This window comes from Bifidobacterium margollesii (genome assembly GCF_002860355.1).
Classification (GTDB): Bacteria; Actinomycetota; Actinomycetes; order Actinomycetales; family Bifidobacteriaceae; genus Galliscardovia; species Galliscardovia margollesii.
Genome location: NZ_NMWU01000037.1, coordinates 1 through 57,671, shown reverse-complemented (window position 1 = coordinate 57,671; position 57,671 = coordinate 1). Strand labels below are relative to the sequence as shown.

General features: G+C 61.5%; 47 protein-coding genes, 1 tRNA gene and 1 pseudogene (1 of these 49 running past the window's edge). 42 read left to right on the top strand and 7 right to left on the bottom strand.

Annotated elements, in window-relative coordinates:
- The 3 genes from Uis1B_RS09980 to Uis1B_RS09970 form a co-directional block, all read left to right on the top strand.
- A protein-coding gene (locus tag Uis1B_RS09980) for a UvrD-helicase domain-containing protein (RefSeq protein WP_101617955.1) crosses the window boundary here: on the top strand, positions 1-234 show its 3' portion. The gene continues 2,385 nt to the left of window position 1, outside the view; only the last 234 of its 2,619 coding nucleotides appear in the window; the start codon falls outside the window, past its left edge; it ends in the stop codon at positions 232-234.
- Between the two features lie 248 nt (positions 235-482).
- A complete protein-coding gene (rpsD, locus tag Uis1B_RS09975; RefSeq protein ID WP_101617933.1) occupies positions 483-1,109 on the top strand; it encodes a 30S ribosomal protein S4 in 627 nt (208 codons plus the stop codon).
- Positions 1,110-1,287: 178 nt separating this feature from the next.
- Positions 1,288-2,775, top strand: coding sequence for an MFS transporter (locus Uis1B_RS09970; RefSeq protein WP_101617931.1), 1,488 nt, complete (start codon positions 1,288-1,290; stop codon positions 2,773-2,775).
- Positions 2,776-2,872: 97 nt separating this feature from the next.
- Here Uis1B_RS09970 and Uis1B_RS09965 read toward each other — a convergent pair whose 3' ends face one another.
- Positions 2,873-3,601: a response regulator transcription factor gene (locus Uis1B_RS09965; protein ID WP_101617929.1), complete on the bottom strand. Its 729-nt coding sequence runs from the start codon at positions 3,599-3,601 to the stop codon at positions 2,873-2,875.
- A 92-nt stretch (positions 3,602-3,693) separates the two neighbouring features.
- Between Uis1B_RS09965 and Uis1B_RS09960 the strand changes: the two genes are divergently transcribed.
- The 7 genes from Uis1B_RS09960 to mltG all read left to right on the top strand — a co-directional run bounded on the left by Uis1B_RS09960 (position 3,694) and on the right by mltG (position 10,637).
- Positions 3,694-4,569 carry a histidine phosphatase family protein gene (locus tag Uis1B_RS09960; protein WP_101617927.1) on the top strand — a complete coding sequence of 292 codons (876 nt, stop codon included), beginning with the start codon at positions 3,694-3,696 and terminating at the stop codon, positions 4,567-4,569.
- Between the two features lie 110 nt (positions 4,570-4,679).
- On the top strand, positions 4,680-5,357 hold the full coding sequence (locus Uis1B_RS09955; protein WP_101617924.1) for a histidine phosphatase family protein: 678 nt from the start codon (positions 4,680-4,682) through the stop codon (positions 5,355-5,357).
- Between the two features lie 94 nt (positions 5,358-5,451).
- Positions 5,452-5,880, top strand: a complete 429-nt coding sequence (locus Uis1B_RS09950; RefSeq protein ID WP_101617923.1) for a DUF948 domain-containing protein — start codon at positions 5,452-5,454, stop codon at positions 5,878-5,880.
- A 1-nt stretch (position 5,881) separates the two neighbouring features.
- Complete coding sequence (locus Uis1B_RS09945; RefSeq protein WP_101617921.1) at positions 5,882-6,127, top strand: hypothetical protein; 246 nt, start codon at positions 5,882-5,884, stop codon at positions 6,125-6,127.
- Between the two features lie 142 nt (positions 6,128-6,269).
- Positions 6,270-8,948, top strand: coding sequence for an alanine--tRNA ligase (gene alaS / locus Uis1B_RS09940; RefSeq protein ID WP_101617919.1), 2,679 nt, complete (start codon positions 6,270-6,272; stop codon positions 8,946-8,948).
- Positions 8,949-8,982: 34 nt separating this feature from the next.
- Entirely contained in the window at positions 8,983-9,447 is a 465-nt protein-coding gene (ruvX, locus tag Uis1B_RS09935) for a Holliday junction resolvase RuvX (protein ID WP_101617917.1), read from the top strand.
- On the top strand, positions 9,447-10,637 hold the full coding sequence (mltG, locus tag Uis1B_RS09930) for an endolytic transglycosylase MltG (protein WP_101617915.1): 1,191 nt from the start codon (positions 9,447-9,449) through the stop codon (positions 10,635-10,637). Before ruvX ends, mltG begins: the two co-directional genes overlap by 1 nt.
- Positions 10,638-10,656: 19 nt before the next feature.
- On the opposite strand, the gene Uis1B_RS09925 is transcribed toward mltG, so the two are convergent.
- On the bottom strand, positions 10,657-11,049 hold the full coding sequence (locus tag Uis1B_RS09925) for a peptidase A24 (RefSeq protein WP_133124915.1): 393 nt from the start codon (positions 11,047-11,049) through the stop codon (positions 10,657-10,659).
- Between the two features lie 114 nt (positions 11,050-11,163).
- Here Uis1B_RS09925 and aroC point away from each other — a divergent pair, with 114 nt between their 5' ends.
- The 19 genes from aroC to Uis1B_RS09830 all read left to right on the top strand — a co-directional run bounded on the left by aroC (position 11,164) and on the right by Uis1B_RS09830 (position 39,642).
- On the top strand, positions 11,164-12,351 hold the full coding sequence (aroC, locus tag Uis1B_RS09920) for a chorismate synthase (protein WP_101617953.1): 1,188 nt from the start codon (positions 11,164-11,166) through the stop codon (positions 12,349-12,351).
- A 117-nt stretch (positions 12,352-12,468) separates the two neighbouring features.
- Positions 12,469-14,076 (top strand): bifunctional shikimate kinase/3-dehydroquinate synthase, encoded by a 1,608-nt coding sequence (locus Uis1B_RS09915; RefSeq protein ID WP_101617911.1) that lies wholly within the window; start codon positions 12,469-12,471, stop codon positions 14,074-14,076.
- Positions 14,077-14,142: 66 nt separating this feature from the next.
- Entirely contained in the window at positions 14,143-14,592 is a 450-nt protein-coding gene (locus tag Uis1B_RS09910; RefSeq protein WP_101617909.1) for a type II 3-dehydroquinate dehydratase, read from the top strand.
- A gap of 57 nt (positions 14,593-14,649) precedes the next feature.
- Positions 14,650-15,369 (top strand): DUF1819 family protein, encoded by a 720-nt coding sequence (locus Uis1B_RS09905; protein WP_101617907.1) that lies wholly within the window; start codon positions 14,650-14,652, stop codon positions 15,367-15,369.
- Between the two features lie 83 nt (positions 15,370-15,452).
- A complete protein-coding gene (locus Uis1B_RS09900) occupies positions 15,453-16,190 on the top strand; it encodes a DUF1788 domain-containing protein (protein WP_165782846.1) in 738 nt (245 codons plus the stop codon).
- Between the two features lie 26 nt (positions 16,191-16,216).
- Positions 16,217-19,996 (top strand): BREX system P-loop protein BrxC, encoded by a 3,780-nt coding sequence (gene brxC, locus Uis1B_RS09895; protein WP_165782845.1) that lies wholly within the window; start codon positions 16,217-16,219, stop codon positions 19,994-19,996.
- A gap of 44 nt (positions 19,997-20,040) precedes the next feature.
- Positions 20,041-20,442: an SEL1-like repeat protein gene (locus tag Uis1B_RS09890; protein ID WP_133124914.1), complete on the top strand. Its 402-nt coding sequence runs from the start codon at positions 20,041-20,043 to the stop codon at positions 20,440-20,442.
- A 64-nt stretch (positions 20,443-20,506) separates the two neighbouring features.
- Complete coding sequence (locus Uis1B_RS09885; RefSeq protein ID WP_101617898.1) at positions 20,507-20,857, top strand: hypothetical protein; 351 nt, start codon at positions 20,507-20,509, stop codon at positions 20,855-20,857.
- A gap of 195 nt (positions 20,858-21,052) precedes the next feature.
- Positions 21,053-24,943, top strand: coding sequence for a BREX-1 system adenine-specific DNA-methyltransferase PglX (gene pglX / locus Uis1B_RS09880; protein WP_101617895.1), 3,891 nt, complete (start codon positions 21,053-21,055; stop codon positions 24,941-24,943).
- A gap of 1 nt (position 24,944) precedes the next feature.
- Positions 24,945-26,429, top strand: a complete 1,485-nt coding sequence (locus Uis1B_RS09875; protein ID WP_101617894.1) for an ATP-binding protein — start codon at positions 24,945-24,947, stop codon at positions 26,427-26,429.
- The gene (gene pglZ / locus Uis1B_RS09870) at positions 26,426-29,059 is read left to right on the top strand and encodes a BREX-1 system phosphatase PglZ type A (RefSeq protein WP_101617892.1); all 2,634 of its coding nucleotides are present in this window, start codon (positions 26,426-26,428) and stop codon (positions 29,057-29,059) included. The genes Uis1B_RS09875 and pglZ overlap by 4 nt, the downstream gene beginning before the upstream one ends.
- A gap of 26 nt (positions 29,060-29,085) precedes the next feature.
- Positions 29,086-31,296, top strand: a complete 2,211-nt coding sequence (gene brxL / locus Uis1B_RS09865) for a BREX system Lon protease-like protein BrxL (protein WP_207763417.1) — start codon at positions 29,086-29,088, stop codon at positions 31,294-31,296.
- 78 nt (positions 31,297-31,374) lie between these two features.
- Positions 31,375-33,036, top strand: a complete 1,662-nt coding sequence (locus tag Uis1B_RS09860; RefSeq protein ID WP_100513660.1) for a CTP synthase — start codon at positions 31,375-31,377, stop codon at positions 33,034-33,036.
- A 356-nt stretch (positions 33,037-33,392) separates the two neighbouring features.
- A complete protein-coding gene (gene sufB / locus Uis1B_RS09855) occupies positions 33,393-34,847 on the top strand; it encodes a Fe-S cluster assembly protein SufB (RefSeq protein ID WP_207763419.1) in 1,455 nt (484 codons plus the stop codon).
- Positions 34,848-34,905: 58 nt separating this feature from the next.
- On the top strand, positions 34,906-36,165 hold the full coding sequence (sufD, locus tag Uis1B_RS09850; RefSeq protein ID WP_101617949.1) for a Fe-S cluster assembly protein SufD: 1,260 nt from the start codon (positions 34,906-34,908) through the stop codon (positions 36,163-36,165).
- 46 nt (positions 36,166-36,211) lie between these two features.
- Positions 36,212-36,991 carry a Fe-S cluster assembly ATPase SufC gene (sufC, locus tag Uis1B_RS09845; RefSeq protein WP_101617888.1) on the top strand — a complete coding sequence of 260 codons (780 nt, stop codon included), beginning with the start codon at positions 36,212-36,214 and terminating at the stop codon, positions 36,989-36,991.
- 92 nt (positions 36,992-37,083) lie between these two features.
- On the top strand, positions 37,084-38,358 hold the full coding sequence (locus Uis1B_RS09840) for a cysteine desulfurase (protein WP_101617886.1): 1,275 nt from the start codon (positions 37,084-37,086) through the stop codon (positions 38,356-38,358).
- Positions 38,359-38,443: 85 nt separating this feature from the next.
- On the top strand, positions 38,444-39,037 hold the full coding sequence (gene sufU, locus Uis1B_RS09835) for a Fe-S cluster assembly sulfur transfer protein SufU (protein WP_101617883.1): 594 nt from the start codon (positions 38,444-38,446) through the stop codon (positions 39,035-39,037).
- 2 nt (positions 39,038-39,039) lie between these two features.
- Positions 39,040-39,642 (top strand): metal-sulfur cluster assembly factor, encoded by a 603-nt coding sequence (locus tag Uis1B_RS09830; RefSeq protein ID WP_101617881.1) that lies wholly within the window; start codon positions 39,040-39,042, stop codon positions 39,640-39,642.
- 151 nt (positions 39,643-39,793) lie between these two features.
- Here Uis1B_RS09830 and glgC read toward each other — a convergent pair whose 3' ends face one another.
- The 3 genes from glgC to Uis1B_RS09815 form a co-directional block, all read right to left on the bottom strand.
- Positions 39,794-41,038 carry a glucose-1-phosphate adenylyltransferase gene (gene glgC, locus Uis1B_RS09825; RefSeq protein ID WP_101617879.1) on the bottom strand — a complete coding sequence of 415 codons (1,245 nt, stop codon included), beginning with the start codon at positions 41,036-41,038 and terminating at the stop codon, positions 39,794-39,796.
- Between the two features lie 177 nt (positions 41,039-41,215).
- A complete protein-coding gene (locus Uis1B_RS09820; RefSeq protein WP_101617877.1) occupies positions 41,216-42,088 on the bottom strand; it encodes a TrmH family RNA methyltransferase in 873 nt (290 codons plus the stop codon).
- Between the two features lie 100 nt (positions 42,089-42,188).
- Positions 42,189-42,279 (bottom strand) — tRNA-Leu (locus Uis1B_RS09815).
- 98 nt (positions 42,280-42,377) lie between these two features.
- Here Uis1B_RS09815 and Uis1B_RS09810 point away from each other — a divergent pair.
- The 7 genes from Uis1B_RS09810 to Uis1B_RS09780 all read left to right on the top strand — a co-directional run bounded on the left by Uis1B_RS09810 (position 42,378) and on the right by Uis1B_RS09780 (position 49,010).
- Entirely contained in the window at positions 42,378-43,184 is an 807-nt protein-coding gene (locus tag Uis1B_RS09810) for a 16S rRNA (uracil(1498)-N(3))-methyltransferase (RefSeq protein ID WP_101617875.1), read from the top strand.
- A gap of 107 nt (positions 43,185-43,291) precedes the next feature.
- Positions 43,292-43,630, top strand: a complete 339-nt coding sequence (locus Uis1B_RS09805; RefSeq protein ID WP_101617873.1) for a histidine triad nucleotide-binding protein — start codon at positions 43,292-43,294, stop codon at positions 43,628-43,630.
- A gap of 56 nt (positions 43,631-43,686) precedes the next feature.
- Positions 43,687-44,826: a PhoH family protein gene (locus Uis1B_RS09800; protein WP_101617871.1), complete on the top strand. Its 1,140-nt coding sequence runs from the start codon at positions 43,687-43,689 to the stop codon at positions 44,824-44,826.
- Positions 44,823-45,371, top strand: coding sequence for an rRNA maturation RNase YbeY (ybeY, locus tag Uis1B_RS09795; RefSeq protein ID WP_101617869.1), 549 nt, complete (start codon positions 44,823-44,825; stop codon positions 45,369-45,371). The genes Uis1B_RS09800 and ybeY overlap by 4 nt, the downstream gene beginning before the upstream one ends.
- A gap of 63 nt (positions 45,372-45,434) precedes the next feature.
- A complete protein-coding gene (locus tag Uis1B_RS09790; RefSeq protein WP_101617868.1) occupies positions 45,435-46,862 on the top strand; it encodes a hemolysin family protein in 1,428 nt (475 codons plus the stop codon).
- A 43-nt stretch (positions 46,863-46,905) separates the two neighbouring features.
- A complete protein-coding gene (era, locus tag Uis1B_RS09785) occupies positions 46,906-47,883 on the top strand; it encodes a GTPase Era (protein ID WP_101617866.1) in 978 nt (325 codons plus the stop codon).
- Positions 47,884-47,963: 80 nt separating this feature from the next.
- Complete coding sequence (locus Uis1B_RS09780) at positions 47,964-49,010, top strand: Gfo/Idh/MocA family protein (RefSeq protein WP_101617863.1); 1,047 nt, start codon at positions 47,964-47,966, stop codon at positions 49,008-49,010.
- On the opposite strand, the pseudogene Uis1B_RS09775 reads toward Uis1B_RS09780, so the two are convergent.
- Positions 49,007-50,896, bottom strand: a pseudogene (locus Uis1B_RS09775) (AMP-dependent synthetase/ligase); the annotation flags it as partial. The gene Uis1B_RS09780 and the pseudogene Uis1B_RS09775 sit on opposite strands and share 4 nt — an antisense overlap.
- A 341-nt stretch (positions 50,897-51,237) precedes the next feature.
- Here Uis1B_RS09775 and Uis1B_RS09770 point away from each other — a divergent pair.
- From Uis1B_RS09770 to Uis1B_RS09750, 5 genes are all read left to right on the top strand, one after another.
- Positions 51,238-52,392, top strand: a complete 1,155-nt coding sequence (locus tag Uis1B_RS09770) for an NAD(P) transhydrogenase subunit alpha (RefSeq protein ID WP_101617861.1) — start codon at positions 51,238-51,240, stop codon at positions 52,390-52,392.
- Positions 52,393-52,394: 2 nt separating this feature from the next.
- Complete coding sequence (locus Uis1B_RS09765) at positions 52,395-52,709, top strand: NAD(P) transhydrogenase subunit alpha part 2 (protein WP_094665387.1); 315 nt, start codon at positions 52,395-52,397, stop codon at positions 52,707-52,709.
- Positions 52,709-54,121 (top strand): NAD(P)(+) transhydrogenase (Re/Si-specific) subunit beta, encoded by a 1,413-nt coding sequence (locus tag Uis1B_RS09760; protein ID WP_101617858.1) that lies wholly within the window; start codon positions 52,709-52,711, stop codon positions 54,119-54,121. Before Uis1B_RS09765 ends, Uis1B_RS09760 begins: the two co-directional genes overlap by 1 nt.
- A 383-nt stretch (positions 54,122-54,504) precedes the next feature.
- Positions 54,505-55,095, top strand: coding sequence for a 50S ribosomal protein L25/general stress protein Ctc (locus Uis1B_RS09755; protein WP_101617855.1), 591 nt, complete (start codon positions 54,505-54,507; stop codon positions 55,093-55,095).
- A gap of 325 nt (positions 55,096-55,420) precedes the next feature.
- Positions 55,421-56,548, top strand: a complete 1,128-nt coding sequence (locus Uis1B_RS09750) for a branched-chain amino acid aminotransferase (RefSeq protein ID WP_101617853.1) — start codon at positions 55,421-55,423, stop codon at positions 56,546-56,548.
- Positions 56,549-56,897: 349 nt separating this feature from the next.
- Here the strand turns inward: Uis1B_RS09750 and Uis1B_RS09740 are convergent, their stop codons facing one another.
- Positions 56,898-57,137 (bottom strand): hypothetical protein, encoded by a 240-nt coding sequence (locus Uis1B_RS09740; RefSeq protein ID WP_101617852.1) that lies wholly within the window; start codon positions 57,135-57,137, stop codon positions 56,898-56,900.
- A 241-nt stretch (positions 57,138-57,378) separates the two neighbouring features.
- Between Uis1B_RS09740 and Uis1B_RS09735 the strand changes: the two genes are divergently transcribed.
- On the top strand, positions 57,379-57,671 hold a 293-nt coding region (locus Uis1B_RS09735), incomplete at its 3' end, for a helix-turn-helix domain-containing protein (protein WP_165782843.1).

The following is a 57,671-nucleotide window of genomic DNA, read 5'->3' as shown; positions in this document are numbered from 1 at the left end:
GCGTCGGGAAGCGGCTCGTCCGGTTCCGGATCGGCCGCATCGACGTCGGGAACCGGCAACGGGCTGAACATCGCCGATTTCCATGAGGGCGATCGGATCAGCCATGATCAGTATGGTCTGGGCAGGATCGTCGGGGTGCAGGACAAGGGCCGCAATTCGGTGATCACCGTGGACTTCGGCTCCGAAGGGGTCAAACGTCTGCTGCTGCGAGTGGCACCCATCGAGAAACTCTGACGGATTTCGGCGGATATTCGTCGAACGCGCCGGGATACCGGGAAAAGTCAGATGATGGTGTATCATGTTGATTTTGGTGTCTGCCGTCAGGCATTCGCCGATCTGGAGCCTTAGCCCATCAATGGGTCGGCGGAACCTTTGGTTCCGTTCGCGACAGGATCGCGGTTAAGCATTGGAAGAGGCCGGCTCAGCGCGGAATCGAGGATTCCGCGTTCCGTTCAGATAACGACAGAAAAGGAACAAGGAACATGACTAATGTTCAGCGTGCTCGCCGTCAGGTGCGTCTTTCTCGCGCCCTCGGCATCGCTCTGACCCCCAAGGCCCAGCGCATCTTCGAAAAGCGTCCGTATGCTCCCGGCGAGCATGGTCGCACCCGTCGTCGCACTGAGTCCGATTACGCCGTCCGTCTGCGCGAAAAGCAGCGTCTGCGCGCCCAGTACGGCGTGTCCGAGAAGCAGCTTCGCGCCGCCTACGAGAAGGGTACCCACGAGGCCGGCCAGACCGGTAACGCCATGCTGCGTTTCCTCGAATCCCGTCTCGACGCCCTCGTGCTGCGTGCCGGCTTCGCCCGCACCACCGCTCAGGCCCGCCAGTTCGTCGTCCACGGCCACATTCTGGTCGACGGCAACAAGGTTGATCGTCCGAGCTACCACGTCAAGCCCGGCCAGACCATTCAGGTCCGTCCGAAGAGCCAGACCATGGTGCCGTTCCAGATCGCCGCTGAAGGCGTGCACCGCGACGTGCTGCCCGCCGTTCCGGGCTACCTGGATGTCGATCTGGCCTCGCTGAAGGCCACGCTCACCCGCAAGCCGGAGGTCGAGGAGATCCCCGTGCAGGTGAACATCCAGTACGTGGTCGAGTTCTACGCTCGCTGATCCCACGGGATCCCATCGGCTATTTCGCCGACCCCGCGACAATGGCGTTTCCGCTGTGTCGCGGGGTTTTCGTTTGAGGGGAACATTCTTGTCCTGTTGTTCTCGGTTCCTCTCCGACCGCGCCGAACAGCAGGACCATGACTCCCACAGCATGACATGAAGTAGAGAGGCATCATCCATGAATTCGGCATCAGCGTATGATCGCGATCAGAACAGAAACAACATCACCCTCCGTCTCGTAGGCTCCATCGTCGCCACCGGTGCCCTGGCGTTCGTCGGCATCCTCACCGAAACGATGATGAACGTCATCTTCCCGCACCTGATGAAGGAGTTCGCCGTCGATGCGGCCACCGTGCAATGGGTGACCACCGCGTATCTGCTCGTGGTGGCGGCCACCATACCGCTGTCCGCGTTCCTCAAGCGTCGATTCACCTACAAGGCGGTGTTCAGCGCAGCATGCGTGCTGGCGATCACTGGATCCCTGCTGGCCTTCTGGTCGCCCACCTTCACCGCGCTGATCGTAGCGAGAGTGGTGCAGGGCATCGCCACCGGAACCGGCATGCCGCTCATGTTCAACGTGATCCTCGAACAGTCGCCGCGCACCAAGATCGGCATGCTCATGGGCTACGGCAATCTCGTCGTCGCCCTGGCTCCGGCGCTCGGCCCGTCCTTCGGCGGCATCGTCACCACGTTCATGCCGTGGCGAGAATCATTCCTCATCATCATCGCGTTGCTCGTGCTGATCTTCATCCTCGGCTTCGTCTCGCTGCGGCAGTTCGTCCCCACCGAGAAGACATCGCTCAACCCCGGGCATGTCGTGCTGATCGCCCTGGGGTTCACCGGACTGCTCTACGGTGTCGAACAGGCCGGACTGGTGGTGCAGCATTATTTCGCGGGAACAGCCATGGGGGCCATTCCCGTCGTGGCCGTCGTCTCCCTTGCGATCGGCGTGATCTGCGTGTTCGTCTTCTATTGGAGGCAGCGCAGATCCGAACGGCCGCTGATGAATCTCACGGTGCTGGCCGATCCGTCGCTGCGCTGGCATCTGATGTCGCTGGTACTGCTGCAGTTCGTCATGCTCGGCATCTCGTTCACCGTGCCTAACTTCGTGCAGATGGGCCTTGGAGCCACCTCGATGATCGCCGGATTCGTGATTCTCCCCGGCGCGCTGCTCGGCGCGTTCTGCGCCCCGGCCGGAGGCACCCTGCTCGACCGCAAGGGCGCGCGGCTGCCGGTGGGCATCGGACTGACGTTCGCCTTCCTCGGCCTGCTGCTGCAGGGACTGCTGGCGCATCATCTCACCCCGTTCTGGGTGGCATGCCTGCATGTGGTGTACGTGTTCGGATACAGCTTCACCTACTCCAACGTGTTCACCGACGGTCTGAAGAACGTGTCCCCGCAGCTCAAGGCCGACGGCAACGCCGTGTTCAATACCTGCCAGCAGTTCGGCTGCGCGCTCGGCACCGCCGTGCTCGCCACCGTGATGTCCGTGTATCAGCATCTGGGCATGAACTCGGGACTGACGGAAGCCGTGGCCACGGCCAACGGCGCGCAGACCGGATACTTCCTCATGGCGGCAGCCATCGCCGTGACCGCGCTGTGCATGATCCGCGCCTTCATGCTGGACGGCCGCGCCGAAAAGACCGGGGAGGAAAAGACCGTCTAACACATCGATCTGAATCGATTCGTATCGATGTACGGTATCGCGTCGAATCGCACGGCAGCGTGCTGCGACGTCGCACTGCGGAATCGCTCGAACCGCTCTACAGAATGCGATACATATCGCCGCGCTGGGTGATGTACATGCCCGCGCGGCGAAGCTTTCTCATCAGGTGGTACATGGTCGCCTCCATGGCGTCACGCTGCTCGAACACACCCCTGCCGAACACCGCCTCCAGCAGTTCGTCGAAGGAGAGGAACCTGCCGTTGGCGCGGATCAGCGTCTCCAGCGTGGCGTATTCGCGGGGGGAGAGCGGTATCGGATCCCTCACGTCGCCATAGAACGCCTGACGTTTGGCAAGATCGAGCGTCAGATCCCCGTGGCTGATCAGCGTCGAGGAGCGTTGCCCGTCGGCCCCGCACAACAGGGCGATGTGAGACAGCAGCTGGGCCTTCGAAAACGGCTTGGGAAGCGACGCGTGAATGTCGTGGCGTCTGGCCATCTGGGCGGCGAGCGCCTCGCTGGCCGCCCAACGGGCATCGGCGTCGTTGTCCGCATCGGATTCGGGCCTGTCGCTTTTCCTGAACGAGGGGGTGGTCAGATACAACACCTTCGTGTGTCCGTCCAGACGCTTCAGCATGCTTGTCAGTTCGGTGGACGACATCCCCTGCATCTCGTCGTCGAGGATCACCAGATCGAAGCTGCCGGATTCCAGCGTCTTCCTGACCTCGCCGTGCGTGGATGAGACGGTCACCTCATGCCGTTCGCCGTCAAGCGTCCTTTCGAGAACCCGTGCCATCGTCATGTTCGGCACGGCCAGCAGAATCCTCATATCATCTCCCAACTCTGGTCCAGCTCAAGGGTAGTCCTTCGCTAAGATGTGTACGAGAAAACGATCGGTTTCACACGTCAGGGGAAACATCGATGATCAATGAAGTGGTGATGGTGCGGCACGGTCGCACGTCGTACAACCTCGCTCGGCGTCTGCAGGGGCAGATCGACATACCGTTGGACATCATCGGCCAATGGCAGGCCGACCAGACCGGATACGAACTGGCCTCCCGATACTACTGGGCCAAGGTGAGTCACATCGCCGCGCATCCCGAGCTGCTGGCCCAGCCGGGGCCTGATGCGCAGCAGCGCAGCGACATCGAGGAATACCGCAACGCGCCGGTTGCCGATCGTCGGCTCGTGGTCATGGCATCCGATCTGTTTCGTGCGGAACGGACGGCCCATGCCTTCGCCGATCTGCTCGGTCTGCCGGTCACGCTCGACAAGCGGCTTCGGGAGCGCAGCTTCGGCCGGTGGGAGGGGCTCACCCGGCCTGAAGTATGTGCCATGGACGCCGAAGCGTACGCGTCATGGAAGGCCCATACCGGCGGCGAACTCAAGTACGGCGTGGAAAGCCGTGAGGCGTGTGGAAGGCGTGGGGCCGACGCCCTGCGTGACATCATCGGGGAATTCAGGGACGATGACGCCGAAACCACGCTGGTGATCGTCAGTCATGGTTCCTGGATCGTGGCCACCATCTCCACGCTGCTCGGCATCGATCCGGATGGACTCAGCGGCCTTGGGGCGATGCGTAACGCCTTCTGGTCGAGGCTCACCCCCACATACCGTCCTGACGGTTCGATCACCTGGATGCTCGACGAATACGATACCGGGCCGAGGATCGCCGGGCTGGTGGACTGGGAGAACGGTCCTGAACAGCTGCGCGCCGAAGGCATGCCGAAGTGGAAGCCGATCCCCGACGTGCTGGGGAAGGACGCTCCGGGAAGCGGGTCCGGCTCTCAGATGTGACGCCGGATCCGGCGGCGGACGCGATGCCGGGAACGACGAAACGACGGTGCGCGCGGCTGCATGCGCGGCACAGCTCCTCACGTTCAGTACGTGGTGTCATAATCGGAAGCATGACGTTACATCTGCATCTTGTCCGCCACGGGCAGACCTACTTCAACCGGTACAACAGACTGCAGGGCTGGTCGAATTCGCCGCTCACCGAATCCGGCATCGCCGATGCGGTCAAGGCCGGTCATAAGCTCGAATCCGTGGATTTCGCGGCCGCATACTGCTCGGACACCACGCGCGCCGAGCAGACCGCGCACAGCGTGCTCGACATCAACGAGGCGGCGGGCCATGCTCGCCCCGAACTGACGGTCGACATGCATTTCCGCGAGCAGTTCTACGGCTACTACGAAGGCCTCGACATGGCGATGGCCTGGTATGCGGCGGGCGCACCTCACGGCGCGAAGACCTACAACGAGATCGTGAGCCGGTTCGGTCTGGCCGCCACCAAGGATTTCCTCAAGGAGGCCGATCCGTTTCACGACGCCGAAAGCGAATCGGAATACTGGGAGCGTGTGGAAGGCGGATTCCGGATCATCGCCGGCAACCCCCGTCTGCATGACGGCGACGATGTGCTGGTGATCTCGCACGGCAATACGCTGCTGAGCCTGATGCACCGGTTCGCACCGGAAGGCTATGATCTGAGCGAACGTCCGGCGAACGGCAGCGTGACGGTGCTGGATTACGATCCCTCGCTGCCGCTGGACGATGGCGGGATCGCCATCGTCTCCTACAACCAGTGACGCGGTGACGTCGTGCTGTGGTAGCCTAAGAGGCTGTATTGCGTCCGGGAATGGTCGATGCCATAGCAGGCGTCACCGGGAAAGAGGTATCACGATGGATATCGGGCAGATCGCCGGCCTGATCGCGGCCATTGCGTTTGCGATTCTCGCGGGGTTCATGATTTATCCGCTCATCCGGCTCGGCAAGCTGTTCGATCAGATCGCCGATACGGTGAAGGACACCGGAGACCATGCCATTCCGGCCTTGGACGAGGGCGTGTCCACCGTGCAGAAGGTGAACCAGTCGCTTGACGACGTCAACGCCATCTCCGATGCGGCGCAGCGATCCGCCACGAACATCGGCGCGCTGACCGACCTGTACGGCTCGTTCCTCGGCAAGCCGGTGATCAAGGCGGCGTCCGCCGTGTGGGCCGTGAAGGCCACGGCGCAGGACTTCCTGAACAAGCGTGCCGCCGGCCCCGCGGAGACGCCGGCGGAAACCGCGATTCCGCGAAACGCCTCCGGAAAGACGAAGGGGGAGTGAGATGTTCAAACGACTCCTGTGGATCTCCGTCGGCGTCGGCCTCGGCGTGATGGCGGTGACCAAGGCTCAGGCCTACGTGAAGGCCCATACGCCCGAGCCCGCCCGCCAGTTCGTATTCGGCCCCGATCAGGAGCAGCCGCCGATCACCCTGCAGACGGTTCAGGCGCTGTTCGATGATTTCCAGCGTCATCAGAAGTCGCGGGAGGCCGAACTCAACGACCGGTACATCGACAAGCTCTCCCGGTAGTTCCGCCGGATTCCGGTTTCCGTGACGGTCCAGCGAACAATGCCGCGCGGAATGCCGATCATCATGTAAGTTTTCAAGTTTTTCTACGTTTCGACGTCAAGAGAAGCAACAGCAGAGAAATTCCAAAAGGAGCCGCACTCTCATGCGCACATCGGAAATCGCGAAGCGATACCTCGACTACTTCAAGGCGCACGACCACATGGTCGTGCCCTCGGCATCGCTGATCTCGCCGAATCCCACCACCCTGTTCACCATCGCCGGCATGGTGCCCTTCATCCCGTATCTGATGGGCGAGCAGACCGCACCACACCCGCGCATGGCCAGCAACCAGAAGTGCGTGCGCACCCTCGACATCGACGAGGTCGGCAAGACCACCCGCCACGGCACCTTCTTCCAGATGCTGGGCAACTTCTCCTTCGGCGACTACTTCAAGGAGGAGGCGATCCACTTCGCCTACGAGCTGCTGACCACCCCGCAGAGCGAGGGCGGCTACGGCTTCGACCCGGAGAAGCTGTGGATGACCACCTTCACCGATGATGAGGAAGCCCGCTCGATGTGGAAGAACGAGGGCGTCGACCCCGAGCACATCCAGATCATGGGCATGGAGGACAACTTCTGGACCACCGGCGGCCCCGGCCCCGGCGGCCCCTGCTCCGAGATCTACGTGGACCGCGGTCCCGAGTTCGGCGTCGAAGGCGGCCCGATCGCCGACGAGAACCGTTACATCGAGATCTGGGATCTCGTGTTCGAGAACTACGAGGTCGACAACGTCAAGTCCAAGACCGATCTGCATATCGTCGGCGAGCTGGAGAACAAGAACATCGACACCGGTGCCGGTCTGGAACGACTGGCCTACCTGATGCAGGGCAAGAACAACATCTATGAGACCGACGAGGTGTATCCGGTCATCGAGGCGGCCGAGAAGCTCTCCGGTCTCAAGTACGGCGATGATCAGGCCGCCGACGTGAAGTTCCGCGTCGTGGCCGATCACGTCCGCTCCGCGCTGATGATCATGAGCGACGGCGTGCGCCCGAGCAACAACGGCCGCGGCTACGTGCTGCGCCGCCTGCTGCGCCGCACGGTGCAGGCCATGCGCGTGCTCGGCGTGAACGATCCCGTGCTGCCGACGCTGTTCCCCACCTCCAAGGCCGCTATGGAGGCCACCTACCCGGAGCTCAACAACACGTTCCACGAGGTGTCCGAATCCGCCTACGGCGAGGAGGACGCCTTCCGCCGCACGCTGGAGAACGGCATCGCCATCCTCGACGTGGCCGTTGACAAGGCGAAGAAGACCGGCAGCGAGTCCGTGTCCGGCGAGGATGCGTTCACCCTGCACGACACCTACGGATTCCCGATCGAGCTGACCCTTGAAATGGCGGCCGATCAGGGCGTGAAGGTCGATGAGGCCAAGTTCCGCGAACTCATGGCGGAGCAGAAGTCCCGCGCCCGCGCCGACGCATTGAAGAAGCGCCACAACGTCGATCTTTCCGTGTACGACGATTTCAAGAAGACGCTGGCCAAGCCCATCGACTTCCTGGGATACACCGACTTCTCCAGCCGTTCCAAGGTGCTCGGCATCATGCAGGAGGGCAAGGGATCGGTTCCCGCCGTCACCGCGCCCGCCACGATCGAGGTCATCCTCGACCGCACCCCGTTCTATGCCGAGGCCGGCGGACAGCTCGCCGATCAGGGCGAGATCCTCTCCGACGACGGCGCGGTGCTTGAGGTCGACGACGTGCAGAAGCCGATCAAGGATCTCATCGTGCACCAGTGCCGTCTCACCGAAGGCACGCTGGTCGTCGGCGCCGAGGTGAACGCCACCATCGATCCGAACCGCCGCGGTGCCATCGCCCGCTCCCACACCGCCACCCACATGGTGCACAAGGCGCTGCGCGAGGAGCTTGGCCCGCAGGCCACCCAGCGTGGTTCCGAGGACGCCCCGAACCGTCTGCGCTTCGACTTCCAGTGGTCGAGCGCACCCAGCAAGGACGTGATGAACGTCGTCGAGGCCCGTGTGAACGACCGTCTGCGCGACAACCTCGCCGTGACCACCCAGGAGATGAAGTTCGACGACGCCATCGCGCTCGGCGCCATGCACCTGTTCGGCGAGAAGTACGGCGACATCGTGCGCGTGGTCTCCATCGGCGAGGACGGCTGGAGCCGCGAGCTGTGCGGCGGCACCCATGTGGATCATGTCGGCAAGATCGGCTCCGTGTCGATCATGTCGGAAGCCTCCATCGGTTCCGGCGTGCGTCGCGTGGACGCCGTCGTGGGACAGGGCGCCTACGAGTACAACGCCCGCGAACACGCACTGGTCTCCCAGCTTTCCGACACGCTGAACGCCCGACCCGACGAGCTCGCCGAACGCGTGAACACGCTGCTCGCCAAGCTCAAGGAGTCCGATCGTCGTCTGGCCGCCATGTATGAGGGCAATCTCACCTCGCAGGTGCCGCAGATCGTCGAGCAGGCGAAGAACAGTGCCGACGACGTGGCCGTGGCCGTCAGGAACGTCGGACGTTTCGGTAGCGTGGACGCTCTGCGCAAGTCGGTGATGGACATTCGCGGTCGTCTGGGAGAATCCCGCCCGGTCGTGGTGGCCCTCGCCGGTGAGGGGGAGAACGGCAACCCTGTGATCATCGTCGCCACCAACGCTTCCGCTCGCGAGCAGGGCCTGAAGGCCGGCGACCTCGTGCGCACCGCATCCAAGGTGCTTGGCGGTGGCGGCGGCGGCAAGCCCGATTTCGCCCAGGGCGGCGGCCAGGACGCCTCCAGGATCGATGAGGCGCTGTCCGGTCTGAAGGCTCAGGTGCTTGGACGCTGAGGGCCATCGACCGAACCTGAAAGGGGAAACAGTATTGTCCCACTGGCTAGGTGTGGATCTTGGCAATGCTCGGGTCGGACTGGCGATGTCCGACCCGGAGCTCACCTTCGCGCACCCCGAAGGCAACATCGTGGTGCGCGGAGACTATTTTCAGGCGCTGTACGAGGCCTGTGACTTCATCGAGGATCATGACATCGACCATGTGGTGGTCGGTTATCCGCTGTTGCTTGACGGTACCGAAGGCAAAAGCGCCAGGAAGGCCCGTCGGTGGGCCAAAGCGCTGGAGAAGCATATTGATTCACGGGGACTTGCGACCACAGTAGAATTGTTGGATGAGCGCATGACCACGGTTTCAGCGCACCGACAGCTTTCCGAAGCCGGTCTGTCCATGCGATCACATCGTCCGAATGTGGATCAGCAGTCTGCGGTGGTGCTGCTGCAGGCGGCTCTTGACGCCGCCTCGCGAACGAAAACGGCTTCCGTTGGGTTGGAGGACTGATGGCCGACGATATGCAGGAGTTTTTCGCCGACAACGCGCAGTGGGTCGGCGAGGGGGAGCCCACTCCGGTGCTCGACCCGAATCGGCCTCCGCGTCCGCCGAAATCACGCAAGGACATGCGTCGTTCCCGCCGGAAGAAGCAGATGGCTCGCAGGATGCGAATCATCATCGCCGTGGTGCTGCTGGCGTTCATCGCGATCGGAGGATGGTTCGCCTATTCGAAGATCAGCGGTCTGCGCGGCGCCGTGCAGCAGCAGCGAGTGCAGGCGGCCGATTACCCAGGTCCCGGCAGCGGGGACGTGCAGTTCACCGTTGAGACCGGAGACGACAGCGTCACCATCGGCGACAATCTCGCCAAGGCCGGTATCGTGAAATCCTCCGAGGCGTTCCAGCAGGCGGTGGTGAATTCCGGGCTTGAGAACCAGCTTCAGCCGGGTACGTTCGAGCTCAGGTATCGGATGAATTCGGAGGCCGTGGTGAAGATCCTCACCGATTCCACCAAGGCCGGAGGGTTCCTCGTGGTCAATCCCGGAGAAAGGGCGAGTGCCGTGATCTCCCAGGCCGCGGAGATCTCCGGAATCGACAAATCGGAATTCCAGAAGATCGTCAATGCCAAGGGACAGGGCATTCTGCCCGCGGAGGCGAACGGCAATTTCGAGGGGTGGCTTGAGCCCGGCAACTACAACGTCAAGGGCAAGAAGTCCGCGTCGCAGATCCTCAAGGATATGGTCGACAAGCGCATTGAGAAGCTTGATTCCCTTGGCGTGCCCACCGGCAGCCAGCGCGAGCGGGTGCTGATCATCGCCTCCATCGTGGAGGGCGAGGTGAACCGCGACGAATACTATGGCAAGGTGTCGCGCGTCATCGAGAACCGTCTGGCGAAGGACATGTCACTGGGCATGGACTCCACCGTGGCATACGGAGCGAATGTGGCGCCGCGTCAGCTGACCAATGCGATGCTCAACAATGCGTCGAACAGGTACAACACCCGAATCAACAAGGGTCTGCCGCCAACGCCGATCAACCAGCCGGGTGATTCCGCCATCACGGCGGCGATGAATCCCGAACAGGGAGACTGGCTGTACTTCGTGACCGTGAACCTTGATACCGGCGAAACCAAGTTCGCAACCACGGCGGCGCAGCACGAACAGTACAAGAAGGAATACGAGCAGTGGGAGGCCTCCCACTGATGGTCGCTGCGTGCTGACATCACAGTGCGATCGCGGTCAGCGCACCCAGAACAATCGCCGGGGCGAAGGGAATCGAATTCCCTCCCCGGCGTTTGCCTACCCCCAGCATGGCCAGACCGAGCAGTCCCATCAGCAGCCACCACAAGGCCACCGTCTGCAGTCCGAACGTTCCCGTCGCCAGTCCCATCAGCAGCGTGCACGTCACGTCGCCGAATCCCAGATGACCCGGTTTGAGCAATCCCAGCGCCAGTTGGATCGCCGCGCAGATCAGCGCGAATCCCGCCGACGAGATCATCGGCATCCAATCGCCGGTGCGCACACACCATGCAGCGGTGCAGAGCAGTTGCGCCACGCAGCCGATCGCGATCACCGAAAGCGGTACGCGGCGTGTCCATATATCGGTACACGCCACCGCAAGGCCGGCGACTACGCTAGGAATAAGAAAAAGATACGGCATACCCGTACAATGTATTCCGTTTTTCGAGAACGACAGGCCGGTTCGGCCGAAAAGACGAAGGAGCAGGCGATGTTGCGCTGGCAGACCGCAGGAGAATCTCATGGCGAAGCCCTGGTGGCGATGATCGAAGGACTGCCGGCCGGGGTGGAGGTCACCTCTCAGGACATCAAGGATGCGCTGGCCAGAAGGCGGCTGGGATACGGGCGAGGCTCCCGTATGAAGTTCGAGGAGGACAGGGTTCGTCTGCTCACCGGCGTGCGTCATGGTTCCACGCTCGGATCCCCCGTGGCCATCGAGATCGCGAACACCGAATGGCCGAAGTGGACCGAGGTGATGAGCGCCGATCCGCTTGACCATGACATTCCCCGCGAGGGTCGCAACGCCCCGCTGAGCCGGCCTCGTCCGGGCCATGCGGATCTGACCGGCATGCGCAAGTACGGGTTCGATGATGCGCGTCCCGTGCTGGAACGGTCGAGCGCCCGCGAGACGGCATCCCGCGTGGCCCTCGGCTCGGTGGCGGCGAAGTTCCTCGAACAGTCACTTGGCATTCGCACGGTCTCCCATGTGATCTCCATCGGCGGGGCCTCGGTGGATGAGAACGCACCGCTGCCCACGCCCGACGACGTCGCCGCGTTGGACGCCTCCCCGGTCCGTACCCTCGACAAGGAGGGCGAGCGTCGCATGGTGGAGCGCATCGACGAGATCAAGAAGACCGCGGACACGGTCGGTGGCGTGATCGAGGTCATCGCCTACGGCGTGCCGGCCGGCATCGGCACCTATGTGGAGTCCGACCGACGTCTGGACGCGGCGTTGGCCGGAGCGGTGATGGGCATTCAGGCCATCAAGGGCGTGGAGATCGGCGACGGCTTCAAGGAGGCCGTGCGCCCGGGCTCGCAGGCGCACGACGAGATCGTCGTCAACGAGGATGGCCGCATCGATCGTCTGTCCAACCGCGCCGGCGGCATCGAGGGCGGCATGTCCGACGGGCAGCCGATCCGGGTGCGCGCCGCGATGAAGCCGATCCCGTCCATTCCCCGCGCGCTGCGCACGGTGGACGTGCTTACCGGCGAGGCGGCTCAGGCCATCAACCAGCGTTCCGACACCACTGCGGTGCCTGCGGCTTCCGTGGTGGCCGAGGCGATGGTACGGCTGACCCTCGCGAAGTTCGTGCTGGAGAAGTTCGGCGGTGATTCCGTGGACGAGGTGCGTCGCAACGCGCAGGCGTATCTGGCGTCCTGGCCCGAACACATGCGCTGATCATCAGGCCATCCGGTCATATGCCGTCGTCGTGAACATCGTGAATGATGATTCCGACGACGGGTTGTTCCGCGTTTCGGCATCGGGACGCGGAACGGAGGAGAGAAGAGAGACGATATGCAACCCAAGGCCGTACTGATCGGCATGCCCGGATCGGGCAAAACCCGGATCGGCGGTGATGCGGCCACCCTGATGAACGTGGAGTTCCGCGATTCCGATATCGAGATCGAAGCCCGGGAACATATGAAAATCCCCCGGATCTTCGAGGAACGGGGGGAGAAGGAGTTCCGCCGCATCGAATCCGAGGTCATCATCGATGATCTGCATGGGTTCGATGGCGTGCTCTCCCTCGGCGGGGGAGCTCCGATGACCGAGCGCACGCGAAGCGAGCTGAGCCGGTACATCGCAGCGGGCGGTACGGTGGTGTATCTGGACGCCGATCCGAACGAGGCGATCGCCCGGGCGTCCCGTGCCGGCAACCGGCCGCTGCTGGCCGACGATGCCGCGAGGAAGTGGCGGCGTCTGTATGCCGAGCGGCATGACATCTACGTCGATCTCGCGAATCTCATCGTGCATACGAAAGGAAAGACCCCCATGCAGGCAGCACAGAACATCGCGGATACCGTCAACGAGCGTGTCGTCCACGTCGATGGCACCGACCCCTACGACGTGCGCATCGGCTCGCATGTGGTCAACCATCTGGCCGACGTGCTGGGATCGGCGCCCGTCCGGATCGCCCTGATCCACACCACGCCGGTGCAGCGTCACTCCGACCGCGTACGCGCTCTGCTGCGCCGGGCCGGATACGAGGTGACCGACATCACCATCCCCGACGCCGAAGCGGGCAAGACCATCGAGGTGGCCAACGGCATCTGGAAGCGACTCGGCGAGGAGGGCTTCACCCGTTCCGATGCCGTGGTCGGCCTGGGCGGTGGCGCGGCCACCGATCTGGCGGGATTCGTGGCCGCAACGTGGATGCGCGGCATCACCTACGTCAACTGCCCCACCTCGCTGCTGGCCATGGTCGACGCCTCCACCGGCGGCAAGACCGGCATCAACACCGAGGCCGGCAAGAATCTGGTCGGCTCGTTCTACACGCCGGCCGGCGTACTCGCCGATCTGACCACGCTCGGCTCCCTGCCCAACGACATCTTCGTCGAGGGACTGGGCGAGGTCGCCAAGTCGGGCTTCATCGAGGACACCGAGATCCTGCGCATCCTCGAAGACCACGCCGAACAGCTGCGCACCTTCGACCCGAATGCGATCGACCCGGAACTCGAAGCGGTGATCGCCGAGCTCATCGAACGCACCGTGACGGTGAAGTCGCATCACGTCTCCACCGATCTCAAGGAGAAGGGCAAGCGCGAGTTCCTCAACTACGGTCACACCATGGGCCACGCCATCGAGAAGCTGGAGCATTTCCGCTGGCGGCACGGCAACGCCGTCGCGGTCGGCATGGTGTATGCGGCCGAGCTGGCGAACATTCTCGGCTACATCGACCGTGATCTCGTCGACTACCATCGTTCGCTGCTGTCCTCGCTCGGCCTGCCTATCAGCTGGAACGACGGCGGCTTCGAAGATGTGCTCGCCCTGATGCACAAGGACAAGAAGGCCCGCGGCAACATGCTGCGGTTCGTGGTGCTCGACCGTCCCGGCCACGTCGTGCATCTGGAGAACCCGCCGGCCGACGCCGTAGAGGAGGCGTTCCGCCGCGTTCAGCGGTAGCCGTCGTCCAGTCGGCGGTCGCGTCGTCCAGTCGGCAATCATCGTTCAACCGTAAGGAGTCAAATCATGTCCACCAAAGTCATCGTCGTCAACGGGCCGAACCTCGGTCGTCTCGGCGTGCGCGAACCCGACGTGTACGGCCATCAGGATCTCGAAACCCTGCGCCGCGACTGCACCGAATGGGGCAGGCAGCTCGGCCTTGAGGTCGAGGTGCGGCAGACCGACGACGAGGCCGAGATCATCGGCTGGATGCACCGTGCCGTCGACGAGAAGACCCCGGTGGTGATGAACCCCGCCGCGTTCACCCACTACAGCTATGGGCTTTCCGACGCCGCACACATGGTCACCGACGCCGGACTGCCGTTGATGGAGGTGCATATCTCCAATCCGGCCGCGCGCGACGCCTTCCGCCGCTACAGCGTGATCTCCCCGGTCGCCACCGGCACCATCACCGGCATGGGCTTCTATGGCTACAAACTCGCTCTGGAGGCCGTGGCCCACCTGCTCGCCGAGTGACGGTTGACGGTGTCGAGTGCCGACTCAGGGACGGCTCGGGAAGACCGAAGGGAATCGATGACCGGCTCATATGGTTCGGAAAGTCCGAACCGTGAACGATATCGACTGTCGTTCACGGTCGGGGGGCTGCTTGCCCCGCAGGGAAGGATCATCGCCTCGTTTTTCGTCGGCAACGATGGCGCCGGCAACGGTAGTGTCACCGGCGATGGCGAGGACACTACTCGAATCCCGAACTCCGCGGTCGGGAGATCGTCCGCCGGCCGCGAGGTGGGGGAGCGCGTGACCCGCATCCGTAGGAGGGTCATCGACGAGAACGTGCTGGCCATCCGCACCGAATCGGCGAACGCCCGTATCGTCAGCGAAGTGGTGAAGCGGCTGAGCGCATTGACCGAGGCGGAGATCCGGCATCTCGCCGAAGACGACGTTCCGGCGGCGGACGTTCAGGCGCTGATGTGGGTGGCGATGTGCCGCTACTACGCCGTGGTGGGGGAGTTCGCCAGCGAGGTGCTGCGCGACCGTTACCTGATGGGGGCCATGACGGTGTCCCGCGAGGACTACGACCGGTTCATCCTGTCCAAAAGCATGTGGCATTCGGAGTTGGAGGAGCTCAGCGACTCCACCGCGCGCAAACTGCGGTCCAACCTGTTCAAGGCCATGGTCGAGGCCGGATTGCTGGAGAAGGACAGTGACACGCTGCTGCCTTCACTGCTCGGCAGGACGGTGACCGATATCCTTAAGGAGAGGCCGGAATCATTCCGGTTCTTCCCCATGCGGTAACGATGTCAGCAAACCACGGCTGTACGGGCCGGGCAAGGCCTTGCCGAGGCCCGGCAGAGCCAGACGAGAAGGAGACACGAGGAATGGCGAATCCCAATGACGAGGCACGCCGACGGTCCCGCGACATCGAGAAGGAATTCGATGATCTGTTCCTGAAAATGCGATCCAGACGTTTCCGCAACGGAGAGGATACGGCCGGAGAGCCGGCGAACTACATCTACGCCTATCCCCCCGAACGTGAATTGGAGGTCGAGCGCCGCATTCCGCTGCTCGTGAACCGTCTGCAGGGCATGGACCCCGTGGGCGAGGGAGATTCCGCTCCGGCTGTGCTCGTCATCAACCTGTACGAACTGGCCATCGGCGTGATGAAGGACAACGACGTGTTCGATGCCGCCATCGAACAGGAGCCGGAAATGCATGGCGATGACGACGATGCTGCTGGCAATGGCGGCGCATGGCCGCAGCTGCAGGAAGACGACTTCTACCAGGCGCTTGCCGGCATGCTCGGCCCTGACAACGACGATCTGAAGGATGCGATCGGAGACCGGTGTCGGGAAGCGATGACAGCGAATTCCGCCGATATGGTGTTCCTGACCGGAGTGGGTCAGGTGTATCCGTACATTCGCGCACATGCGCTGCTGAACTGCGTGCAGGACGTCATCCCCTCGCATGTGCCGGTGGTGGTGTTCTTCCCCGGCACATACGAGAAGACGGCGACGACCGTTTCGTTGATGCGTCTGTTCGACCGGCTTGGGGCGGATAACTACTATCGCGCCTTCAGCCTCAACGACATGGATGTGCCGACCGACGCGGCCGCATGACGGCGAATCGCATGACGGCGAATCTCATGACAACGAATACGGCAGAGAACGAATCGGGAGGAAATCGAGAGATGGGCATCGAACTGCAGCTCAAGGACATCTTCGTCAAGAACATCGAAGACAAGATCGATGGCGTCGTCAAGGCCAGCGACGACAGCAACCTCGAGGATGAGGTTCGCGAGTATGTGCTGACCAACGAGATCCAGACCAATCTCGAACGATTCCTCGACACGTACAACGACCCGTCCGCCGACTATACGAACGGCGTGTGGATCTCCGGCTTCTTCGGGTCGGGTAAATCCCACCTGCTGAAGATCCTCTCCCATATTCTCGGCGATGCGCCGGAAGGACTTCGCGCAGGAGACGCGGCCGAGCCGATCGGTCGCGCTCAGGTCGTCGAAATCATGAAGGCCAAGGCAAGGGATGCGGACAACCATGTGCTTGAGGGGCTGCTGGACGCGAATCTGCGCATTCCCGCAACATCCCTGCTGTTCAACATCGACAGCAAGGGGCAGAAAGGCAGCAAGACCGTACTCATGGACGCGTTCATCCGCGTGTTCGACGAAGCCCGCGGATACTATGGCGCGAACAAGTACGTTGCCAAACTGGAGCGTGATCTGGAAAGCAACGGCTGCCTCGACGAATTCACACGACAGTTCGAGCAGATCGCCGGCAAACCCTGGTCCAGGGGCCGCACTCAGGCGGCGTTCTCCGGACCCAAGATCGACAGGGCATTCTCGGCTGCGACCGGCGACGAAGTTACGGGCATCCTCAAGGACTATCAGAAACAGTACAATCCGACCATTGCCGATTTCGCCGACGACGTGAACGACTGGCTTCAGCACCAGCCAGACAATCATCGGATCATATTCCTCGTGGACGAGGTCGGCCAGTTCATCGGCTCAGAGTCCGATCTGATGCTCAACCTGCAGACCGTGACCGAGGAGCTGTTCTCCCGCACCAACGGCAGGGTATGGGTGATCGTCACCTCGCAGGAGGACATCGACGCCGTCATCGGCGACCGCACCGTCAGCCAGGGACTGGATTTCACCAAGATCAAGGGGCGCTTCGCCATCGATCTGAAGCTTTCCAGCGCCGACGCCATCGAAGTGATCCAGAAGCGACTGCTGACCAAGAACGAGCAGGGCGAAACGGCCTCCGAGGAACTGTGGCGGCGGCATCGTGACGAACTGAACACCCTGTTCTCCTTCCAGGGCGAAGGCGGCGTACGCCAGTTCAGAAACCTTAAGTTCGGCACGGAGGAGGATTTCACCGCCACCTATCCGTTCATCAACTACCAGTTCGCTCTGTTCCAGGATGCGATGCGCGGCATGAGTGCCGCCGACTTTTTCGAGGGGCAGCATCGCTCGGTTGGCGAGCGTTCGCTGCTGTCGACCATCAGCAGTGCGCTCGTCGAATGCAAGAACAGGCCCGTCGGCTCTCTCGTGCCGTTCAGTGCGTTGTATGACGGCATTGCCGGCACCATCCAAAGCGCCGCGAACCATCGCATCAACGAGGCCTCGCGAGAGTTCGACACCCGCACCGAAAGCGGGGCGTTGACCATTGCGTTGCTCAAGGCGCTGCTGCTGGTCAAGCACGTCAGGGGTTTCAAGGCCAACGTGCGCAATCTGCGCATTCTCGTGCTCGACCGCTTCGACGTCGATCTTCCCGGACTGGAGGAGCGGATCCGGCGAACGCTGGATGATCTGGAGCAGAAGAACTACGTGCACCGCACCGGCGACGAGTACGAGTATCTGACCAATGACGAGCAGGCCGTCGAAAGCGAGATCAAGAACCTCGACGTCGACGATAACAGCATCCGCGGTCTGATGAAGCAGATCATCAACGAGGATGTCCTCCGTATGACGCATGTGGATTACGGGCAGGGCAGGCACAAGACGCCGTTCCGCTTCGGTCTGATGATCGACAACATCGGCCAGGGCAGGACGTATCCGATCGCCCTGCACATCGTCACGCCGATGAACGATATGAATCTCGGCGACAAGATTCTGCAATCGTCAGGTGAGCGCAGCGAGCTGCGTGTGATTCTGAGCGACGATGACCCGACGCTGATGCGGGATCTGGCCATGTACGAGCGCACCGAGAAGTACGTTCGCCTGCATTCCGGCGAACAGGGTCCGCGCAAGCGGATCATCGACGATAAGCGCAGCAACCTGGAATTCATGCGGGCCGGGCTCAAGATTGCCATGGCCGAGGCGTTGAAGGCCGCCACGCTCGCCTATAATGGAGCGGTTTTGGGGGTCAAGGCGAAGGATGATGCCGTCGCCATCGTGACGGAGGCATTGCAGACGCTTATCGGTCGTCTCTACACCAATTTCGACATGGTATCCGGTCTGGCCTATGCCGAGCGGGATCTGCCCGATGTGCTGGCCAACGCTACGAACACGATTCCGATGGATGGCAGCGACGATTCCGATTTCCTAAAGGATAATCTAGATCTACCCTCTCAGGAGGTGTTCGACTACATTGCGGGAGAGCTGAGGAACAAGCTCGCCCCAACGGTGGGCGACGTCATCCGACATTACGAGGACGTGCCCTACGGCTGGTCCCTGGGCAACACGTTGGCCTGCCTGTGCCATCTCTACGGCGGCGAGCGGATTCATCTGCTGATCGACGGCAAGCGGATCCCCCGTACCGATGTGGTCAGGAATCTGACCAATCAGAGGAAAACCGAGGCCATGCGCGTGGAGATCCCCAAGGCATACAATCCCGCGAACGTCAAGGAGCTGCGGGACTTCGCCAACGAATACCTCAATCTCACCGCGGCGAATCTTCCCGTTGACGTCGAGGATATGGCGGCGGCCGTGAAGAACGGATTGGTCGCGGAGATCGGCAAGATCGAGGACCTCAGAAGGGAGGGCGGCCGGTTCGCCTTCGCTTCGCAGCTTGACGAACCATTGCGCCGACTCAGGGCCGTGGCCGCCATGTCTGAGGCATGGCTGCTGGAATCCTTCCCGAACAGGAACGAAGCCAACAGCACGGAGCAGCTGCTTGACGACAAGGAGGATGTCGTCGATCCCATCCGCAAGCTGCTCCGCGGCGTCCAGCGGGAGAGCCTGGTCTCCGGTCTGGATTGGATCGGCACCAACGATTCGAATTTCACATTGGCCTCCGCCGAACTGCAGCGGGAGCGGGACCGGGTTCGCGTCATCGTCGATGATCCGATGCTGTTCCAAGGCAATAGGGTCAACCGGTTCAATAAGGAGTTGGCCCAGCTGAAAGCGCATCTCGAAACGTGGATAGGCGCGGAACGGGAGAGTGCGCTGGCGATTGTGCAGACCGTGCGCGAGAGCATCATCGGCATCGACTCCTATCGCAACGCCGACGAGGATGCGCAGCGGAACGCGCTGCTCACGTTGGATAATGCGGCCGCCAAGATCAACGGCGCGAAATACGTTGCCGATATCCGTCAGACCGCGGACGCCGTCAAGGGCGACCTGTATCTGACTCTGGTCAATCAGTTGGATGCCGCGTCGGATGCCGCACGGCGTCAGACGGGGCCTCAGCCGGAAGCGCAGCCGGGCGGGAATGCCGTTCGCACCGATTCCGACGATTCCTCCAACCCCGGCGATTCCTTCGAGCCTGCCGATGGTGTCGGCGCGGAGCCGAAGCACGCGGCCGTTTCGCCAGAACCGGAATCGAAGCCGGTCAACCGCAACGTTCGTGTGACGCCGCCCCGTCCCAAGCCCATGCTGACCACCGAAAACGACGTGGACGAGTTCCTGGACGAATACCGGCGCAGGCTTATTGCCACCATCCGCGAAGGAAAACGCATCTTGCTGTAGAGCGGTTTTGCGGCAAAAATAATTTGTACGGCCGTATTGGTTCGGTGGATGACGCGCAGGCCTTCCACTGGTTTGCTCTCGGTGCTGAGATGAATAATCCGGAAAGCTGCTACAAACTTGGCGATCTGTATCGATCCGGACGAGGATGTGCTGGTAATCCGGACAAAGCTATCGCACTATACCGTAAAGCGGCGGATATTGCATATGATTGCTGTAATCCTGATTTTCCGCAGGATGCGGCAGTATTGGCCAGCATCGAATTGCGTTTGGCACAGTGGTATGAGCATACCGGGGAAACTGTCGAGAACGTTGACGACAGGGCACTTGCGCACGATCATTATTCCCAGTCAGCTCGTCTTTTTGAAGTTGCGACGGCTGGCGGACTTAACTGGTATGGGAAGGCATTGTCAAGCGCTCGCGCTGGATATGCACGTACGAATGAATGATTGATGCGGGGAGCAAAAGAAGCCCAACTTCAAAATTCTCAAGCGAAAGGACATGTGATTACTCATGGAAGCGACCTTATTTCATGATTTCGAGCACGTCACCTCCTATTACGGGAATGTCCCGGAACGGCCGATGCAGCCCGATGGACATATCGAAATATATAAGATGCACGAATCGGACCGTGACCCACTAGACGAGGATTTCACGGATGCGATTAACCGCGTGTGCGATACCACACTTGGCTATGGTGATGTGGACTTCTTCGACGCGCGTCAGTGTCGTCTGCTGGCGGGGTGGCTTGAGGCCCGTCTTGAGCAACCGATTACGCCTCGGCTGGCTGAGATTTACCGCAAGTTGGATGATTTCGCCCGTCGCGCGGTCGAATACAACACCGGTGTGGTTATCGAACTGTAAGCCGGTGACGTATTGCTCATCGCATATCGATGGGATTGATGAGCATCTGGTATGTGATATTGCCGTTGGCCGTATGTGACTATGGGCGATATTGGGTGGCCACCGGTATGATGGTGCTTTGTATGCGCGGCCTGTGGGCTGGGCCGGGTATCGGTTCGCGATGATGAGGGCTTGACGAGACGAGGGGAGCGAAGCATGAACACGAGTAGGTTGCAGGCGTTTGCGGCCGGGGCGCGCGTGGAACTGATGAAGGCGGTGCGAGCGAAGCTGGATGCGGCGTTGGAGCGGAATTCCGCCGCGCAATCCGACAATCCGCGTGCGTACGAGAGTCTGCTCGCCGAGATCAAACGCAACGGTGGCGGCGAGCATGGCCGGGCGAAGACCGTGGAACGTCACGCCTACCGTTGGTTCAACCGGATCATCGCGTTGCGGTACATGGATGCGAACGAGTTCACGAGTGTGCATGTGGTGTCCGGCGACGAACCGGATAATCCCAATGCGCTGCCCGCGGTGCTGTCGGCGGCGCGCCGCGGCGAGTTCGATGAGGACGTCTTCGACTCGAACATCGGTGTCAGGGCCAAGGTGCTGCCCACCATTCAGGCGCTGCTGAACGGCAGCAAGCCCAGCAGCGATCCGCAGGGAGACGCGTACGCTCTGCTGTTGCGCGCCTACTGTGATTATTGGCATCGCTTCCTCCCGTTCATGTTCGATGACGCCGGCGACGCCGATGAGATACTGATGCCCTCTGATCTGCTCGCCAGGGATTCCGTGCTGCGCAAGGCCGTCGAAGCCATGAGCGTGGAGGACTGCGTGGGGGAGCGGGGCGAAGGCGCCGTGGAGATCATCGGATGGCTCTACCAGTTCTACATCGCCGACCGCAAGGACGAGGTGATGGCCGGCTTCAAGAAGTCGAGGAAGGCCGGAGCCGACGAGATTCCCGCGGCCACACAGCTGTTCACCCCCGACTGGATCGTGCAGTATCTGGTGCAGAACACCGTCGGACGCCTATGGACGCAGAACCATCCCGAATCCCAGCTCTACAAGAACTGGGAGTACTTCATCCTGCCTCCCTCTGACGATGGAGGTGTCAGCGAAGCTGACGGAGGGAGAGAAGCCTCGGCGCAGCCGACGGATGAGGCATCGAACCTTGCCTTCCCCTACGAGGGGAAGGTGGCGGCGCAGCCGACGGATGAGGCATCAAACCCTGTCTTCCCCTACGAGGGGAAGGTGGCGGCGCAGCCGACGGATGAGGTGGATGCAGGCCTCGCCATCGCCACCCCCGAAGACCTCACCGTCTGCGACCCGGCCTGCGGCTCCGGCCACATGCTCACCTACGCGTTCGACCTGCTCTACGACATCTACGACGAGGCCGGCTACTCCGCCAACGAGATCCCCGGGCTGATTCTGAAGCATAACCTCTTCGGCATGGAGATCGACGAACGCGCAGCCAACCTCGCCGCCTTCGCCCTGACCATGAAGGCCCGAGGCAAGTACCGCCGCTTCTTCCGCAAGGGCCGTCAGGTGCAGCCCAACATCCAGCGCATCACACGTGAAGAGTTCACCGACGAGGAGGTCTCCGAACTCAACGAACTGTACGACGTGACCCTCGACGCCGACACATGGAACACGTACCAGCACGCCGACGTCTACGGCTCCCTCATCCAGCCCGACTCCGAACTGTCAGCTCTTGCCTTCCCCTCCGAGGGGAAGGTGTCGGCGAAGCCGACGGATGAGGTGGAATCGGCTCTCTTCACCGATGATTTCATCAACCACGAGGAGCTCGCCCGCAAGGCCCACACCGTCCTCACCCAAACCGCCTACCTCGCCCGCCAATACGCCGCGGTCGTCGCCAACCCACCGTACATGGGCTCCAGCAACATGGGTGCCGAACTCAAGCAGTACGTGAACGACCACTACAAGGACGGCAAGTCCGACCTGTTCGCCGCATTCATCCTGCGCAACCTGCAACTCATCCAGCCGAACGCGTTGCTCGGCATGATCACCATGCAAAGCTGGATGTTCCTCTCCTCGTTCGAGGAACTACGCAAGAATCTGCTCGCGAAGCACTCCATCGAAACGATGGCGCATCTCGGATCCGGCGCATTCGACAGCATCGGCGGCGAAGTCGTCTCCACCACGGCATTCACCATCCGTAACGGTGCTTCCGACGGCAAGGGGACGTATCTGCGACTGGTTGACGTGCAAGGCGATGACAATCAGGCGGCAGCATGCGCGGAAGCAGTTGGCTCCCCTCTTCGAGGGGAGCTGTCGGCAAAGCCGACTGAGGGGAGTGAATCCTCAGTGTCGTTCACCGTCAACCAGCATGATTTCGCCCAAATTCCCGGCTCGCCGATCGTGTACTGGCTGTCCGAAGCAATGCGCAACACGTTCACGATGGGCAAACCACTGGAGGAAGTCGCCAAACCGCGTCAGGGACTGGCGACGGCGGACAATAACCGTTTCATCCGTGAATGGTGGGAGGTTAATCAGTCCCGTAGTTCGTTCGATTGCACATCCCATGAAGAAGCCGCCGCCAATGGCAAGCGGTGGTTTCCGTACAACAAGGGCGGTGACTTCCGCAAATGGTATGGCAATCAGGATTACCTCATTAACTGGGAGAATGATGGCAAAGAGATCGATGACTTTAGACCACGTTCAGTGGTGAGGAATCCATCGTTTTATTTCCATGATTCTGTGTCATGGTCTAATGTCACCTCAGGAGTACCTTCTTTTCGGTACTATCCTTCCGGCTTTATCTTCAGCCATGTTGGTGATTGTCTCTTCGGACGAAATGAATCCCAGAATGCCGAATTGCTGGCCTTTTCCAATTCATCTGTAACAGACCAACTGTTGCAAAGTATTGCGCCGACACTTCATTTTGAAGTGGGGCAGATTGCTACTCTGCCGTTTGCCGACTCCCTCGACCGAATTGATACAGGCAATGTCAAGAATCTCATCTCCACGTCCAAAGCCGACTGGGACTCCTACGAAACCTCGTGGGATTTCACGGGTTTGGACGTGCTGGGATACCCCTCAGTCGGCTGCGCCGACAGCTCCCCTGACAAGAGGAGCGAAGAAGAGAGATCGGGCGCCGGTTCCCCTGACAAGGGGAGCCTGAGTGTGCGAATCCCCGCATTCATCGCCCACTGCAAGCAGATCACCGAGGAGCAACGCGAGCGCGAGATCAGGAACAACGAGCTGGTGGCGGACGCGTATGGCGTGCGTGACGAGGTGCCGTGCGATGTGCCGATCGAGCGTGTTTCGCTGAAGCGTAATCCGGCGTTCGCGTATCCGAAGGCCACGCCCGCCGAACGCGACGAGCTCATGGCCCGCGATCTGGTCAAGGAGATCATCTCCTACGCGGTCGGCTGCATGTTCGGGCGGTATTCGCTCGACAAGCCCGGTCTGATCCTCGCCTCGCAGGGCGAAACCCTCGACGACTATCACGATCAGATCCCGAACCCTACGTTCGAGCCGGACGCGGACAACGTCATCCCCGTCACCGACGAGGAATGGTTCGAGGATGATCTCGCCGCCCGCTTCCGCACCTTCCTCGGCGTGGCCCTCGGCGAACGGCATCTTGCGGAAAACATCGCCTACATCGAACAGGTGCTCGGCAAACCCTTGCGCAAATACTTCGTCAACGATTTCTACGACGATCATGTGCGCATGTACAGGAACCGTCCGATTTACTGGATGTACTCCAGTCGCACCGACAAGAAGGGCTCGTTCAAGGCGCTCGTCTACCTGCACCGCTACACGCCCGCCACCACAAACAACGTGCTGGTGTATCTGCGTGACTTCGCCGTCAAACTGCACGCCCAGTCCGAACGACTGCTGGAATCCTCCAAGGCCAGCGAGGTGCGCAAGGGCGAGAAACTGCAGGCCGCCATCCGGGAATGCGCCGACTACGAGCGGGACATCCTCTACCCGCTCGCCACCCGCAACCTGCCCCTTGACCTCGACGACGGCGTGCTGGTGAACTACCTGCGTCTGGGCAAAGCCCTCCGCACCATCCCCGCCCTCGAAAAGAAACGCAAAACCGTCCAATCCTGGACCTGGCCCACCCACCCGCTGGGAGAGTGACATGTCGAATACCATGCGTTTCGCCGGCGAATCCAAAAACGTCGAGTATAAGGTCGCGTTGCCGGATCGAAGTATCAAGTACACGAAGACGGCGGTAGCGTTCGCCAATGGCAGCGGTGGCCGCATCGTATTCGGCATCGAAGATCAGACGCTGCGCGTGGTCGGCGTTCCGGACGATCAGGTGTTCACCATCATGGACGCCATCTCCAACGCCATCGCGGATAGTTGCGAACCATTGATCATTCCGGATATCTCCATGCGGGATATTGATGGCAAGACGGTGATCGTCGCCGAAATACTGCCGGGTGCGCAACGCCCCTACTTCATCAAGTCGATGGGGAGGGAACAGGGCACGTTTGTCCGGGTCGCCGGCACCACGCGACAGGCCGATGATGCAACTATCAAAGAACTGTTGTTCGAAGGCAGCAACCGGAGCTTCGACCAGACCATATGTCTGGAATTGGCGGCGAGTGACAGTGATATCGCCGAACTATGCAAAACGATGACGGCGGTTTCCAGAGCCAATGCGAAGCAGGGCGGTGAAGCGGTCAAGCAGCTGACTCCCAAACAACTGCTGTCGTGGGGTGTACTGGCCGAACGCGACGGTGAGCTCAAACCGACGAACGCCTATGCCATTCTGACTGGCAGCAATGGTCCCGTCCGTTCCATCATCCAGTGCGGCGTGTTCAAAGGAGACACCAAGGCGGTGTTTGTGGACCGTCGTGAGTTCGAAGGAGCTCCGTGGGAGCTGATCGAGCAGGCGTACCAGTATGTGCTTCGTAATATTCATATGGGTGCGCGGTTTGCTGGTGTGTATCGTCAGGATGTGTATGAGATTCCGCCTGATGCCATCCGTGAGCTCATTGTCAATGCGGTGGTGCATCGCAGTTACATCGACCGGGCCAGTATCCAAATCGCCATTTACGATAATCGTTTGGAAATCACTTCACCGGGTCGTCTGCCCATGGGACAGACTATGGAACGAATGAAGGAAGGCTACTCGAAGATCCGCAATGAGGCATTGGCTTCGGCGTTCGCCTATATGGGGTTGATCGAACACTGGGGTAGCGGCATTCCCCGCATCATCGAAGAAGTTCGTGAAGCCGGGCTGCGTGGACCGGAATTCCTCGGCGGTGACACCGATCTGCGTATCAACATCTACCGGGAGCAGATATCGACAGTGCGCGATACTGGAGACGCGGTGCGCGATACCGACAATGTGGTGCGCGATACTGGAGACGCGGTGCGCGATACCGACAATGTGGTGCGCGATACTGGAGACGCGGTGCGCGATAGTCAGCGAGTGATTCTTGCCTATGTGCGAGATCATGGCGAGATTACGGCTACCATAGTTCAGGAACTGCTGCATGTGCGAAAGCGTCAGGCTCAGAAAATTCTATCCAAGCTCGTTGGTCTTGGGGTTTTGCAGCGTGTGGGTGCGGCGCGGTCGACTCGGTACATTCTTGGCGGAGAGGATGAGGAATGAGCGGTAATACGCAGATCGCACGTCTGCTGGCGGCGCGGTACGCGAAATTCGACGGCACGCCGCATGGTGAAGGCCGCGTGGTGTTCTGGCACGACGAAACCGGCGAATTCTCCGACGAGATCGACACCATCGTCGGGCCGGAAGCGGAGAACGACGAGCTGCGCGACGTGGAACCGGTCCGATTGGAACGAAACCCGTTCGCGCTGAAATACCGCATCCTGCTCGCCGAACCGAAAACCAAGTTCCTGGTGTATCTGAAAGGCAAACTGCCGGCCGACGCGGACAACTGGCTGCTGGACCTCGAAATCGCCTACGGGCCGCTGTTCACCGCCGACAAGCTGTCGATGATCCTCAACGAACTGTTCCCCCGCGAAGCCTCCGCCGAAACACGCGACGCATGGCTCGCCGTCATGCAGCGCACCAAGCCGTTCTTCGACGACGACGATCTGGTCGCGGCATTGCAGCGGCGGTTGCGCGCCGACGACGATGCAAGAACCTTCCAGGCGAAGATGATTGCATCACTGCTGGGCCTGCCCGACGGCGAACACAGCCTTCAGGCCATCTGGCGGGAACTGCTGATCCAATACTCCAAGGACTCCACCCAAGGCATCGACGACATCACCGGCATGGGCCTGGCCGACTACCATTGGGCCAACACCCGCGGCATCTACCGGTTCGATTCCGACGGGCAGCTGAGCCGACCCACGGTCAAGGATTTCGTGATCTGGCTGTTCCGGCTCGCATGGAACGGATTCAGCGACTCCATCAACAGCGTCGATCATTACGCGAACATCCGCCGAGACTTCGACACCTGGCGCAACGATCCGAAAACCACCGACGTGATCAAGGCTCTGGCGGACGAGGTGTTCCCGGATCTGTCGCTCGACTCCGTCATCGCCGACATGAGCCTGACCGAACTGGAACGGCATGACGTATTCAGCGAGGTCGAAGAGCGAATCGTGGAACTGCTGTACGAGGCATTGGACGATGCGACCGTAACCGACGACGAAGTGCAGCGCATCATCGCCTCCCGCAGATACGGCCTCTGGTTCCCGAAGTTCGACAAGGATTACGCAATCATCGCGTCCGCCAGCGAACTGCATGCCATACTGCGGCAATGCCGACCGGTCATGGAATCCATCACTTCCGCGAAAAGCGGATTCGAAGCCTATACGGCGTCGCTGTATCAGGTGGATGGATGCTATCGGCGGTTCGTCGCGGCATGGAAGGCCGGTTCGCGTCTGATGGGCCGCACGATCGCGGAGAATCTGGAACGGGAGTATTCCCGCTACCAGTCCGATCTCGGCATGATCTGGCAGCGACAGGTCGACGACATGGACGACTGGGAGATCCCGGACGTCCACGCGCAAACCGAGTTCTACAAGCGCAACGTAGAGCCGATGACGAACGCGCGCAAAAAGATCGCGGTCATCATCTCCGATGCGCTGCGATACGAGGTCGCCGAGGAACTCTGCCGGAAACTCAACGAGCAGAGCCGATGGACCGCCACCATGGCGTCGCAGCTGAGCACATTGCCGTCCTACACTCAACTGGGCATGGCCGCATTGCTGCCGCATACCAGTCTGTCGCTGAGCACGACGGACCACTACCATGCGCTCGTCGACGGAAACAACGCCGGCGGCATGGCGGCACGTTCCGCAATCCTCGCCGAAGTCAACGGCAAGGCCGTGAAGGCGGACGATCTGCTGGACATGAAACGTGACGAATACCGCGAACTGATGAAATCGTGCAGCGTGCTGTACGTCTACCACGACGACATCGACGTGACCGGAGACAACGAGCGCAGCGAGGAGGACGTCTTCGACGCGTGCACGCGTACGCTCAACAAACTCGATGCCGTGGTGAAACGGTTGGCCAACGCCAACGTCACCAACATGATCGTCACCGCCGATCACGGATTCCTCTATCAGGACCACGACGTGTCGGATGCGGAATGGCTCAGCGAGCGGCCTTCCGGTGACGCGATATGGCAGGAGAAACGACGGTTCGTCATCGGTGCCAATCTGGTCGGTAAGCCGGCGTTCACCACGTTCACCGCGGCGCAGGTCGGTCTGCGGGATCCGGCGGATGAAGGCGTGACCATTCAGGTGCCGAACGCCATCCATCGGCTTCGCATCAAAGGCCCCGGCGTACGGTACGTGCACGGCGGGGCGTCCCTGCCGGAAATCGTCGTGCCGATCGTCCGCATCAACAGGGGACGTTCGGCCTCTGAGGACGTCCGCAAGGTGAACTTCCGAATCCAGCAGACGACCGACCGCATCACCACCGGTCAGATCACCGTCGATTTCCTGCAGACCGAGCCGGTTGGAGGCAAGGTCTGCGAACGGACCATACTCGCCGGACTGTGGGGCAAGACGGCGGACGGCGAGAGCACGCTCATCTCCAACGAGGTGCCCATCGCGTTCGGCTCCACCAGCACGGACGCCGCCGACCGGCATGTACCGGCCACGTTCCTGCTGGCCGGCGACGCGGACCGGTTCAACAACACTGTGATCGAACTGCGCTTGAGCGAGCGGATCGACGGTTCCAACCAGATGCGGCAATTGGACGCCAAAGCCGAATACCTGCTGAAGAGGGGACTGTTCGCCGACGACGGGTTTGACTTCTAGCACGACATGAGGCGTAAGGTGGAGTTATGTCAGACGACGAGAACGTGATGGACGAACGGCCGGATTCCTCCGGTGTCGCCATGCCTGCAATGAGCAATCTGGATCGCAAGATCACCGACGACTTCGCCGAATACACGGTTCGCAAGGATCTGGTCAGCGAAGTCAAGGGCAATGCGCTCGTGCCCTCGTACGTGCTGGAATACCTGCTCAGCAAATACGCGACCACCACCGATCAGGAAAGCATCAGCGCCGGCGTGCAGCGGGTCTGTGACATTCTCGCGGACAATTACGTGCACCGTGAGGAAGCGAAGCTCATTCAGTCGAAGATCCGCGAGAAGGGTCGGTATCAGGTCATCGACAAGGTTCAGGTCGCTCTGAACGAGAAGCTCGACCAGTATGAGGCCACGTTCGAGAACCTCGGCATCAGCCGTGTAGTCGTCGATCCGCTGACCGTGAAAAACAATCCCAAACTGCTGGTCACCGGCATCTGGTGCATGTGCATGCTGGTCTACGCCTATTCGGGCGACAGCAAGGAAGTGCCGTGGAGGCTGCACCGACTGATGCCGGTGCAGATGTCGCACGATGACCGGGAAAACTATGTGTCCATGCGCTCGAAGTTCACGTCGGGGGAGTGGATCGACCTGCTGATGCAGTCGATCGGATTCAACCCGGACCTGTTCAGCGAGCGCGCCAAACTGCTTCATCTGGTACGCATGATCCCGTTCGTGGAACGCAACTACAATCTGATCGAGCTTGGCCCCAAGGGCACCGGCAAATCGCACATCTATTCCGAATTCTCGCCGCACGGCATGCTCATCTCCGGCGGCGAGGTGACCGCGGCGAAACTGTTCGTGAACAACACGAACAGGCAGATCGGACTCGTCGGCTACTGGGATACGGTCGCGTTCGACGAGTTCGCCGGTAAGGCCAAGAAGGCCGACAAAGCCCTTGTGGACATCATGAAGAACTACATGGCCAACAAGAGCTTCTCGCGCGGTGCCGATGTGATGCATGCCGAAGCGTCCATGGTGTTCGTGGGCAACACGTCGCATAACGTGCCGTACATGCTCAAGAACTCCGACCTGTTCGAGGAGCTGCCGGCCCAATACCATGATCCGGCGTTCCTCGACCGCATCCACTATTACCTGCCGGGCTGGGAGTTCGAGCAGATCCGCACGGAGATGTTCACGCGCGGATACGGGTTCGTGGTGGATTATCTGGCCGAGATCCTGCATAATCTGCGCAACGTGGATTACGGTTCGGCGTTCGAACGATACTTCACGCTGTCGTCCTCGCTGTCCACGCGAGACCGGGATGGCGTGCGCGAGACGTTCTCCGGTCTGATGAAGCTGGTGTATCCGGACGGGCATGCCACGCCCGACCAGATGGAGCCGCTGCTGCGCTGCGCCATCGAAGGCCGTAAACGCGTCAAGGACCAGCTGTGCCGCATCGACTCCACCATGGTGGAGGTGGATTTCAGCTACACTCGCGCCGGTTCGGTCGAACCGATCGCCGTGCATGCACTGGAGGAGGATGACTATCCGGAGCTGTACTGGCGTGACAGGCCCGACGAGGCAGGTGAGGCGGAACCTGGTGAAGTCGAGACTGGTGAGGCTGAGACTGGTGAGCCTGCCGCAGTCCCAACCCCATTGCCGTCCCAGCCCACGTCCGCACCCACTCCTGTTTCGGTATCGGCGCCTACATCCGTATCCGCGCCGGCGCCGGCTCTGTCGCCGATCGAACGTGCGGCCGCGGCGGCGAAGGAGGGGCATGTCGAGTTCGGTGAAAGTCAGAGGGGCGTCACATACAACAAGCTGTTCGGTCCCTACGTTGCCGGGGCGAAGAGGATCACGATCAAGGACCCGTATATCCGCCTGCCGTATCAGATACGCAATCTTGCCGAGTTTCTCGAAACCGTGTTCACCTACACCGATCGTTCCGACGAGGTGCATGTGCATCTGATCACCCGTTGCGACGAGGAATACGCCGACCGGCAGATCGACAATCTCAACCAGGTGCAGGCGACGTTCGGCACGCTGGGCATCACGCTGACATACGAATTCAACGATTCCGGACACGACCGCTCCATCGTCACCGACACCGGTTGGCTGGTCATTCCGGGCCGTGGTCTGGATGTCTACCAGCGATACAGCGACAATGACTGGTTCAATCCGCTGATCAGACAGCAGAAGCTTCGCCGTGTGAAGGAATTTTCCGTCACGTATCAAAGACGCTGATCGAGGGACGGAAGCTGACCGGACTGGCGGAACACGCGCCGTCGATGCGGTCACACGCGGATGATAAAGTGAAATTCCATGGTCAGAAGAAAGCATGGAATCACGCAAGAGCACATCACCAAGCACATTTTCGTCACCGGCGGAGTTGTGTCCTCGCTCGGCAAGGGCCTCACGGCCTCCTCATTGGGCCGTCTGCTGCGCAGCCGCGGCATCCACGTTCTGCAGCAGAAGCTCGACCCCTACATCAACGTCGATCCGGGTACCATGAACCCGTTCCAGCACGGCGAGGTCTACGTGACCGAGGACGGCGCGGAAACCGATCTCGACATCGGCCACTACGAGCGCTTCCTTGACGTCTTCCTCTCCCAGAAAGCCAACGTCACCACCGGTCAGGTGTATCAGGAGGTGCTGCGCAAGGAGCGCGCCGGCGAATACCTCGGCCAGTGCGTGCAGGTCATCCCGCACATCACCAACGAGATCAAGTCCCGTATGCGCGCCCAGGCGTCCGACGACGTGGACGTGATCATCACCGAGATCGGCGGCACCGTCGGCGACATCGAATCCCAGCCGTTCCTGGAGGCCGCCCGCGAGGTGCGTCGCGACCTCGGCTCCGACAACTGCATGTTCGTGCACGTCTCCCTCGTGCCGTACATCGCCGCCGCGCACGAGCTCAAGACCAAGCCCACCCAGCATTCCGTGATGATGCTGCGTCAGCTCGGCATCTCTCCGGACGCGCTGGTGCTGCGCTCCGACCGTCCGCTCAACAAGGCCATCAAGGACAAGATCTCCCTGATGTGCGACGTGGACGAGGAAGGCGTGGTCAACTGCGTGGACGCCCCGAGCATCTACGACGTGCCGAAGACCCTGTTCGACGAAGGCCTCGACGCCTACGTGGTGCGTGAACTCGGCCTGCCGTTCCACGACGTCAACTGGGCAGAATGGTCCGACCTGCTCAACCGCGTGCACCATCCGAAGCACGAGGTCAACGTGGCCATCGTCGGCAAGTACATCGACCTTCCCGACGCCTACCTGTCCGTCACCGAGGCCATCAAGGCCGGCGGCTTCGCCAACTGGGCCAAGGTGAACGTCGAATGGGTGGCCGCCGACGAGTGCGAGACCGAGGAAGGCGCCGCCAAGTCGCTGGCCGACGTGGACGGCATCGTGATCCCCGGAGGCTTCGGCATCCGCGGCATCGACGGCAAGATCGGCGCCCTCAAGTACGCCCGCGAGCACAAGCTGCCCGCGCTGGGCCTGTGCCTCGGCCTGCAGTCGATGGTGATCGAATACGCCCGTCACGTCCTCGACATCGAGGACGCGAACTCCACCGAGTTCGAGCCGGACTGCGCCAATCCGGTCATCGCCACCATGGAGGAGCAGAAGGACATCGTCGCCGGCAAGGGCGACATGGGCCACACCATGCGACTGGGCTCCTACCCGGCCGAACTCGAGGAGGGTTCGCTCGCCGCGCAGCTGTACGGCACCACGCATGTGACCGAACGCCACCGTCACCGCTACGAGGTGAACGTGGCCTACAAGGATCGTCTGCGCGAAGGAGGCCTGCGCATCTCCGGCCAGAGCCCGGACGGTGAGCTCACCGAATTCGTGGAACTGCCGCAGGACGTGCACCCGTTCTACATCGCCACGCAGGCGCACCCCGAATTCAAGAGCCGCCCGACCAAGCCGCACCCGCTGTTCGCCGGACTGGTCAAGGCCGCTCTGGATCATCAGGCCGCCCGCTGACGCAGACGTGAACCGCATGCGCTGACATGCGCTGACACGGTCGAAGCATTGACATGGGGCCGGATTCCTTTCGGGGGATCCGGCCCCATCATGGTTTCGGCGGCGATCCGCATGACTTCACGGCCGGAAGAAGGCCGAACGGTGGCCGGAAGATGGCGCAATGCCTGTCGGATGATTGCCTCAAGTCAGCCGGGGAAAACATCGGGAAGCTCACATTTTGCGGTAAGCCAATATACGGTGTCGCGCTAACGTTCGCCCTGAGGTTCTGCTAGGTTGTCGTATGAACTTACGTGAATGATTGGAGGCAGCGTCAGGTGACCGACGAGAAAGCACCAAACGCCGCGGCTGACGTGGAGATGAGCCAGTATGTGGCCGATCGGCAGCGCGTCAACGAGGAGAAGATCAAAAAGGACGACGAGATCATCTCGCAGTTCGGCGAATACAGCTACGGCTGGCATGATTCCGACGCCGCGGGTGAGGCGGCGAAGCGAGGCATCGACGAGAACGTGGTTCGCGCCATCTCCGCCGACAAGAACGAACCCGAATGGATGCTCGACATGCGACTTCGGGGATTCAAGGCGTTCCTGGAAAAGCCGATGCCCGAATGGGGCGTGGATCTTTCGGGATTCAACGCCGACGACTTCAAGTACTATGTGAAGCCCATCGACAAGCAGGCCAAGACCTGGGACGAACTGCCCGACGACATCCGCAACACCTACGACCGCCTCGGCATCCCCGAGGCCGAAAAGAACCGACTGGTCTCCGGTGTGGCCGCCCAGTACGAATCCGAGGTCATCTACAACTCCATTCAGGAGGACCTGAAGAAGCAGGGCGTGATCTTCGTCGACACCGACACCGCCGTGCGCGAATATCCCGATCTGGTGCGCAAGTACTTCGGCACCGTCGTCTCCCCGGAAGACAACAAGTTCGGCGCGCTCAACACCGCCGCATGGTCCGGCGGCTCGTTCGTCTACGTGCCGAAGGGCGTGCATGTGGAGATCCCGCTGCAGGCCTACTTCCGCATCAACACCCCGGCCATGGGCCAGTTCGAGCGTACGCTGATCATCGCCGACGAAGGCTCCTACGTGCACTACGTCGAAGGCTGCACCGCACCGATCTGGTCCGAGGACTCCCTGCACGCCGCCATCGTGGAGATCATCGTGGAGAAGCACGCCCGCGTGCGCTACACCACCGTGCAGAACTGGTCGAACAACGTGTACAACCTCGTCACCCAGCGCGCCTACGTGCGTGAGGGCGGCACCATGGAATGGGTCGACGGCAACATCGGTTCCAAGGCCACCATGAAGTACCCCGCCTGCATCCTCGCCGAGCCGTACGCCAAGGCCAGCACCATGTCGCTGGGCTTCGCCGGCAAGGGACAGTATCAGGACACCGGAGCGAAGATGATCCACCTCGCCCCGCATACTTCATCCACCATCGTGGCGAAGTCCATCTCCCGCGGCGGCGGCCGATCCGCCTACCGCGGTCTGGTGAAGATCGTCAAGGGCGCGGAAGGCTCATCCAACTCCACCGTCTGCGATGCGCTACTCGTCGACGACTACAGTCGATCCGACACGTACCCGCATGTGGACGTGCGTGAGGACGACGTCTCCATGGCCCACGAGGCCACCGTGTCGAAGGTCTCCGAAGATCAGCTCTTCTACCTGATGAGCCGAGGTCTTTCCGAGGAGGAGGCCATGGGCATGATCGTACGAGGATTCGTGGAGCCGATCAGCCGCGAGTTGCCGATGGAATACGCGCTCGAACTGAACCGACTCGTTGAACTGCAGATGGAAGGATCGGTGGGCTGATATGACCGAGGCCACGAATAGCGAAATCACCAGCACCGAAACCGTGAACACCGAAACCATGAACGCAGAAACCACGGACGGACAGACCGCCGCACAGGTGGCGGCCGAACTCAACATCCCCGTCGCCGATCTCAACGACCCGTATGCCGTGCCCGCTCTCATGCCGTCCAGCGCCGACAAGGCGCCGAGGTCCTTCGATCCCGACGACTTCCCCATGCCCACGCGCAAGCAGGACGATTGGCGGTACACGCCGATCGACCGGATCGAGGAATTCTTCGAACCGTTCAGGCCGAGCGGCGAAACCACCGTCGAAGTCAGCGCCATCGACGGTTCCGCACTGCCCGAGGACCATGTGAAGCTGTATCAGACCAAGCTTGGGGAGGCCCCCTCCGGTACGGTCTCCAAGCCGACCGACCGTGCGGCCGCCGTGGAATGGCGGTCCGGATCCACGGCCACCGTCGTTGAGCTTTCCGGCGAACTGAACATCCCGGTGCTGATCAAGGTCAAGGGCGCCGGTCTGGACCTCGATGCCCTGCATCTGGTGATCAAGGCCGCGGACAAGGCCCACGGCGACGTGATCGTCGAGCATGAGGGCAAGTCCCGTCTCGCTGAAGGCGTGGAGATCACCACCGGCAGAGATTCGCATGTCTCCGCCACGTTCATTCAGGAATGGGATCCGCAGTCCAAGCATGTGGGCAACCATCGCATCCACGTGGGTGCCGGCGCCTCGCTGCGCCACTCCGTCGTCACGCTTGGAGGAGACGTGGTGCGCCTGCGTATGGATCAGGACTTCGGCGGCGATCAGGGCGAGCTCAACATGCTCGGCATCTACTTTGTCGACCCCGGCCAGCATATCGAAAACCGCACGATGGTGGTGCACAACCACCCCGCATGCAAGTCCCGCGTGGTCTACAAGGGTGCACTCGACGGCAAGGGCGCGCACTCCACATGGGTGGGCAACGCGCTGATCCAGCCGACCGCCCCCGGCACCGACTCCTACGAGCTCAACCGCAACCTCGTGCTCACCCCGGGTGCCATCGCCGATTCCGAGCCGAACCTCGAAATCGAAAACGGCAACATCATCGGCGCCGGCCATGCCAGCTCCGTCGGTCGGTTCGACGACGAGGAGCTGTTCTACCTGCAGTCCCGCGGCATTCCGGAGACCGAGGCCCGCAAGCTCGTGGTTCGCGGATTCTTCGCCGAACTGATCGAGGAGATCGGCATCCCGTCCATTTCCGAACACCTCATGGATGTCATCGACCGTCGTCTCGCCCGCGGAGAAAGCGCGGCGATGGCCGAGGTCCTTGAGGAAAAGTAGCGACGATTCGGCAACGACAAGAACGACAGATTTTAGGAGAACAGCAATGTCAACATTGGAAATCAAGGACCTGTACGCCTCGGTGGAAACCAAGGACGGACGCAAGCAGATCCTCAAGGGAGTCAACCTCACCGTCAACTCCGGCGAGACCCACGCGATTATGGGCCCCAACGGATCCGGCAAGTCCACGCTGGCCTACACGCTGGCCGGCCACCCCAAGTACGAGGTCGACGGCGGCGAGGTGCTGCTCGACGGTCAGGACATCCTCAAGATGACGCCGGACGAGCGTGCCAAGGCGGGTCTGTTCCTCGCCATGCAGTACCCGGTGGAGGTCCCCGGCGTGTCCATGACCAACTTCCTGCGCACCGCCAAGACCGAGGTCGACGGCGAAGCCCCCGCCATCCGCGTGTGGGCCAAGGAGCTGGGCGAGGCGATGAAGCGTCTGCGCATGGATCCGAAGTTCGCCTCCCGTTCCGTGAACGAAGGCTTCTCCGGCGGCGAGAAGAAGCGTGCCGAGGTGCTGCAGCTCGAACTGCTCAAGCCGAAGTTCGCTATCCTCGACGAAACCGATTCCGGTCTTGACGTCGACGCGCTGCGCATCGTCTCCGAAGGCGTCAACCGCGCCAAGGCGGCCAACGATTTCGGCATTCTCATGGTCACGCACTACACGCGCATCCTCAAGTACATCAAGCCTGACATCGTGCATGTGTTCGCCGATGGTCATTTCGTGAAGACCGGTGGTCCTGAGCTGGCCGATGAGCTTGAGGAGAACGGCTACGACCAGTATCTGCCCGAAGGCGCCGACTCCGAATCCGCGCTGGCATAAGGTGTCTGCTGCCGTGGTGCGTCGGATTGATCATCCGGCGTGCCATTCGAATAATCACAAGACTTATCCAAGGGAAATATGCAGGGGGAATAATGGTGGATTTTGAGGCTATTCGGGAGGAATTCCCGATCCTGAACCAGCGGATTCATGGACACCCACTCGTGTATCTGGACTCTGCGGCGACCTCGCAGAAGCCGCAGTGCGTGATCGACGCGGAATCCGAATTCTACCGTACGATCAACGCCGGCGTGCACCGCGGAGCACATGAACTCGCCGCACGAAGCACGACGGCGTTCGAGGAGGCCCGCGCAAAGGTGGCCCGACTGGTCGGCGCGAACTACGAGGAAGGACGGGAGGAGGTCGTCGTCACCGCCGGTGCGACCGCCGGCCTGAACCTGCTCGCCACCGCGTTCGGCAACGCCTCACTCGGACGCGGCGGCGAAGCCGCGAAGCGGTTCGCACTCGGCCCCGGCGACGAGATCGTGGTCTCCGAAGCGGAACATCATTCCGTGCTGCTGCCGTTCCAGGAGCTGGCCGCCCGTACCGGCGCCACCTTCAAGTGGATCGGCCTGACCGAGGATGGTCGCGTACGCACCGACAACCTCGACGAGGTGATCACGGAACGCACCAAGGTCGTGGCCGTCACCCATGTAGGCAACACCACCGGCGCGATCACCGACATCGCCCCCATCATCCGACGCACCCACGAGGTGGGCGGCGTGTTCGTGCTCGACGCCTGCCAGTCGGTTCCCCATCTCAAGGTCGATTTCCATGCGCTCGACGTGGATTTCGCCGCGTGGAGCGCCCACAAGATGTACGGTCCCACCGGCGTGGGATTCCTGTACGGCAGGAGGGAGCTGCTCGAAGCATTGCCGCCGGCAAGCTTCGGCGGGTCCATGGTCGAGCTCGCATGGATGGACAAGCCAGCCCAGTACATGGAACCCCCGGCCAGATTCGAGGCCGGAACCCAGCCGGTCGCACAGGTCGTCGCCGCAGGCGTGGCCGCGGAATGGCTGATGAACATCGGCATGGAGAATCTTGAGGCGCATGAGCGCACCATCGCCGCCGAGCTGCTCAAGCTCGGTGACATCGACGGTATCCGCATTCTCGGGCCGAACGAGAACGAGAACCGTATCGGTACCGTGGCCTTCGACGTGAAGGGCGTGCATCCCCATGACGTCGGACAGTTCATCGACGCCCAGGGCATCGCCATTCGCGTCGGTCACCATTGCGCGCAGCCGGTGCATCGTCACTTCGGACTGTTCGCCTCGAACCGCGCATCCAGCGGCATCTACAATTCCGTGGACGACGCCAAGGCGTTGATCGAGGCCGCGAGCAGGGTACGTGCCTTCTTCAAGGCCGAGTAGGCCTGTCGCGCCTGATGCCCGCGATGCCGCCCAAGCCTCTTCGCCATGGGCGGCATCGGTTCGTCCGGATGTACACTAGGTCATTATGAGTGATTACGGTATGAGTTCCGAAGAACTCGAACAGATGTATCAGGAGGTCATTCTTGAGGCCTCGAAGGCTCCTCACGGCAAGGTGGGCTTCGCCAAGGGCGGCGCCGCCGAATCCATCGGAGTCAACAGCCTCAGCTCAGGTGAGAGCACGCTGCAGGCCAGCCACGAATACTGCGTACCAGCCCAATCCCATCAGTTCAATCCCACCTGCGGCGACGAGGTCACCGTGCGGGTGGAGATCAGCGACGGCAGCGACGGCAAGCCGCAGCGCATCGAGGATCTGATCTGGGACGGACAGGGCTGCTCAATCTCCCAAGCCAGCCTGTCGATCATGGTGGATCTGGTTCAGGGGAAAACCGTGGACGAGGCGATGGATCTGTTCCATGACTTCCACCGTCTGATGGAATCTCGCGGCGCCGGGTTGCACGATGACGCCGTTGAGGAGAAGCTCGGCGACGCCGTGGTGTTCCAAGGGGTCTCCCGGTATCCGATGCGCATCAAATGCGCGTTGCTCGGCTGGGAGGGGCTCAAGGACTCCATGGCTCAGGCATTGGCCCATATGAATTCAGCAAACGCAAAGGAGGCGTGACGATGAGCGAGAACAGCAATCTCGTTCCCGAACCTCAGGACTCGGTCTACCAGTCGGTGGAACGTGCTCTGGGAGGGGATGAGAAGGCCGCACGACAGGTGATGGCCAACCCGAATCTTGCCGGTTCGGTGACCGGAGGCTCTGCAGAATCTGACGGTGACACCCATGCGGATCATCAGTGCGGCTGCGGCGATCATGCCGGGGCCTGCGGTTGCCAGGATGAATCCGCAGCGGAGGACGCCATTCCGCTGAAGGCCGTTGACGATATCGGTCGAGCCACGGCCCGCGATGTGCGTGAGGCCATGCATCAGGTCATCGATCCCGAGCTTGGCATCGACGTGGTGGATCTCGGTCTGGTCTACGGCATCGAGATCGATGAACTCGGCAGAGCCATCATCACCATGACGCTGACCACCCCGGCCTGCCCGCTGACCGATCTGATCGAAGACGAGACCGCGAGCATCCTCGCAGGTCTGGTCGAGGAGTTCCGCATCGACTGGACGTGGACTCCGCCGTGGAGCGTCGACAAGATCACGCCCGAAGGCAGGGATCAGCTCGCCGCACTCGGATTCAACTTCAATAATCTGCCGACGTACGGCGCGTGAAACGGAGATCGGTTTCACTGAAAGCCGTATGTCAGCCGTGCTTATGCGCAAACCGCATAGGCATTGCATAAACGACGAATGGGTGCCTCCCCGGCAGGGAAGGCACCCATTCGCTTATCGACGTTGTTCTTCGAGACGTCACTCCGAAGCGCTAGTCCGTGACGATCGTTCCCTTCGGCACCACGGTGATGCCTTCCGGCGTGACCGTGAATCCACGGGCCAGATCCTTCTCGGTGTCGATGCCGACGGTGGCGTTCTCGGTGAGCACCACGTTCTTGTCGAGGATGGCCTTGTAGACGCGCGCACGACGGTTGATCGTCACATTGTTGAACAGCACCGAATCCACGATCTGAGACCACGAGTGGATGCGCACGTTCGGGGAGATCACCGAATGGTGGACCTCACCGCCGGAGACGATCACGCCGGGGGAGACGATCGAATCGGTGGCGTGGCCGAGACGGTCACGACCGGCATGCACGAACTTCGCCGGCGGCAGGGAGCCGGAGTAGGTGTAGATCGGCCATTCGGTGTTGTACAGGTTGAACTCCGGCACGTAGGCGATCAGATCCATGTGGGCGTCATAGAACTGCTTGAGCGTACCCACGTCGCGCCAGTAGGCGTGATCCTTCTCCGTGGACCCCGGAACCTCGTTGGTGGTGAAGTCGTAGACGCCGGCCTCGCCGCGGGAGGCGAAGTACGGGGCGATGTCGCCGCCCATGTCGTGCTTGGTGTCCTTGGCCTTCTCATCCTTGCGCAGTGCGTCGAACAGGGCGTCGGTGTTCGCCACGTAGTTGCCCATGGAAGCGAGCATCATCGACGGATCGTCGGGCAGGCCCTTGGTGGTCGCCGGCTTCTCCTCGAAGTGCGTGATCTGGTTCGGGTGCTCCGGGTTCGTGTTGATCACGCCGAACTGGTTCGACTGGCTGATGGGCTGTCGGATGCCCGCCACGGTGAACTCGGCGCCGGATTCGATATGGGCCTCCACCATCTGACGGAAGTCCATGCGGTAGACGTGATCGGCACCGACGATGACGACGATGTCCGGCTTGACGTCCTCGATGATGTTGATCGTCTGATAGATCGCGTCGGCGGAACCGAGATACCAGTGCTTGCCGAGACGCTGCTGCGCGGGGACGGGGGAGACGTAGTTGCCGAGCAGCGAGGAGAATCGCCAGACCTGTGAGATGTGACGGTCAAGCGAATGCGACTTGTACTGCGTGAGCACGATGATGTGCTGATAATCGGAGTTCACCAGATTGCTCAGCGGAAAATCGATCAGACGGTAGACGCCGCCGAACGGCACCGCAGGCTTGGCGCGGTCACGCGTCAACGGCATCAGGCGTGTACCCTCGCCGCCCGCCAACACGATGGAGAGAATCTTCGGATTTCGTTTCATGGTTATCCCTTGCCTTCTGCTCGTCGATGAGAGAACGATGCTTCAATATTGTCACATAATCCTCGTTTTATGCAGAAGCGAGAGCGTGTTGTTCGATTTGTTATCGATCGTTTGCCGTCATGTCGCCAACATGACATTCATCGATCATCTTTCCGAAGAAACGCAGGCGCCGGGAAGTCAGCCGTCTCGACGTCGCGTGGCCCAGAACGTCACCGCGCTGGAAGCCGCCACGTTCAGGCTGTCGACGCCATTGCTCATGGGAATCTTCACGGTCAGATCGGCATGGGCAATGGTGTGCCGCGAAAGCCCGTCTCCCTCCGTGCCGAAGATCATGGCCAGCCTGTCGATGTGCTCCGGCGTGTCGGGAGTGTTGTTCAAACGGGCGACGAGCTCGTCGAGTCCGATGGAATCGTCGCTGAGCGCCAGCGCCGCGGTGACGAAGCCGAGGCGCCTGAGCTGCGGAATGCCCTTCCACGGCCAGTAATGACGATCGTCGCCGCCGATGCGGGTCCACGGCACCTGAAACACCGTCCCCATGGAGACGCGGGCGGCGCGACGGTACAGGGGGTCGCCGCAGGAGGGCGTCACCAGCACCGCGTCCACATCGAGCGCTGCGGCCGAACGCATCAATGCGCCGATGTTGGTGGGATCCACGATGTCCTCCATCACGGCGACGCGTCTTGCGTCCCTGCACACCTCTTCGACGTCGGGCAGACGCCACCGGCGCATCGTGGCCAGCGCACCGCGATGCAGACGGTATCCGGTGATCTTCTTCAACTCTTCGGCGGTGGCGATGTAGACGGGGACATCCGATCCCCAGTGATCGTCCACGAAGGTGAATTCGTCGGCCATGCCTTCCAGCCAGGCCTCCTCCACGAGGAACGACACCGGTTCCACCCCGGCAGCCAGCGCACGGTCGATCACCTTCGGGGATTCGGCGATGAACATGCCCATGGAGGGTTCGAGACGGTTCCTCAGCTGCGGTTCGGTCAGGTGGGTGAACGACTTCAGTCGTTCGTCATCGATGGATTCGAGATGAATGTAGCGCATGGCTGGTGGTCCTTTGCTGTCCCATATGATTGACGGCTTCATGCATGTGCGGCGATGCATGGCGATACGAAAAAACCCCTTGAAAATCAAGGGGCTCAACTGGTGTCCGGAGCGGGACTTGAACCCGCACGGTTGTATAAAATAACCACTAGCACCTCAAGCTAGCGCGTCTACCATTCCGCCACCCGGACAAGGTGATTGCGAAAAGCAACAGGTGAAACTATAACACCGACTTGCCCGCAAATGTCAAATCTACGACACGCCGGCTGATGTTCGGTAGCCTTGAAGCATGACTTTTCCGTTGTTCCTATTCGATCCCGAGATCGACGAGACACCCATCAGTAGTGACGAGCTGCATAGCGGCTGGGTAATCACCGTTCCCGAATCCGTGGCGCGTCACGCCTTCAAAGCGATGCGTCTCGGTGAGGGTGATAGGCTTCAGCTTTCCGACGGCCGGGGACTACGCATTCTCGCCACGGTGCATGACCCCCAGGCCAGGCAGGTCACCGTGGACGAGGTGGGACGCGAACCGGCACCGGTCACCCGTCTTGCGCTGATTCAGGCTCTGGCCAAATCCGGCAGGGACGAGCAGGCCATTGAAACCGCCACGGAGATCGGCGTGGACGAGGTGATCCCCTGGCAGGCCAATCGTTCGATCGTGCAGTGGAAGGCGGCGAAGGAGACCAAGGCCGCCGCCAAATGGCGTCAGGTGCTCGCCGCCGCCACCGAACAGTCGCGCAGGGCATGGCTGCCCGGTTTGGAATCGAAGATCACCAGCCGGCAGATCGTCGAATTGTGTCGCCGGGCGAACGTACACGGTGATCTGGTGATCGTGCTCCATCAGGACGCCACCGACACCTGGGATGAGATCGAGGGACTTTCACGGGAGCTTGCCGATCGTTGCCTTGCCGATGGCCGTGCGAGGACCATCAACGTGGTGGTGGGCCCCGAGGGAGGCATCAGCGAGGATGAAATCGCCATGTTCGTGGAGGCGGGCGCCCATGCCGTGGTGCTGGGAACGAACATCATGCGGGCGTCCACGGCCGGACCTGTGGCCTTGGCGTTGCTGGCCAGATCGCTGGGGCGTTTTTCCTGATGCTCCCTGATGATGTTTCCTGACGGTGTTGTCGATCCATGGTTTATCCGAGCGGCGCAATAGCATTGAACCGTCGGTTGCAATCATGAATTCATGGAGGAGGATGCATGAGCCAGGAAAGCGATTGCCTGTTCTGCAAGATCATCGCCGGTCAGATTCCGAGCACGAAGGTGTATGAGGACGACACCACCTACGCGTTCAAGGACATCAACCCCAAGGCCAAGGTGCATGTGCTCGTCGTTCCCAAGCGGCACTACGGGAACGTGGCGGCATTGGCGAAGCAGGATCCGCAGGAGCTGTCGCACATCGTCGAAGTGGCTCAATCCATCGCCGACAAGGAGTTCCACGGCGAATACCGTCTGGTGTTCAACACCGGCAGGGATGCGGGGCAGACGGTGTTCCATGTGCATGCCCATGTGCTCACGGGAGAGGTCCTCGACGAATAGACGCCGGACCATACGTCAGACAGCAGCGAACAGGAAAGGAAAAGGTCAGGATTTCAGTGGCGACCACGACTCGCACCATCACCATCCCGTCCGAACTCAACCCCGTATCCGTTCTGGGGCCAGCCGATCAGGTGCTGCGTGAGGTGGAGAGGGCGTTCCCCGAACTCACCATCATCGTGCGCGGCAATCGCGTGGCCATCATGTCCCGGTCCAAGCAGACCGAGCCTCAGGCCGCGCAGGCTCAGGAGATCATCGAAACCATCATCCAGACCGCGTACACCGCACCGATGGACGCCGATACCGTACGCCGATTGCTCAATACCAGCGCCCGGGGCGGATTCGACGCGAAGGTGCGCGAGCAGATGGGGCGTTCCACGGTTCGCAGCCTCACCCACACCGCGAAGCAGTTGCGGGATCGGGAGAACCGGGAGAAGGCCCCGCTGGTGAAGCGCCCGCAGGAGCGTCGCAGAATGCAGGTGCCGGGGGTCATCACCTTCGCGCTGGGCCAGCCGGTCAGGCCCAAGACGGCCGGCCAGATCGAATACGTCAATGCGATGGAGGATCACACGATCACCTTCGCCATAGGACCCGCCGGAACGGGCAAGACATATCTTGCCGTGGCCCGTGCGGTTCGCGCCTTCGAAGACGGCAAGGTGCGTCGCATCATCCTCACCCGTCCGGCGGTGGAGGCGGGGGAGAACCTCGGCTTTCTGCCGGGCACGCTGAGCGAGAAGGTGGACCCGTACCTGCGGCCTCTGTACGACGCGCTCTCCGACATGCTCGGTTCGGATCAGCTTCACCGGTATCTGGCCGACAACACCATCGAGGTGGCCCCGCTCGCCTACATGCGAGGACGAACGCTCAACGATGCGTATGTGATCCTCGACGAGGCGCAGAACACCACCGAGCAGCAGATGAAGATGTTCCTCACAAGACTCGGATTCAACACGCGCATGATCATCACCGGCGACATCACGCAGGTTGATCTCACTGTTCCCAAATCCGGCCTCGCCACCATCGAACGTGTTTTGGGCGGCATCGACGACATCGCCTTCATCCATCTGCAGCCGCAGGATGTGGTCAGGCACGAGCTGGTCGGCAGGATCGTGCAGGCGTACGACCGGTATGCCGAAAGACGGCAGGGACACGGCTCGACGGCGCGGAGAACCGCGCGAAAGGAGAAGACCGACGAATGAGCGTCGAAGTCACCAATGAAACCCCTTGGACCATCGATCCGAAGGTGTTCTCCGATCTGGGTGTATGGGTGCTCGACCAGATGAGGGTGAGCACGCAGTCCGATCTGACGATCATGTTCAACGAGCCGGCCGCCATGGCCGTGCTGCACGAGCGATGGATGAGCCTCGAAGGGCCGACCGACGTGATGAGCTTTCCGATGGATGAGCTGCGTCCCGGCAACGGCAAGGATCTTCCCGAAGGCATGCTCGGCGACATCGTGATCTGCCCGTATGTGGCTGCCGAGCAGGCTCGCGCGGCAGGCCACTCCATAATCCAGGAGATGCTGCTGCTCACCATCCACGGCATTCTGCATCTGTTGGGTTACGATCACACCACCACCGAAGAGGAAAGGCAGATGTTCGGGCTGCAGCGGCAGCTGCTGCTCACCTTCCTTGCCTTAAGGCCCGGAGTGCTCAACGACGTCACGCTTCCCGAAGGGGCGCCGGATCTTCTCGCCGCGTACGACGCCGCCCATCGGGCAGACGACTCGGACGGCAAGGAGTGAGGACCCGGCTCAAGTGACCTCGAACCGTTGGAACCGTTAGGAACGTTAGGACTGAACTGAATCATGGTTGACCCTCTGATACCCATAGTCGTCGTGATGACTATGGTCGCTCTGCTGCTCGTCTGGTTTTCGCTGGTCATGGCATCCGCCGAAGGCGCGGTGGCCCGAGTGACGCGATCAAGCCTGAACAACCGCATTCTGGAAGTGCAGACCGGTGCGGATTCGCAGTTCGTCAAGATGAAGCAGATCGATCGCATCCATCGGGTTCAGCGTCTCGTGTCGGACAGATTCGCAACCGCAGGATCATGCGCGTTCTTCCGCATCGTATGCAATATCGTGGATGGCGCTCTCGTGGCGTCCGGGGCCGACCTGCTTGGCGTCCCTCTGTGGGGCTCGGTGCTGGCCGGCGTGTTGTTCGCCTTCGTGATCGGTGTGATCTCCGTGCTGGTTCGACCTCGGTCGAGTGGCGCGTCCAAGCCGTTGCAGATCATGCTGAGGCATTCCAGAATCGTCTCGATCGTGTCATGGCTCACCCCGTTCGCCAGAGTGAACGGTATCAGCACCTCCAAAAGCAGATCGGAACTGTCCGATGACGAGGAGCTGGAGAAGATCCATCTCGATCAGGGTCGGGCGATGATCGACCGGTTGGTTGAAACCGACGACTTCGATCCCGAGATTTCGGAGATGCTGCGCAACGTGCTCACTCTTTCCGAAACGTTGACACGCGAGATCATGGTGCCGAGAACCGACATGATCTGCATCGGCAAGGATGAGAAGCTCGGCAGCGTGCTGAAGATGTTCTCCCGATCCGGATTCTCCCGTGTGCCGATCATCGGGGATTCGGTGGATGATCTCGTCGGCATCGCCTATCTCAAGGACGCCGTTCGTGCCGTGGCGTTCAATCCCGCGGCCACGGACCGCCCGGTCGAATCGATCAGCCGCGATCCTCTGCTGGTTCCGGAATCCAAGCCAGTGGACGACCTGTTCCATCAGATGCAGCGGCAACGACAGCATGTGGCCATCGTGGTAGACGAATACGGCGGAATCGCCGGTCTGGTGACCATCGAGGACACCATCGAGCAGATCGTGGGCGAATTGGAGGACGAGCACGATCGTACGCAGAAACTGGAACCGGAACGCATTGCGGAAGGAAAATGGAAGTTCCCCGCCCGCGCATCCATAGCCGATATCGAGGAGCTGTTCGAGATCGACATGGACGAGGACGACGTGGACACGCTCTACGGTTTGCTCACCAAGATGCTCGGCAAGGTGCCGCTGGTGGGCTCGTCCGCGGTGACGCATGGTCTGCGTCTGACCGCCGTTGATTCCGCCGGCCGACGCAAGAAGGTGTCCACCATTCTGGTGGAAGTCGCCGGCGACTCGGGCATCGAACATGACGAACGGCACGAGCAGCGCCGCGAGCATGGTGGAGAACACGACGAACATCGTGACGGCGAGGACAACGGGCGCCAGGAGTCGTTCGCGGACTGACGTGATCGTCATTTGCACAGGCTTCACGCTAAGGTAGGACCCTATGCAAGAAGTTTATCGATCCGGATTCATTGCGGTCGTCGGACGGCCGAACGTAGGAAAGTCCACGCTGATCAACGCGCTGATCGGCTCGCATATCGCCATCACCTCATCGCGCCCGGAAACCACGCGAAAGGCCATCAGAGGCGTGATGACCACGGACGCCGCGCAGATCGTGCTGGTGGACACCCCCGGCATCCACCGTCCTCGTACGCTGCTTGGGCAGCGTTTGAACGATATCGTCGACGAATCGCTGTCCGACGCGGATGCCATCGCGTTTCTGCTGCCTGCCGATCAGGAGATCGGGCCGGGCGACAAGCGCATTCTCAGTCGACTGCGCAGCCAGTTCGCCGTCAAGCTGGACGACGGCGGATTCAAGTGGAAGGTGCCGCTGATCGGCATCGTCACGAAGATCGATGAGCTGAACCGAACCGAGCTGGTGGACAAGCTCATCGCCATCAACGAGTTTGCCGATTTCACGGAGATCGTGCCGGTTTCGGCTCTGCAGCAGGACAATCTCGCCGAGGTTCGCCGGGTGTTCATCGACGCCATGCCCGAAGGCCCGAAGATGTATCCGGACGATCAGCTCACCGAGGAGTCCCCGGAGGACGACATCGCCGAACTGATTCGCGGTGCGTTCCTTGAGGAGCTGGACGACGAGCTGCCTCATTCGCTGGCCGTGGTGGTCGATGCCATTGAATACCCGGAGGATGCTCCGGATTCCGAAGACGGGGAAACGGATTCCACCGTTCCCGGTGAACCCCGGCCGAAGGCCCAGGTGCATGTGTCGGTGTACGTGGAGCGAGATTCGCAGAAGCCCATCATCATCGGCAGGAAGGCCGAGCATCTGGTGCGGGTCAAGAAGAAGCTGCGCACGCCGATCAACCGCATCGTGGGATGCAAGGCCAACCTCGACATGCATGTGAAGGTGGCCAAGGGATGGCAGTCCGATCCGAAGAAGCTGGAACGTCTGGGCTTCTGAGTCTTTCGGCCGACGGCCGAGGCCAATGGAACAGGGTAATGGAACAGGCCGGTGGAACAGGGTAAAGAGAGGAGACTCCCATGAGCGCAAGAAACGGAGCGCACGGCGGCATCGTCAACGTGGCCATTCTCGGCTGCGGACGCATAGCGCATCATATGGCCGAAACGTTGCGGATGATGGGTCAGGATGAGCGATATTCGAAGCTCGTCCGAGCGTATGCGGTGGCGACCCGTGCGGATCGCGAACGCGCGGAGACCTTCGGCAGGCAGTACGGCTTCGACAAGGCATACGGTTCCTATGAGGAGCTGCTGGCCGATCCCGAGGTTGATCTGGTGTACATCGCCACACCCCATGCACTGCATGCCGAGCACGCCATCGCCTGCATGATGGCCGGGAAGAACGTGCTCGTGGAGAAGTCGTTCACCGCCAATGAGCGGCAGGCCCGCAGGGTGCTGGACGTTTCCCGCCAGACGCGTCTGCTGTGCACCGAGGCGATATGGACACGCTACATGCCGAGCCGAAGGATTATCCTCGATACGCTGTCGTCCGGAGTGATCGGCACGCCGCATCAGGCGTACGCGAATCTGTCATACCCCACCACGCATAAGGCGAGAATGGTCGATCCGGCCATGGCCGGCGGTGCGCTGCTGGACGTCGGCGTATACCCGATCAACTTCATGCTGATGGCGTTCCCCGAGGCGGATCCCGTTCGTACGGTCAGCTCCTGTTCCCTTACGGACAGGGGAGTGGATGAGCAGTTCTCCGCCACGTTCTGGCTCGACAACGGTGTGATGGCGGTCGTCGACTCGTCGATGGTCTCCACGGGTAGCCGCACCGGCGTCATTCAGGGAGACCGTGGGTATCTGATCGTCGAGAACATCAACAATCCCGAACGCATCGACGTCTTCGGTGCGGATCATCGGCGGATCGATTCCATCGCCGTGCCCAAGCAGCTCACCGGATACGAATATCAGGTGGTTTCGGCGGCGAAGGCGGTGCTCCACGGAGACGTCGAGTGCGAGGAAATGCCGCATGAGGAGACGTTGCGGGTCATGCGGATCATGGATGCTCTGCGTGCGCAGTGGGGAGAGGTGTATCCGTTCGAGCGTACGGCGGACGGGAGCTAGTTGCTCTTCTTGCGGGGCGCGTACATCTGCGTGTTGAGCAGATCGGCGTAACGGGCGATCACCTTGGGACGGATCACCTTCATCGATGCGGTGAGCAGACCGTTCTCCTGGCTGAACTCCTCAGGCAGTACGATAAACTTTCGCACGGACTCCGCACGGGAGACACCTTCATTCGCCAGATTCACATACTTCTGGATTTCGGCACGCACCGCGGCATTGTTCGCCGCGTCCGCAAGACTCATATCGCGGTCAAGACCCTTCGATTCCAGCCAAGGACGAAGCGTCTCCTCATCCAGCGTGATCAACGCGGAGATGAACGGCCGCTTGTCACCGAGCACCAGAGCCTGGGAGACGAATTCGCAGCGCTGAATCACCTCTTCGATCGGGCCGGGGGAGACGTTCTTGCCGCCGGCGGTGATGATGAGATCCTTCTTGCGGCCCGTGATGTAGAGGAAACCGTCGTTTTCGAGTTTGCCGAGGTCGCCGGTGGTGTACCAGCCGTCATCGGTGAACGAGGATGCGGAGGCCTCGTCGTTCTTGTGGTACCGGGGGAACACGGCGATGCCCTTGACCTGAATCTCACCATCCTCGGCGATGCGCAGCTTGAACCCGGGGAAGGCGATGCCGACGGAACCCTGATGGAACGGCACCCCCAGCGGATTGAACGCGCACGGAGCGGTGGTTTCGGTCAGACCATAACCTTCATACACCGGCACGTTGGCGCCGCGGAAGAACGCCAGCAGTTCGGGATCGAGCGGAGCACCGCCGGCGACGATCCACTTCGCACGGCCGCCGAGCGCCTGACGTAGCGAGGAGTAGACCAGCGGATCATACATCGCCCGCTTCGCCGCAGTGGATGCCTTGGCCTTGCCGTTGGTGGATACCTCATCCATGTATCGGCGGGCGGTGAGAGCGGCCTGGGCGAAGATCAGTCCCTTGGCGCCGTGACCGGCCTTCTGGGAGGCTGCGTTGTACACCTTCTCCAGCACGCGGGGCACCACGATCATCACCGAAGGTTTGGCCACCTGCAGGTCGGCGATCAGCGTCTTGATGCCTTGGGCGATGTAGATGCGGATGTCGCTGGCCACGCAGATGTAGTTGATGGCTCGGGCGAAGGAGTGAGCCTGCGGCAGGAACAGCAGAACGGAATTGCTCTTGTTGTGCAGCAGCTCGGGCATATAGTCGGGCAGATTCAACGCCGTGGTGCAATAGTGCTCATGAGTCATCTCCACACCTTTGGGAGCGGCCGTGGAACCGGAGGTGTAGACGATGGAGCACAGATCGGTCTTCTTCACCGAATCGATGCGTTCGTCGAGCGTCCGGTCGTCGATCGACGCGCCGTACGCCTTGATCTCCTCAAGTCCGCCGGTTTCGATACAGACGATGTGCTGGAGCGACGGGCAGTCATTCTCCGCGCCATCGGCCTTGTCCCGCATATCCGTCGTCTGCACGATCAGCAGGCGGGCGTCCGAATTGTTGACGATGTTGCGAATCTGCTCCGCGGAATCGGTGTCATAGATCGTGGCCAGCACGCCGCCGCAGGCCATCACCGCCGCATCGGTCACATCCCATTCATACGACGTGCGGCACATGAACGCCACGGCCTCGCCCTTGCCCAGCCCGTAATGGATCAGCCCCTTGGCCACGGCCCTCACGTCGGCGAGGAACTCGTTGGCGGTCTTCGTGACCCACTGACCATCGTCCTTATACGTATACAAAGGTTCATCACCCATGCGGCGGGCACGATCCGCATAGATGTCGTAGATGGACATGCCCTCGTCCAACGGAGGCTGCCCGGCGGTATCGGTGGTGAGCAGCCCGCTTTCCGGGTCGATGAACGTGGTGGTGGGGAAGTTCGGCCCCCACTCATCGGTGTGGGGCAGGCGAACGGAATCCGTTGCGGCCACCCCGTCCTCCGCGTCGGCCAGCACCTTGTTGTTCGGCGTGGCTTCATCGTCATAACGACCGAGGCTAGCGGCCTGCTTGGCTGTTTCGATGATCTGCGACTTGACGGAAGAGAACAATCCCACAATGACTCCTTGAATAGGCACGATGCTCCCTACTGTAACCGGAACGAGGGAAAACAGCGAAAACAGGGGAACCGGAACTGTTAAGGATAAGCAGAATCCTTTGTTCTGAACCTCCGTATTGCCATGTGTTGACTTTCGTATACACTTGCCGATGGCACCGGGCTCTCCGATGCCATAGAGATTATGAGGAGGACCAGGTGGCGGAAGATACGCAATCGACCATCACTTATGGAATTTTCAATGAGACCACCGAGCATGAGGCTCGCGTGGCGCTCACCCCCGATATCGTCAAGCGGCTCAAGCGTTCGTCCATCACCTGCATGGTGGAGACCGGCGCCGGCAGCGCAGCGGGATACGCCGATGAGGACTATGCCGCTGCGGGCGCCCGGGTCTCTGACGCGGAGACGATCATCAATCGGGCCCAGGCCTTCGGATTCGTGGACCGCCCGTCCGGCGATCTGATCGACAGACTGCCGAAGGGATCATGGGTCATCGGCATGCTCGGCTCGTTCACCGACGAGGAGTACGTGAACCGTCTGGAACGAAACGGACTGGTGGGAGTGGCCATCGAGCGTCTGCCGCGACAGCTCAGCTCCGCGCAATCCATGGACGAGATGACCTCGCAGAACTCCGTCATGGGATACAAGGCCGTGCTCAAGGCCGCCGACGCCTACGGGTCGTTCTTCCCGATGATGACCACCGCCGCGGGCACCATCCGTCCCGCCAAGGTGCTCGTACTGGGTGCCGGCATCGCCGGACTGCAGGCCATCGGCACCGCCCGTCGACTGGGCGCCGTCGTCACCGCCTATGACGTGCGTCCCGCCGCGAAAAACGAAGTGCTCTCCCTCGGCGCCAAGTTCCTTGAACTCGGACTCGACTTCTCCAAGGGGCAGGGCGAAGGCGGCTACGCCCGCCAGCTCACCGCCGAGGAACAGGCCGCCCAGCAGGCAGCCGTGGACGGCAAGGCCGCGGAGTTCGACGTCGTCATCACCACCGCGAAGGTGCCCGGACGCAAGCCGCCGATGCTGCTCACCAAGGCCGGTGTGGACGGACTGCACCGAGGAGCGGTGATCGTCGACTGCGCCGCCAGCGATCTCGGCGGCAACGTCGAAGGATCCCAGCCGAACCAGACCATCGTCACCGACAACGGCGTACGGATCATCGGCGCCCCCGATCTGGCCAGCGGCGTGGCCACCACCGCGTCGAACCTGCTTGCCCGCAACGTCGCCGACGTGCTCGCCCATTTCGTCCATGACGGCTCGCTCGTCATGGATCCGAACGAGGAACTCGACGACGCGCTGATCGTCGCCGGCCGTGTGAACACTCCGGCCGCCAAGGAAGAGGAGAAGTGATCATGCCCGATCTCGTCGTTTCGATCACCCTGTTCGTACTCGCGCTGCTCATCGGCATCGAGGTCATCGGCAAAGTGCCGGCGACCCTGCACACTCCGCTGATGTCGGGCGCCAACTCCATCCACGGCATCGTCATCGTCGGCGTCGTCATCGTCGCCGCCGAAGCCCACACGCCGCTCGCCTACGTGTTCATCTTCCTCGCCGCCGTGCTGGGAACCATGAACGTCGTCGGCGGCTACGTCGTCACCGACCGCATGCTGGAGATGTTCAAGAGCTCGAAGCCCTCCAAGAAGGACGAGAAGGAAGGCGATAAGTAATGACCGCAACCCCCATCGATATCGTCGCATGGTTCGTGTACCTGCTGGCCGCCGTCATGTTCGTCATGGGCCTGCACTTCATGAACTCGCCGAAGACCGCTCGCAAGGGCAATCAGATCTCGGCCACCGGCATGGTGTTCGCCGTCATCATGGCCTTCATCCACCTCTTCGTCAAGGGCTTCATCTCCGTCACCGCCGTGATCGTGCTCGTCGTGGGCATCCTCATCGGTGCGGTGGCCGGCGTCGCCTCCGCCAAGAAGGTCAAGATGACCGACATGCCGCAGCTCGTTTCCGTGTTCAACACGGTCGGCGGCGGTGCGGCGGCACTCGTCGCACTCAACGACATCCTCACCAACGAGGAGCTACCCACCCTCGTCGTGCTCATCACCGCAGGCCTTGGCATCATGATCGGCTCCGTCACCTTCACCGGTTCGCTCATCGCCGCCGGTAAGCTTCAGGGCGTCAGGTTCGTCAAGAACCTCAAGCTGCCCGGCAAGAGCTTCTGGAACGTGCTGTTCATCGTGCTCACCATCGCCGCGTTCGTCATGCTGTGCATCCAGCCCGAACAGCGACTCCTGTGGTCCGTGCTCACCACCGTGTTCGCCCTGTGCTACGGCCTGGTGTTCGTCATCCCGATCGGTGGTGCCGACATGCCCGTCGTCATCTCCGTGCTCAACGCCTGCACCGGCACCGCCGTGGCCATGTCCGGCCTCGCCATCGACAACGTGGCCCTCATCGTCGCCGGCGCCCTCGTCGGCGCAGCCGGCGTCACCCTTTCCATCCTCATGGCCCAGGCCATGAACCGGCCCCTGCTCTCCGTCCTCGCCGGCGGATTCGGCGGCGACAACGCCGCCGGTGGCGACGACGGCGTGACCGGCACCATGAAGGAAACCTCCGCCGACGACGTCGCCGTCCAGCTCGTCTACGCGCAGAAGGTCATCTTCGTTCCCGGCTTCGGTCTCGCCATGGCCCAGGCCCAGCGCGAGCTTGCCGATCTCGGCGAACTCCTCAAGAGCCGCGGCGTCGAAGTCGCCTACGCCATCCATCCCGTCGCCGGCCGTATGCCCGGCCACATGAACGTCCTGCTCGCCGAAGCCAACGTGCCCTACGAGGAGCTCGTCGATCTCGATGAGATCAACCCGCAGTTCCCCACGGCCACCATCTCCCTTGTCGTCGGCGCCAACGACGTCACCAACCCCGCCGCCCGCCGCCCTGGCACCCCGGTCTCCGGCATGCCGATCCTCGACGTCGACAAATCCGAAAACGTGGTCGTCATCAAGCGCGGTCGCGGCAAGGGCTACGCCGGCATCGAAAACGAGCTCTACTTCAACGACAACACGCAGATGCTGTTCGGAGATGCGAAGAAGGAGTTGCAGGCCATCATCGCCGCCGTCAAGGAATTGATTGCGTGACGGAGCGTCATCTGCGTTGCGGGAGATTCGACGTACCTTTGTACGCCTTCATCTCCCGCGCCTTGATGCCGCACGCGTCGCGCAACCAATTCTTGCGGGGCGTGTGACGGCATTCGGAACAGGTTCCGCTCCTTCGGGGACGGAACCTGTTTACGTTTTCGGATTGCGTCGGACAGCGCAGTCCCGACCGCGTGCTGCGATCGCCGAAATGGACTTCGCGGATTATCCGTGCTATGCTCGCCTACTGTTGCTTTGGCGAGGGAAGGTGGTACGCCGCGCTTCCGTTATCGACTCGGCTTGTGGTACTCCGTATTCACGGTGTTTCCCGGTGCGTCGATGCGCCGGAGCGAATGAACGAAACATTGTGATGTAAGGAGAACATCATGGCAGATATCACTCTGGAAGGTACCGTTCGTACCGAGTTCGGCAAGGGTGCGGCCCGTCGCCTGCGCGTGGCCAAGCTGATCCCCGCCACCGTCTACGCCGGCGGTGAGCAGCCCGTGTTCGTGCAGCTGCCGATGCGCGAGACCACCAACGCCATGCGTCGTACCAACGCCCTGTTCGAGATCAAGTTCGGCGACGAGTCCAAGATGGCCGTCGTGAAGGACATCCAGCGCAACCCGGTCAAGCAGATCATCGAGCACATCGACTTCTACGAGGTGCGCGCCGGTGAGAAGATCGAGGTCGAGGTGCCGGTGTTCGTCGAAGGCACCCCGAAGGGCGCCGCCGTCGCATTCGTCGACGTCCAGGAGCTCAAGGTCAAGGCCGACGTCACCAACCTGCCCGAGCGCATCACCATCAGCGTGGACGGCATGGTCGACGGCACCAAGGTGCTGGCCAAGGACGTTGTGCTGCCCGAAGGCGTCGAGCTGGTCCACGACGATCCGGAAGAGTCCGTCGTCACCGTCGAGGTGCCCGAGGATACCTCCGTCGAGGCCGCTCCGGCTGCTGCTCCGGCCGCCGACGCCAAGTGATTCACTCAGACGAGATTCACATAGATTCGTATAGCGTACGATCCGCATAGATCGTGAAGCCGATCCTGCCCGATGGTTCCTCACGGCAGGATCGGCCCAGAGCCCACCGTGCACATCATACGCGTGGGCTCTTCGCATATGGGGAATGCCAATGCATCAAATGCGGCGTACGCCGAATACGACGTTTTTCATAATGTGAACTCTCCCACACGGCTTGTCAGAAGCTGTGAGAGAGTTGACCCTGAGTTCGGTGCCAGAAGCGCCGACAAACGACCCACAGCCGTTCTCCCCAGCAGAGAGCGGCAACGTTGATAAAGAAGTGACAATGACAGAAAACACTCATCACGATCCGGCTGCACTGTCCAAGCTGGCAGATGCATTCACCGTTCTGCCGAACGAGAATCCGGCCTCCGACGCCAAGCGTCAGGAGCTCATCGACAAGCCGGCGTTCGGTCAGGTCTTCTCCGACAACATGACCCGCATGTCCTGGACGAAGGGCGAGGGGTGGTCCGATCGTCGGGTCGAGCCGTACGCTCCGCTGAAGATGGATCCGGGCGCCTCTGTGCTGCACTATGCGCAGGAATGCTTCGAAGGCCTCAAGGCCTACCATCACGCCGATGGCTCCGTGTGGCTGTTCCGCCCGGACGCCAACGCCGAGCGCTTCCAGAACTCCGCCAAGCGACTGTACCTGCCGGAGCTGTCCATCGATGACTTCCTCGGCTCCGTGGCCGCGCTGGTCAAGCGCGACGCCGCTTGGGTGCCCACCCGCCGCGAATACACGCTGTACATGCGTCCGTTCATGTTCGCCTCCGAACCGTTCCTCGGCGTGCGCGCCCCGCATGAGGTGGACTACTGCGTGATCGCATCTCCCTCCGGCCCGTACTTCCCCGGCGGCGTCAAGCCGGTGAGCATCTGGGTGGAGGACAAGTGGTTCCGCACCGGCCCCGGCGGCACCGGATTCGCCAAGTGCGGCGGCAACTACGCCGCCTCCCTGCTCGGCGAGTACACGGGCATCGAGAACGGATGCCAGCAGGTGTGCTTCGTCGACGCCGCCACCAAGACCTACCTTGAGGAGCTCGGCGGTATGAACATGATGGTCGTGCACAAGGACGGCCATGTGGAGACCCCTTCGCTCACCGGCAACATCCTGCCCGGCGTCACCCGTCGTTCCCTCATCCAGCTGCTGAAGGATCACGGCCGCGACGTCGTCGAGACCATGATCGCCCTTGACCAGCTGCTTGAGGACATCAAGTCCGGCGAGGTCACCGAGGTGTTCGCCTGCGGCACCGCCGCCATCATCACCCCGATCGGTCGCTTCAAGTCCGAGAAGTTCGATGTCACCGTGGCCGACGGCAATTCCGGCAAGCTCACCGTCGATCTGCGCAATGAGCTGCTCGGCATCCAGCTCGGCGAGGTGGAGGATCCGCACAACTGGATGTGGAAGGTCTGCTGATAGGCGCATTCGCTTCTATCCATCGTTGATAATGGCCGCTTTCCCCATAAAGGAGTAGGGGAGAGCGGCTTTTCATTCGGTATTGCCGTGTTTTTCCGGGCCGGATGCCTGGTCGAACTGTCGCCTTGTTGTCCTTCGCGCGCTTTTCCCACTCACGCGAATGGGTGATGGCTTCGTGGTACTTCGCCTCCCAATCCGTGGACTGCGCTTCGCCGTGCGGCTCGGCATCGTCCTGCGACTGGTCGGCGTTACTGGTGGCTTCCTCCTGAATTGTGTTGTCGAGGCCCGTTCCGGGCATGAAAAAAGCCACCCGTGCGGGTAGCCATGAACAAATGAAGATGGCTTTGGGTTAAAGCTCGCCCAATGCTTTCTTGTGCGCGTATTCGGCACGGAGTTTGTCCGTTGAAAGATCGTCTTCCACATCGAAACGCTTTTCCCATTGCTCAGCGATGTACGCTTGCTCTTCCGGCGTCGGCGGAACGAAACCTGTGAGCTTGTTGATGCGTTTGATTACCTCAGGATCGGTGATGAAGCGGCCTTGGCCGGCCATGAATGTGAACTTGTCCAGCCTGTCGGGAGCGATCGGCATGTCACACCATCCTTAGATAGACCAGCGTCGATCCGTCCGGGAGTCTGCCGAAACCGTCGACCATGAACATCTGATTACGGGACAGCAGAACCTCGTGTTCCTCCGGGATGCTTTGTGAATGTTTCCAAGTATACGCCGTGGCTGCCCGGTGCGACGAGAACCCGGGTTCTAAATAGAAGCGCAACACCTGTCTAAGGTTGGAAGTGTTCAAGTCCACAACCGAAGAGAAAGTGCTGCGCCCATGACGAAAGTGTATTCCCACCTGTCGGCCGAGGAACGAGTCCGGATCGACGAACTGAGGAACCGAGAGGGGCTCGGCGTGCGCCAGATCGCCCTGAGGATCGGCCGGGACAAGTCCACGGTCAGCCGCGAGCTGAGGCGCGGCCTGTGGTTCGCGTCCAACGAGAACGACTCCTACCGTCCGTACAGGCCGAAACGCCTGAAGACGGGCGCAGGGACCGCGCGCCCGTTCTACTCGGCCCTGACCGCGCAGCGCAAGGCCGAGACCCGCGCCCGCAGGTCGCGCAAGCCCCT

Bases quoted from the DNA above. Each gene is read 5' to 3' on its own strand.
- Uis1B_RS09905 (WP_101617907.1), top strand. From the start codon at position 14,650: ATGACCGGCTCATATGGTTCGGAAAGTCCGAACCGTGAACGATATCGA.
- Uis1B_RS09965 (WP_101617929.1), bottom strand. From the start codon at position 3,601: ATGAGGATTCTGCTGGCCGTGCCGAACATGACGATGGCACGGGTTCTC.
- Uis1B_RS09810 (WP_101617875.1), top strand. From the start codon at position 42,378: ATGACTTTTCCGTTGTTCCTATTCGATCCCGAGATCGACGAGACACCC.
- Uis1B_RS09755 (WP_101617855.1), top strand. From the start codon at position 54,505: ATGGCAGATATCACTCTGGAAGGTACCGTTCGTACCGAGTTCGGCAAG.
- rpsD (WP_101617933.1), top strand. From the start codon at position 483: ATGACTAATGTTCAGCGTGCTCGCCGTCAGGTGCGTCTTTCTCGCGCC.
- pglZ (WP_101617892.1), top strand. From the start codon at position 26,426: ATGAGCGGTAATACGCAGATCGCACGTCTGCTGGCGGCGCGGTACGCG.
- Uis1B_RS09820 (WP_101617877.1), bottom strand. From the start codon at position 42,088: ATGCGCTACATTCATCTCGAATCCATCGATGACGAACGACTGAAGTCG.
- Uis1B_RS09970 (WP_101617931.1), top strand. From the start codon at position 1,288: ATGAATTCGGCATCAGCGTATGATCGCGATCAGAACAGAAACAACATC.
- Uis1B_RS09805 (WP_101617873.1), top strand. From the start codon at position 43,292: ATGAGCCAGGAAAGCGATTGCCTGTTCTGCAAGATCATCGCCGGTCAG.
- mltG (WP_101617915.1), top strand. From the start codon at position 9,447: ATGGCCGACGATATGCAGGAGTTTTTCGCCGACAACGCGCAGTGGGTC.
- Uis1B_RS09950 (WP_101617923.1), top strand. From the start codon at position 5,452: ATGGATATCGGGCAGATCGCCGGCCTGATCGCGGCCATTGCGTTTGCG.
- Uis1B_RS09915 (WP_101617911.1), top strand. From the start codon at position 12,469: ATGCAACCCAAGGCCGTACTGATCGGCATGCCCGGATCGGGCAAAACC.
- brxL (WP_207763417.1), top strand. From the start codon at position 29,086: ATGTCAGACGACGAGAACGTGATGGACGAACGGCCGGATTCCTCCGGT.
- ybeY (WP_101617869.1), top strand. From the start codon at position 44,823: ATGAGCGTCGAAGTCACCAATGAAACCCCTTGGACCATCGATCCGAAG.
- sufU (WP_101617883.1), top strand. From the start codon at position 38,444: ATGAGTGATTACGGTATGAGTTCCGAAGAACTCGAACAGATGTATCAG.
- Uis1B_RS09765 (WP_094665387.1), top strand. From the start codon at position 52,395: ATGCCCGATCTCGTCGTTTCGATCACCCTGTTCGTACTCGCGCTGCTC.
- Uis1B_RS09750 (WP_101617853.1), top strand. From the start codon at position 55,421: ATGACAGAAAACACTCATCACGATCCGGCTGCACTGTCCAAGCTGGCA.
- Uis1B_RS09760 (WP_101617858.1), top strand. From the start codon at position 52,709: ATGACCGCAACCCCCATCGATATCGTCGCATGGTTCGTGTACCTGCTG.
- Uis1B_RS09830 (WP_101617881.1), top strand. From the start codon at position 39,040: ATGAGCGAGAACAGCAATCTCGTTCCCGAACCTCAGGACTCGGTCTAC.
- Uis1B_RS09910 (WP_101617909.1), top strand. From the start codon at position 14,143: ATGTCCACCAAAGTCATCGTCGTCAACGGGCCGAACCTCGGTCGTCTC.
- Uis1B_RS09960 (WP_101617927.1), top strand. From the start codon at position 3,694: ATGATCAATGAAGTGGTGATGGTGCGGCACGGTCGCACGTCGTACAAC.
- Uis1B_RS09955 (WP_101617924.1), top strand. From the start codon at position 4,680: ATGACGTTACATCTGCATCTTGTCCGCCACGGGCAGACCTACTTCAAC.
- brxC (WP_165782845.1), top strand. From the start codon at position 16,217: ATGACAACGAATACGGCAGAGAACGAATCGGGAGGAAATCGAGAGATG.
- sufD (WP_101617949.1), top strand. From the start codon at position 34,906: ATGAACGCAGAAACCACGGACGGACAGACCGCCGCACAGGTGGCGGCC.
- Uis1B_RS09740 (WP_101617852.1), bottom strand. From the start codon at position 57,137: ATGCCGATCGCTCCCGACAGGCTGGACAAGTTCACATTCATGGCCGGC.
- Uis1B_RS09860 (WP_100513660.1), top strand. From the start codon at position 31,375: ATGGTCAGAAGAAAGCATGGAATCACGCAAGAGCACATCACCAAGCAC.
- glgC (WP_101617879.1), bottom strand. From the start codon at position 41,038: ATGAAACGAAATCCGAAGATTCTCTCCATCGTGTTGGCGGGCGGCGAG.
- Uis1B_RS09885 (WP_101617898.1), top strand. From the start codon at position 20,507: ATGGAAGCGACCTTATTTCATGATTTCGAGCACGTCACCTCCTATTAC.
- aroC (WP_101617953.1), top strand. From the start codon at position 11,164: ATGTTGCGCTGGCAGACCGCAGGAGAATCTCATGGCGAAGCCCTGGTG.
- sufC (WP_101617888.1), top strand. From the start codon at position 36,212: ATGTCAACATTGGAAATCAAGGACCTGTACGCCTCGGTGGAAACCAAG.
- Uis1B_RS09900 (WP_165782846.1), top strand. From the start codon at position 15,453: ATGGCGAATCCCAATGACGAGGCACGCCGACGGTCCCGCGACATCGAG.
- era (WP_101617866.1), top strand. From the start codon at position 46,906: ATGCAAGAAGTTTATCGATCCGGATTCATTGCGGTCGTCGGACGGCCG.
- Uis1B_RS09790 (WP_101617868.1), top strand. From the start codon at position 45,435: ATGGTTGACCCTCTGATACCCATAGTCGTCGTGATGACTATGGTCGCT.
- Uis1B_RS09840 (WP_101617886.1), top strand. From the start codon at position 37,084: ATGGTGGATTTTGAGGCTATTCGGGAGGAATTCCCGATCCTGAACCAG.
- Uis1B_RS09945 (WP_101617921.1), top strand. From the start codon at position 5,882: ATGTTCAAACGACTCCTGTGGATCTCCGTCGGCGTCGGCCTCGGCGTG.
- sufB (WP_207763419.1), top strand. From the start codon at position 33,393: ATGAGCCAGTATGTGGCCGATCGGCAGCGCGTCAACGAGGAGAAGATC.
- pglX (WP_101617895.1), top strand. From the start codon at position 21,053: ATGAACACGAGTAGGTTGCAGGCGTTTGCGGCCGGGGCGCGCGTGGAA.
- Uis1B_RS09875 (WP_101617894.1), top strand. From the start codon at position 24,945: ATGTCGAATACCATGCGTTTCGCCGGCGAATCCAAAAACGTCGAGTAT.
- alaS (WP_101617919.1), top strand. From the start codon at position 6,270: ATGCGCACATCGGAAATCGCGAAGCGATACCTCGACTACTTCAAGGCG.
- Uis1B_RS09780 (WP_101617863.1), top strand. From the start codon at position 47,964: ATGAGCGCAAGAAACGGAGCGCACGGCGGCATCGTCAACGTGGCCATT.